Origin of the sequence: Mesorhizobium sp. M6A.T.Ce.TU.016.01.1.1, from assembly GCF_003997065.1 — a bacterium.
Taxonomy (GTDB): domain Bacteria; phylum Pseudomonadota; class Alphaproteobacteria; order Rhizobiales; family Rhizobiaceae; genus Mesorhizobium; species Mesorhizobium mediterraneum.
Window position 1 is genome coordinate 1 of record NZ_RZTJ01000030.1, and the last position, 42,993, is coordinate 42,993.

Genomic DNA, 42,993 nt, shown 5'->3' on the forward strand with positions numbered 1-42,993 from the left:
CGCCCACCCTGTGCCTGGTGAACGACTGATCGCCCGCCGTGCCGAAAGGTGCGGCGGGCTTTTTGACTTCCGTATGGAACACCGGCTCGGGGAGGACGTTCGGCTTCTGCAGCATCTTCTCCTGTGAACCAAGCTGCGAGATCGGTGTCCCCTCCCGATCAGCCCGCGTCCTTCCCCTCCGTAGGGCGCGGCGTGGCTTGGTCATCGCTTTCCCGATGACGCGATGTCCGGCCTATTACACGAAGCAGGACAGACTTAGGTCCCGTCTCAGATCAGACCGAAGCCCAACCAAGGAACGTTTGCGGCTGCCTCAGGTTTGAGTGGACCGGGCGCAAAGAGGATCCCGTCCATCGCAAGAGATCTCACATAAAGGAGAAAGCTATGAGAATGCGTCTTTCCACTGCAGTCGCAGGGTTTCTGCTGCTGGCAGGTATCGGCGCTGCTGCCGCTCAGGACGTAATCATCGAGCCCGAGCAGGAGACCGTCGTCAGGGAATATGTGAAGAAGCAGCCGCTCGCATCGGTGAAAATCCCAGGGGTAGAGCTCAATATCGGCTCAACCCTGCCCGATACAGTCGAGCTTCATGAAGTTCCCGACACCAAATACAGTTACGTGGTGGTCGACGACCGGACCGTTGTCGTTGATCCAGGCACACGCAAGGTCATCAAAGTCATCGAATAACCTAAGCGACTGGGAGGACAGCTCGCCGTGCCGGAAGGTGCGGCGGGCAGCCAGCAACGGAGGAATGTGATCATCGTGTCGAACCGTGAGATTGGAGCATCCAAGGCACTCCGAATGCGCGTGACCGACCTCAACAAGAGGATGCGCGGCGCGCGGATTACCGAGAAGGAACTGAAGACCTTTCGAAAGGTCGCAGCCGTCATGGAGGACGGCAAGGGTAGAATTGATGCCGACGATTTGATTGCCGCATCCTTCGTCGAGACGCTGGACTAACCAAGCCGCCTTTAAGATATCCAGAATGCGAGGCGCTGCAATGTCCCTCTCTCCCAGCCTATTTTCTGTTGGCCTGACTTTCCAATGCCCGCAGTGCAACTTCACCGTCATCAAGAACGGCAGTTGGTTTCAGGTCGTTTCCCATTACAAGTGCGAGGGATGCGGACGCGAGATCCGGATTACCTATCCCGACAAGATTGGTATCTTCCAGAAGCACGCGCACTTGGCCGCTCCCACGCCAGGAGCGCGGTAGATGCGGGCTGCCCCCGCGGGCGGCCCCGGGTCGGAGAGTTTGGTCAGTGTGCCGCGGCAATACTTCGCGGCCTCGGTCAGGGTTGCCTGATGGCTGCCGCGCTTGTGGATCACCTTCGACACCTGCTCCGGCGTGATGCATAATCATCGTCCGCTGACACTTTGTGGCGATCGCGGAAATCCCTCGAGATAGGAATCCCAGCATAGCCCGCGCTCCTCCTCAGAGCGCGGGCCGCAGCTCCCGATCTTCAGCGGCGGGCTAGATGGGGGATAGGCCCACCGCTCCCCATTCAACTGTTAAGCAACCGCTTATCTTCCAGGCGCGGTTCTGATCTCGCCCCGGATGTTGTTGGGAAAGATGTCCGTTTTTTCTTCCGTGATTTCGTTTTTTCTGATTGTTTGTTGCATATGCCGCTTTTGGGGGAAGCTTGGTTATGCCCGTTCAACGAAAGGCCGAGGCTGTCGGGATTTTCAATTCATCCGAGCTGGCGCTGCTTGGTCGCGTGTTCGATCGCTTGAAGGTTGACCACCAATCGGAACAACAACGTGAAGTGCTCGCGTCCCGAATTATTGCCAACTACATGGCCGGAGTGGTGGACGAGGAAGAACTTCTTTCAGCTTCCAAACAGCCGCTGGGACGGTAAGCGGCTGCGCCGCCGAATCAAACACATCCTTCCAACCGCCGGTTGGTAGACGCGACGCAGCCGGCAGCCTACGATTTTTCACGATCCGCGCACCGGGCAAGTCCCGACCCACCCCGCGCTCGGTGACCGCTTGATCGCCCCGTCGCTCTCCTGTGCGGCGGGTTTTTTTGTTTCCTATGGAAATACTGGCATTCGCGCTGAGGGCCGGGCCGGTGACCCGCAAATACGTCGGCGGTGGCATCGTCAGCGTCAATCACGAGGATTTTTGGGACAAGGGCTAAAGCGGACATCTCAGATCCCATACCTCAGGGCAATGAAGACCACCGGTGCAAAGATCAGGAAGATCGCCATTACTATAATCACGGCAAGGGCCAGGCGCTCTGTTCGCCTGACAATGGCAGCGACCTCGTCGTCGCTCGACGAGATGAGATCAACCACCGAGAAATCTGTTGGGTTAGGAGTTTGATTGTCATTTGCGGGTCGGCTTGCGACCTCATCGACATTCTGTCTGCTCTGGATAAGGGTCACAGTACTTTCCGCTGTTAGAGTGTCATATCGGGTGCCCGCCGATGGTGCACGTACAGCGGGCACCCGGTGAACCACCGATGAAGGGACTTTGCTCGGCGGCCCAATACCAATGCAGTGGTAAGGTCCTGGTTGCCGGCCCTCAGCCCTCTGTCTTTGACCCAAAGACTTCAGTCTTGCCGCATCTCGGACCAAAGCCCAGCGGAGGAACGAAGTGCCCGCCGGTCCCGTTTGCCGACAGTAATAATTCAGAGATAGGAGAGGTAGTCATGGCTGACGGTCCAACCGTTGTTAACTCAGGCGGAAATGGCGCCGGTACTGCTGTCGCCGTCGTTCTCGCAATCATCGCAATCGTGATCCTGCTATTGTTCACTGGCGTTATCAACATCAATGGCGGGGGCACCGGAAAGGACATCGACGTAAAGGTCGAAGCGCCCAACGTTGAAGCGCCTACGGTCGAAGCGCCCAAGGTCGAAGCGCCAGCCGCGCCCGCTCCGGCGAAACCGGCCGAACCTGCTCCAGCCGCGCCCGCTCCGGCAGCACCTGCTAACGGCGGCTGAAGGACGCCTTCATGGGAAAGGTCCGCAACCTACAGCTCCGCTATTCGGAGGCCCGAGGCCGCGATCGTGGCGGCTTCACGGTTTGAGAGGATATCGGACGTCGGGCCTGGGCTTGATGAAAACGTTCTGTGTGGAGGGCGAGGCGTCCACACTCTGCAAAGAGCGCAGCGAACAGGAAGCCGTTCAACGGAGTTTCAATCCTTTGGCGGGAACCAGCCAAGGAACATCGAGCGCTCTGGAAACGCAGTCCAAGCGCCCCCTGGCCGCGTCCAAAGGGGATGAAGCGGCCTGTCGCGCAATGGGTCGAGCCGGTTCTGCGCCATGACATAGGTGACAGATCGCGCTGCGACACGGCGCGTGAACCCGTGTCTTTTTTCAGGTATCACCGATCGTCCGCACGCCTCGCAGATAAGATTCGCCGACGTCGCGGGCACCTCCTGTGTGCTTGCGTTCATTCCATGTCCGCAGTGAGGAGGGGCGTTGGCGGGCCGTGTTCGCCAATGGCGGGGCAGGGCGGATCTGAACGGGGGTTTTCCACGAATGACATTGATGGCTGCGGCGGCATTGCTGATCTTGATCCTGACCTATGCCGGCGTCGCAATCGGCAGGATACCTGGCTTGCGCCTCGACCGGGCAGGCATTGCTTTGCTCGGCGGCGCGGCGATGATCGCCATCGGCGCGCTCAGCCTGGAGGACGCCTACCGCGCGATCAATTTCGACACCATCACGCTGCTGCTCGGCATGATGATCGTCGTGGCGCATCTGAAAGTGTCGGGCGCTTTCCGCGCACTCGGCGCCGTCGCCATCGAGCATGCGCACGCGCCATTCATGCTGCTGGTGATGGTGACGCTGCTGACCGGCGTTCTGTCGGCGTTCCTGGTCAACGACGCGATCTGCCTGGTCATGGCGCCGATCGTCGTCCACGTCACCCGTGTCATCAACCGCAACCCGATTCCCTATCTGATCGCCACCGCCACGGCGTCGAATTGCGGCAGCGTCGCCACCATCACCGGCAATCCCCAGAACATGGTCATAGGCGCGCTGTCGGGGATTTCCTATCCGGCCTTCTCGGCGGCCCTGGCGCCCGTCGCCCTGTTTGGCCTCGTCGCCGTCATCGTCATCGTGCGCATCGTCTACCGGGCCGAATTCGCGCGCAAGGCCGAGCTCAGCCCCGAAGTCTATCGCGGCCGCATGCTGCCGGGACAGGTGCTGAAGGCGGTGGTCGTCTGCATCGGGCTGGCGATCGCTTTCTTTGCCGACGTGCCGGTCGCCAAGGCGGCGCTCATCGGCGGCGCCATTCTTCTGGTGACCCGCGCCATCAAGCCGGCGCGCATCTATCGCGAGATCGACGGGCCGCTGCTGTTCATGTTCGCCGGCCTGTTCATCGTCGTCGCCGGCGCCGAGAAGACGCTGCTCAGCCCTGACATCATCGCCTCGGCCAAAAACCTCGGCCTGGACGATGTCTGGCGGCTATCCGGCTTCACCGCGGTGCTGTCCAACATCATGAGCAACGTTCCGGCCGTGCTGGCGCTGCGGCCATTCATACCCGGCCTGGAAAACCCGGAGCGCGCCTGGCTGATCGTCGCGATGAGCTCGACGCTGGCCGGCAATTTCACGCTGCTCGGCTCGGTCGCCAATCTGATTGTCGCGGAGCACGCGCGGGTCTCCGGCACAACTCTGTCGTTCGCCGCCTTCTTCAAGGTCGGCCTGCCGCTGACGCTGGTCACGCTGCTTGCCGGAACGGCGTGGCTGGCGCTTGGGTTTTAGCCGGCACGGATCGTCGCGGCAGCAATCCTTCGTCAGGCGCTGTCTTGGGATCTCGCCCGAACGAGCATGGCAGCGGCGTGTCCGGCTGCCTCGATATAGTCGGGGTTGCGGTGGATCAGCATGATCGAGAACGCGCCATCCATCAGAAGGACGATTTCGCGCGCCAGGGTTTGTGGCTCCAAAATGCTGCGGCCTGACATTTCGCCGGCCAGCCATTTTTCGAAATTCGCCTTGTGTCGCGACCCGACCTTGATCGCCGGGTGTCCGGGCATGGCGGCGAGCTCCGCGGCCGTTCGCAGGAAACCACATCCTTTCCATTTGGGATGGCGTGCCACGCGTGCCAGATTGGTGAAGATCGCCTCGACCTTGCGATCGGGACCGCCTTCGGCGGCGTCGAACCAGCCGGCCATCTGCTTCAGATTCGGCTGGTCGCGGCCATCGAGATAAGCGGCGATCAGGTCGTCCTTGCTCTTGAAATGATAGTAAAGCGTGCGCTTGGTGAGGCCTGCCTTTTCGGCGACGGCATCGACGCTGACGCGGCCAATCCCTTCAGCATAGAACAGCTTCGTCGCGGCATCGACAATACGTTTGCGGGTAGGGCTGAGCTCTTGGGGCATGGGGCAATGTATACCGACTAGTGAATATACAAGCAATCGAGAGCCTGATCCTTTCCTGTTCCTGCCACCGCATGCTGGAAAGGAAGCCAAATGACCGGACTTGTCCTGAGCGAGGTTCGCGACGGGGTTGCCGTCCTGACCCTCAATCGCCCTGAAAAACTCAACGCGCTGAACTACGCCCTGATCGACCGCCTGCTGGCCATCCTCGACGCTATCGAGGTCGATGGCTCCATCCGGGCAGTCATCCTCACCGGCGCTGGCGAGCGGGCGTTCTCGGCGGGCGGCGACATCCACGAATTCTCGGCAAGCGTGGCGCTTGGCGCCGATGCCGCCTTGCGCGACTTCGTCATGCGTGGGCAGCGATTGACGGCCAGACTGGAAGCGTTCCGCAAACCCGTCATCGCCGCGGTCAACGGTCTTGCCTTCGGCGGAGGTTGCGAAATCACCGAGGCCGTGCCGCTCGCCATCGCCAGCGAACGTGCCTCGTTCGCCAAACCCGAAATCGTTCTCGCAATGCCGCCGACGTTCGGCGGAACGCAGCGCCTGCCGAGGCTGGCCGGACGCAAGCGGGCCCTCGAGTTGCTGCTGACAGGGGAGGCGTTTTCGCCGCAGCGCGCACTCGAACTCGGCCTCGTCAACCAGGTGGTTCCACACGACGACCTGATGCCGGCAGCACTTGACCTGGCTCAGCGAATTCTGCGGCATTCACAGCTGGCGGTCGCCAGCATCCTCACCGCAGTTACGCGCGGCATCAACCAGTCCATCGCGGAAGGGTTGATGGTTGAGGCCGAACAGTTCGCTCGCATGGCGCCGACCGCCGATCTGCGCGAAGGGCTCGATGCCTGGATCGCGCGCCGCGAGCCAAGCTATTCCGGTTCGTGGACGCGCACTGCTGCGGGTGAGTGAGGCACAAGGGGACATATCGCTGGAGCCGGTTCCGGAGATATTCGAGGCGTTCGATTGCGGAGAAGCCCTGATCGGACTATTTGGCGCGGGTGGGCCAGAACGCCCAGATCAGCAAAGCCGCCAAGGCCAGCCAGAGCGCCACGATAAAGAACATTCCCGTCCTGCTTTGCGGGTGTTTTTCGAGCGCGGCAGCCCGCGCTCGAAACTCGTCCATCAGCGGCGGCGGAACAAGCCTTATGGCCAGGATTACGCCGAGCGGCACGATGATCAGGTCGTCGAGATAGCCGAGCACCGGGATGAAATCCGGGATCAGGTCGATTGGGGAAAGCGCATAGGCGGCCACCATCCCCGCCACGAGTTTCGCGGACCAGGGCACCCGAGGATCGCGCGCTGCGAACCACAGGGCGACGACATCAAGCTTGATGTCGCGCGCCCGGCGCTTTGCCGTTTCCAGCCATGCTTTCATAGGGTTACTTTAGCACAGATTGTCCGCCGACGTCCGAGCGGCGGTTGCTGGTCGAAGAAAGACCTAGACTAAGGCCCGTGGCGCATCCCAAACGACGCGTGGCGCTCTAATGTTCCGACGGTTCGGTGCCGCTCGCCGGCTTCTCGCCCGAAACATAGGCGTCGAGAAAGTTCTGCGAGGCGACATCGTCGGCGAGGCTCCTCAGCTTTTCGGCCGCGGCCGCCCCCAAAATCGCCTCGACGCGCCTGTTGGCCTCGACCCACACAACATATGCCTGCTGGTATCGCGCTTTTCCGAGCGGCGTCAGCACGGCATGCTTCGTTCGCCGGTCGTGGGCATCCTGGCGGACCTCGACCAGACCGTCGCGCACAAGCGGCCGCAACGCGTGCGTCAGCGCTGAAATCTGGATCGCCAGGCGGGCGGCGAGGACCTGCAGCGTCGGCCCGTCCTCGCCATAAACGGCCCCGAGCCCGTCGATCTGGCCGAGCAGAAGCGTTTGCGTTGACGTCAGCCCGGTTGGGACGAGCGCCACGTCATACAACTGGCCAAGCCGCCGCGCCGCACGACGCAGCGACGAATTGATGCAGACGAAATCGTTCGGCATGCCGGGCGCTTCCGCGTCGGGCTCGTCCCGACTTTCGAGCGATGCAAACGATTCGACCGTTTTTCCCATCTTCACAAAATAGTTGAGTGCTGAACCATTGCAATAGGGCAGAGATTTGGCTAGTTGGTTGAGCACTCAACATTTGAGTGCTCAACTTTAGGAGATGACCCATGTCGAACTCAGCTTCCAAGCCGATCGCCGTCGTTACCGGCGCCTCCGCCGGCATCGGCGCCGTCTATGCCGACCGCCTCGCCGCCCGTGGCTATGATCTTGTGCTCGTGGCGCGACGCGCCGAACGCCTGAAAACCCTCTCAGCGGAGTTGTCGCGGGCCTATGGCGCCAAGGTCGAGGTGATCAGCGCCGACCTGACCAAAGAGGACGGCTTGGCGCGCGTCGAGAAGGTGCTCGCCACCAACCCCGCCATCACGCTGCTTGTGAACAACGCCGGCAACGGAACGCTTGGATCGACGATAAACACGTCCGACGAGAATGCCGCGTCGACGATCGCGCTCAACATCACGGCGCTGACGCGCCTGACCCGAGCGGCGCTGCCGGCATTCCTGTCGCGCAACGCCGGGGCGATAATCAATATAGCCTCGGTCATGGCGCTGCACTCGCTGCCGATCACCTCCCTCTATAGCGGCACCAAAGGCTATGTGGTGAACTTCAGCCGTGGCCTGCAGGAGGAGCTTGCCGGGACCGGCGTCAGGCTGCAGCTCGTTCTTCCAGCTGCGACCGCCACCGAATTCTACGAATTCGCCGGCATGCCGCTTTCAGCGTTCGACCCGGCAGTGGTGATGACCGCGGAAGACATGGTCGACGCGGCCCTGGCAGGGTTCGATCAGGGTGAAGCCATCACGCTGCCGTCAGTCCACGACCGTGCGCTGTGGGAAACCTACGACGCCGCCCGCGCCACCCTGTTCGCCGCGACACAAACCGGCGAACCGGCGCCTCGCTACCAGGCGGCTTGACGCCGCCGGACCGCGCTGCGCGCAGGGCGGTCTCCGCTGGCATGGCTAGGGCGACGCCACCGTCAGATGGCCTTTCATGTTGGGGTGGAAGCGGCAGAAATAGTCGACCGAACCCGCCGTCTTCAGCGTCAGGCTCGCCGCCTTCTTCGGCGGGATCATAGCCTCCCAGCCGCCCTTGACGGTCGCCGTGTGGGCGAACACGTCCTTGTTGACCCACTCGATCGTGTCGCCGACCTTCGCCTCGATGCTTGCGGGCGAAAATACAAGCTTCTCGATCGTCACCTCAATCGTGCCGGCCTTGGCTGGTGCGGCACCAATGGTTAGCGCCAAAGCAACCCACAGATGCCGTTTCGACGCCGTCGGTGCTGTTCTCATTTCAGCTTGCCGGCGACATGTTCGGCATGCTGTTCATGGCCCTGGAATAGCTTCAGGCCGGTCTCCAGCAGGCTCTTCAGTTCGGCATTCTCGGCCGAGGGGATCAGCAGGGTTTTGAGCGCGCCGTTGACCTGCTTATGGTAGGCGACCTCGTTGGCGACATAGGCCTTGTCGAAGGCGGCGCCGTCGAGTTTGGCGAGCTTGGCTCGTTCCTCGGCCGCCGCCTCGGTCAGCGCCTTGCTGGTGGCGTTGTCCTCCGGCGTCAGTTTGAGCTTCTTGACCAAGTCAAGCGCTTGTTTGTTTACGGCTTCATGGTCTCGCACCATATCTTTGGCGAAATCTACAACCTCTTTGTTCTTCGATTTCTCCAGCGCTTGTTTGGCCGCCTCGACGTCAAGCACGCCGGCTGTGTAGGCGATGTGGGCGATCTGCGGGTCGGTCGGCTTGTCGGCGGCTTGCGCCAACGGCGCTGCGCTGAGCAGGAAAAGCGCTGCCAGTGCGGTGGTCGATCGAATAAACATGACGTTCTCCTTCGCCGGATGCGGTTGGCTCCGGGCATTTCAGTTGACGATGATTGGATGCCGGGCGGGGGCAAACGTTCCCGGGAATTCGGGAAAAATCAGTCTGTAAAGCCAAGCCGCTGCATCAACGCGGCGGTCAGCCGTTCACACCGGCGGCCGGCGAAGGGGAAGGCATTGAGCAGCACCGGGCCGATCTGATCGTCCAGCGCCTTGCGCACGAGGGCGCGGGCGCGGTGCAGGCGGCTCTTGACGGTTTTGGGCCGCACATCAAGCAGTTCGGCGGTCTCCTCGATGCTGAGACCCTCGATCACCCGCGCCACGAACACTGTCCGGTACACATCGGGAAGCCGATCGGTCGCCCGTTGGACAAGCTCGAGGATTTGCCGTTGCGCCATCGTCCGCTCCGGATCGTCGCTGGGATCGAGGGGAAATTTGATGATTTCGGCGTGTGGAGTTTGCGGCATGGCTACCGTTCGCCGTCTTTTGCGCAAGCGCCCAAGCGCCTCATTGATGACGATGCGCGACAGCCATGTGGCGAGCGAGGATTCCCCGCGAAAATCCCCGAGATGGGCAAAGGCCTTGACATAAGCCTCCTGCACGATGTCTTCAGCCTCGCTGTCGTTGCGAACGACGCTGCGGGCGATACGATAGAGTCGCTGGTTGTGCATCTTGATAATCGTGCGGAAGGCTCCGCCCTCCCGTGCCAGCGCGCGGCCGACAAGCTGCATCTCGCCAGCTGCGGCAGGCATGACGGTCAAGACAGCCGACATGACCGGTTTCCTCATCGCAAGCCAATCTCCTGACCGGAAGCAAATCCTCCGATCGAAACATTGGACGGCCTAGCCGGGAAAAGGTTCCCGACATTTTCCGGCAGCCGGCGGCCGGCAGCGACTACGCTACCGCTTCCGCCAGCAGCCTGTCTGCAGTTTGCGTGCGGGCCGTTGCGGCCAGCAGATCGGTCTGCGTGATCAGGCCGAGGATGCGCCTGTTGTCGTCTATGATGACGACGGCGTGGCTGCGGCCGTCGGTGAGCACGGGTAGGAGGCCCATGGCAGGCGCGCTCGCCGAGGCGGTTGCCACGGCCTTTGTCACGCTTTTCACCGTATCCGAGGCCCACGCCAGTTCTCGCAGTCCGACGGCGCCAACAAGCCTGGCCTCCGAATCGACGACCGGCAGCGTCCGGATGTTGTGGGCGAGCAGCAAATGACGTGCCTGGTCGGCGCGAGCGTGTTCATCGACCGAAATTACATGGCACGACATGATGTCCCTGCACAGCAAGGTCCGGTGCGTACGCACCATCGCTTGCAACTCCACCTGCCGCAGCAGCCGTTCGAGATCGTTGCGGTCGATGTCGAATGTCTCCTCCAAGGTACCAAGCGCAGCATCGATGTCCTCGGGCCGGAAGCCGATACGCTCCTGAGCGGGTGGATCGATGGTGCCGTGGCTGTTTTTTGGCGCGGCCACCGTCACATGTGGATAGGTCCGTCGCGACAACTTGTGAAAGCCGTATCCGAGCGCGACGAGCACGATCGAGTTCAAGGCCACCGGCACGAAAGGAAACAGGAAGCCGGCACCGATGACGGCCGGTCCGCCGATCACAGCCGTCAGGGCGGCAGCCCCACCTGGTGGATGCAGGCAGCGGGTGAACGACATGGCGGCTATGGCCAATGACACCGCAATGCCCATCGCAAGGATGGGCTCATGCACGAAATACGCCACGAGCACGCCGACGAGCGCCGATATGGTGTTGCCGCCAATGATCGACCAGGGTTGCGCCAACGGGCTCGCCGGCACCGCGAACAAAAGCACGGCCGAGGCACCCATCGGCGCCACGAGCAGCGGCACATGCGGGCCGCTACCGAGCACCAGACCGCTGATCGCGCCGGTCAACGCAATGCCGATCGTCGCACCGATACAGGCGATGATCCGCTCGCGCAGCGTAGCGCCGGCAAGTATTGGGACAAAGAGGCGAAAGGCCATGGTACTGACAACTCTGGTGGCGAAACTGGGTTTGGGACGTGCCGCTTGCGGCTGATGGCCTCGCAATGAGGCCAGAATGTTGGATTTGAAAGCCAAACCGATCCGGAAAATCACAGCTTCGGGAAATAATCTTGCTGATGCGGCCGAGACCCGGCGCATGCAGGGCCGCTGCGGCGGCAGTTCCCCGCTTATGCCGCCTTCGCCGCGGCGAGACCGCGCGCAAGATCGGCCTTGAGGTCATCGACGTCCTCGAGCCCGATCTGCAGGCGCACCAGCGGGCCGTCATAAGGGCCCTTGGCGACGACGCGGTCGCCGAGGAAGACCGGCACCGCAAGGCTCTCATAGCCGCCCCAGGAATAGCCGAGGCCGAATATCCTGAGCGCGTCGAGGAAGGCATGCTGCTGTTTCTGGCCGCCGCCCGCAAGGACGATCGAAAAAATGCCGCTTGAGCCGCAGAAGTCGCGCTTCCAGAGATCATGGTCGGGATGGCTGGGAAGCGCTGGATGCAGCACGCGCCCTACGCCCGGCTGGCCCTCCAGCCAGCCGGCGATATCAAGTGCGCTGCGCTGATGATGGTCGAGGCGCACGCCCATGGTGCGCAGGCCGCGCAGCACCTGATAGACGTCGTCCGGCCCGGCGCAGCAGCCCATCGTGTAGAAGGTCTCGCAAAGCTGTTTCCAGCAGGCCTTGTTGGCCGATGCGGTGCCGAGCAGCACGTCGGAATGGCCGGCCGGATATTTCGTCGCCGCATGGATCGAGATGTCGACGCCGTGGTCGAGCGGGCGGAAGTAGAGCGGCGTCGCCCAGGTATTGTCCATCATGACGATCGCGCCGGCGGCGTGTGCCGCGCTGGCGATGGCCGGTATGTCCTGCACCTCGAAAGTGTTGGAGGCCGGCGATTCGGTGAACACGACCCTGGTGTTGGACTTGATCAGCGCCGCTATGCCGGCACCGGCATGCGGATCGTAATACTCGACGTCAACGCCCAGGCGCTTCAGCATCGTGTCGGCGAAATTGCGGGTCGGATGATAGACAGAATCGACGATCAGGACATGGTCGCCCGCCGACAGGAAGGCTAGCAGCGGCACCGTCACCGCCGCCAGGCCAGACGGCACCACAATTGTGCCGGCCGAGCCTTCCAGCCCGTCCATGGCGCTGGCAAGCGCGTCGGTGGTCGGTGTGCCGCGCGTGCCGTAGGTGTATTTCTGGCTGCGTGCCGCCATTGTCGCCGCGTTGGGATAGAGCACGGTCGAGGCATGCACCACCGGCGGATTGACGAAGCCGAAATAGTCGTGCGGATTGTTGCCCGAGTGGGCAAGCCGTGTGTTGATGCCCATTTCGTTGCCGTCTTTTGTCATTCGCTTCGCCTCTGATCAAGCGCTAGCCATAGTGCGGCGGCATTGGCCGCGCAACCGCCCGACGCTCGCCAGGCGGCGGACTTCGGATATACCAATTGATCCATGGCAACTCAGGAATGCGCAGCCTTCCGAAGGCGAATTTCAAAGGCCCCAGCCCCGATTTGCGTTGGCCGGATTTTGCCGGCTTTGTTCGCACGGCTGACTAATTTCCAGGCGTGTTTGTCTGCAATTCGGGCATTTGCGGCAATTGGTTTTCAATCTCTTTCGGTTTCGGTCATTTTCCTTGACCTCACAGGAATAATCGCCTTCGATGCAGTTCGTGAATGGGAGGCAGCGCGTTGGTTGCGATGCGGGGTTCCGGGAATGGGCCGGAACGGGAAGCTGCATTCACACCGAAAAAAAGTCAGGTTCGCCTGAAAAAAACAGAAAAGGGTCTGTGGGTTATGAAACACATTGCAATCGGCATTCTGGGCGCCGCCGCGCTTGGATTGGTGGCTTCGGCCGCGTCGGCGGCCACGCTCGACGACGTCAAGGCCAAGGGCTTCATCCAATGCGGCGTCTCGACCGGTCTGGCCGGCTTCTCGGCGCCGGATGACAAGGGCGACTGGCAAGGCATCGATGCGGATTTCTGCCGCGCTGTCGCGGCCGCCGTTTTTGGCGATGGCACCAAGGTCAAGTTCACGCCGCTCAGCGCCAAGGAACGCTTCACCGCGCTACAGTCAGGCGAGATCGACATCCTGTCGCGCAACACCACCTGGACCATCAACCGCGATACGGCGCTTGGGCTGAACTTCGTCGGTGTCACCTACTATGACGGCCAGGGCTTCATGATCAACGCCAAGAAGCTGCCGGGCGTGAATTCCGCGCTGCAGCTTTCGGGCGCGGCAGTCTGCGTGCAGAGCGGCACCACGACCGAGCTCAACCTTGCCGACTATTTCAAGTCGAACAAGATGGAGTACAACCCCGTCGTCTTCGAAAAGCTGGAAGAGGTCAACGCCGCCTATGACGCCGGCCGTTGCGACGTCTACACCACCGACCAGTCCGGCCTCTACGGCATCCGCCTGACGCTTGGCGCACCCGCCGACCACGTCGTGCTGCCCGAGATCATCTCCAAGGAACCGCTCGGACCGGCCGTGCGCCAGGGCGACGACCAGTGGTACCACATCGTCAAATGGACCTATTTCGCGCTATTGCAGGCAGAGGAACTCGGCATCACCAAGGCCAATGTCGAGGAGATGAAGGCCTCGGACAATCCCGAGATCAAGCGCGTGCTCGGCCAGGAAGCAGACACCAAGATCGGCACCGATCTCGGCGTCTCCAACGACTGGGTCGTCAACATCGTCAAGGCAGTTGGCAATTACGGCGAAATGTTCGAACGCAATGTCGGTTCGGGCAGCCCGCTGAAGATCGCGCGCGGCATCAACGCGTTGTGGACCAAGGGCGGCCTGCAATACGCTCCGCCGATCCGCTGATCGAAATGTGATCCGGAAGGCAGCTTTCCTGCCTTCCGGTTTCTCTTTCCAGGGGATGGTCGAATGGCATCGCAGGAAATTCTTCGCGAGGAGCCAAGCCGCGGCTCCTTTATCAATGATCCGAAGGTCCGCGGCATATTCTTCCAGGCGGTGGTCGTCATCGTGCTGGTGGCGTTGGTCTGGTGGATCGTCCAAAACACCATCGACAATCTGACGCGCCTGCGCATTGCATCAGGCTTCAGCTTCCTCAGGGGCCGCGCGGGCTTCGACATCAGTGACAGCGCCATCGCTTATTCGTCGGATTCGACTTATGGCCGCGCCATTGTGGTCGGCTTCATCAACACGCTCATCGTTGCCGGCGCCGGCATAATCACCGCCACCATCATTGGCTTCATCCTCGGCATCGGCCGGCTTTCGCACAACTGGCTGATCCGCAAGATCTGCATGGTCTATGTCGAGGTCTTCCGCAACATCCCGCCGCTGCTGGTCATCTTCTTCTGGTATTCCGGCGTGCTTTCGGTGCTGCCGCCGCCGCGCGAAAGCATCAATTTGCCATTCGGCTCTTTTCTCAACCAGCGCGGCTTCTACTTTTTGCGTCCGATCTGGGGCGAAGGCTCCTGGCTGATCCTGGTCGCTCTGCTTCTCGGCATTGCCATGGCGTGGTTCGTCGCCCGCAAGGCGCGTCAGCGGCAGATGGCGACCGGCCAGCAGTTCCCGGTGTTCTGGACATCGGCGGCTCTGATCGTCGGCTTGCCGTTGCTGGCCTACGCGCTGAGCGGCTTCCCGCTGAGCTTTGACTATCCAAAGCAATCAACCTTCAACCTGACTGGCGGCTTTCAGGTCAAGCCGGAGTTCCTGTCGCTCTATTTGGCGCTGTCCTTCTATACGGCGGCCTTCATCGCCGAAATCGTGCGGGCCGGCATCATGGGCGTCAGCAAGGGTCAGACCGAGGCAGCCGGCGCGCTCGGGCTTCGCCCGGGATCGATCCTGCGGCTTGTCGTCATCCCGCAAGCCATGCGCATCGTCATTCCGCCGCTGACCAGCCAATATCTGAACCTGACCAAGAACTCTTCGCTCGCCATCGCCATCGGCTACCCCGACCTGACGGCGACGACCGGCACGGTGCTGAACCAGACCGGCCAGGCGATCGAGTGCGTGCTGATCATGATGGTGGTCTATCTCGCGCTCAGCCTGTTGACGTCGGCGATCATGAACGTGGTCAACGCCAGAATGGCGCTGGTGGAGAGGTAGGGACATGCAGGAGCACGACCTTTCCTTTGTCCGCGTCGAAATGGCTCTGGCACAGTCGGCGCCGTCAAGCGAGCGCGGCCTGGGCGCCTGGATACGCAAGAACCTGATTGCTTCGGCCGGCGACACGATCATGACCATCATCGGCATCGTGCTGGTCGCGATGATCCTGCCGCAACTGATCAGCTGGGCCTTCATCAACGCCCAATGGACTGGCACGGACCGCACGTTTTGCGCCACGGTGGCGCAGGGCGGCATCCAGCCGGACGGCTGGTCCGGCGCCTGTTGGGCCTTCGTCAACGCCAAGTTCGGCCAGTTCATGTTCGGCCGCTATCCAATCGATGAGCGCTGGCGGCCGATCCTGGTTGCCATCCTGTTCGTGGCACTTCTGGTGCCGCTGCTGATCCCGAAGGTGCCGCGCAAGGGGCTGAACGCCATTTTGTTCTTCGGGGCGCTGCCGATCTTTGCCTTCATCCTGCTGGTTGGCGGCGTGTTCGGCCTGCCGCATGTCGAAACCTCGTTGTGGGGCGGGCTTCTGGTGACGCTCAGCCTGTCCTTCGTCGGCATTGCCGTTTCGCTGCCGCTCGGCATCGTGCTGGCGCTGGGCCGGCGATCGAAGATGCCGATCGTCAAGATGCTGTGCGTCATCTTCATCGAGACGGTGCGCGGCATCCCGCTGATCACCGTCCTGTTCATGGCCAGCGTCATGCTGCCGCTGTTCCTGCCGGCCGGCGTCAGCTTCGACAAGTTTCTCAGGGCACTGATCGGCGTGTCGCTGTTTGCCGCTGCCTATATGGCCGAAGTGGTGCGCGGCGGCCTGCAGGCGATCCCCAAGGGCCAGTATGAGGGGGCGGATTCGCTCGGCCTCGGCTACTGGCAGAAGATGGGCCTGATCGTGCTGCCGCAGGCGCTGAAGTTGGTCATTCCGGGCATCGTCAACACCTTCATCGGCATGTTCAAGGATACCAGCCTGGTTTCAATTATCTCGATGTTCGACCTGCTCGGCGTCGTCAAACAGAATTTTTCCGACGCCAACTGGGCAACGCCGCAGACGGCCAGGTCCGGCCTCGTGTTCGCTGCCTTCGTCTTTTGGCTGTTCTGTTTCGGCATGTCGCGCTATTCGATGTTCACGGAACGCCGGCTCGACACCAGCTACAAACGCTAAGAACAAAAAAGGGAACCTTCCATGGCCACAGAAAATGCAGTCAGCGCGGAAGAGATCAAGGTCAATGCCGCCAAGATGCAGGTTTCCACCACCGATGTCGCCATCGACATCATCGCCATGCACAAATGGTACGGCGAATTCCATGTCCTGAAGGACATCAACCTGAAGGTGATGCGCGGCGAGCGGATCGTCATTTGCGGCCCTTCGGGCTCCGGCAAATCGACGATGATCCGCTGCATCAACCGGCTGGAAGAGCACCAGAAGGGTAAAATCTTCGTCGACGGCAAGGAATTGACCAACGATCTGAAAAAAATCGACGAGGTGCGCCGCGAGGTCGGCATGGTGTTCCAGCACTTCAATCTGTTCCCGCATTTGACCATCCTGGAAAACTGCACGCTGGCGCCGATCTGGGTGCGCAAGACGCCGAAGAAGCAGGCCGAGGAAATCGCCATGCACTTCCTCACGCGCGTCAAGATCCCGGAACAGGCCAACAAATATCCCGGCCAGCTTTCCGGCGGCCAGCAGCAGCGCGTGGCCATCGCCCGCTCGCTGTGCATGAACCCGCGCATCATGCTGTTCGACGAGCCGACCTCGGCGCTCGATCCGGAAATGATCAAGGAAGTGCTGGAGACGATGGTCGGCCTCGCCGAAGAGGGCATGACCATGCTCTGCGTCACCCACGAGATGGGCTTTGCGCGCAAGGTCGCCAACCGGGTGATCTTCATGGATCAGGGCCAGATCGTCGAGCAGAATACGCCGGCCGAGTTCTTCGACCATCCGCGCCACGAGCGTACAAAACTGTTCCTGTCGCAGATCCTGCACTGATCGCTCTCGCGCAAATCGAAAAAGCCCGGCCGAAACCCGGCCGGGCTCTTTTGCGTCTGAGCTGTCAGCCGGCGATCGAGAGCCGATTGCAAGACCGTCGCCCATGAAGAAGCCATCCCTCATTGGGCGTTTTCTCGCCATTCCGGTGGTGGCGATCGTGCTCGCCGTGATGCTGGGCACGTTCATTCCACGGCCGCTCTTGCCGGCGGCGGCCGCAGATCCCATCGCCACCAGGCACATCCTGGTGCTGAAAAATCCGATCCACACCGATATCGCCATTCCGGTCGACGACGATGTGCGCAAGCGCTTCCATTTCCTGGTCGATGGCGGCATTCCCACCGACATGGCCGAAGTCCGCTACATCGTCTTCGGCTGGGGCGGCCGCGCCTTCTATCTGGAGACGCCGAGCTGGTCGGAGCTGAAGACCGTGCCGGTGATGAAGGCGCTGACCCTTGACGCTTCGGTGATGCATGTCGATGTCGCCGGCAACATTGCCGAGCCGCACCCCGACGTTGCCGGCTTCGACATCGCCGAGGAGCGTTTTGCGGCGCTGCTCGACTTCATCGCCGCGAGTTTCCAGCAAGGGCCGAACGGCCCGATCCTGATCGAGAACGCCGCCTATTCCAGGTTCGATCGCTTCTACGAAGCCAACGGCCACTTCAACGCGCTGGTCGGCTGCAACACCTGGACCGCGGCTGCTCTGCGTATCGCCGGCCTGCGGACAGGCTGGTGGAATCCGCTGTCGGCCACGCTGGACCTATCGATAAGGATTTACAATTGAGAGTTCCGGGCAATCAGTCGGCTTGGCATTGCTGAGTGGGGCAAAAGCGCCTCATTCCTTCGCGCCCCCCTCTGTCCTGCCGGACATCTCCCCCACAAGGAGGGAGATTGGCAGTTTCGGCGCTGCGCTTCATCCTGCAACGTTGGAGATTGGCGAAAGCCGAGGTGGCGGCCGATCTCCCCCCAAAGTGGGGGAGATGTCCGGCAGGACAGAGGGGGGCGCTGTCCCGCCAGCCTATCGAGCTTTCATCGCCGATCGCCAGAGTCCGGCGCCTGCCAGCCATAGAGCCAGTCCAAATCCGCCGCGAGCTTTTCGGGCGAGCGCAGCTTCAGGAACAGGTTGCGCGCGACCGCCACCGGCCCGGAAGCGTGCCAGGCAAAGCGGTTGACGGCGCCGCGGCGGGCGACTTTGGCGATGCGCGGCCGCCGCATTTTTTCCCAGGCAGCAAGCGCGCCCCATGGATCGGCGGGCGAGGCGGCGATAAAGCCGGCAAGGGTTGCGGCATCCTCGACCGCCATCGCCGCGCCCTGCGCCGCAAACGGCGTCATCGCATGCGCCGCATCACCGATCAGCGCGATACCGGCGGGCGTCGTCCATGGCTGTGCCTGGTCAACAGTATGGATCGGCCATGCCGTCCACAGGCCGGCATCCTCGGCAAGCCGGGCCAGTGCTGCCGCCGTGCCACGCATGGCGCCGACGAGGATTTCGGGGTCGGCGTGGCCCGACCAGCCCTCGGCGATGATCTCGCCCCTGGTGAAGGCGGCCAGATTGAACGCCGCGCCATTGCTGACCGGATAGGCGACGAGGTGGAAGCCGGGATGCAGGAAGGCGGTCACGCAATTGGCGGCGCCAACCGCCGCAACGGCTTCTCCCGCGACACTGTCTGCGCTGACCGTCGCGCGCCAGGCAAGCTCGCCCGAAAACCGGCTTTGGGCGGCAAATCCGCCGAAGGCACGGATCGCCGACCAGACGCCGTCGGCACCGATCAGCAGAAAGCCGTCGGCTTCGATGGTCTTGCCGGCAATCTCGACTGTTGCCGTGGTATGGTGCGGTCCTGCCGCGACGCCGCCGACGCGCGCTCCGGTGACGAGACTGATGTCCGGCTGTTCGGCAAGGCGCGCCATCAGCGCCTCTTGCAGATCAGCCCGATGAGCGACGAGATAGGGCGCCTGCCAGCGCCTTTCGGCTGCTTCGCCAAGCGGCACCCGCGCCAGCTCGCGCAGCGTGGCGGCGTCCTTGAGCACGACCGCCTCCGGCCGCACCGCCGCCGGCAACAGCCGGTCGAGCACGCCGAGCTGGCGAAGGATGCGCGTCGCGTTGGGTGAGAGCTGGATGCCGGCGCCGGCCGCTTCGAGGCGCGGCGCCTGCTCAAACAGCCGCACCAGATAGCCGCGCTCGGAAAATGCCAGCGCCGCAGTCAGTCCGGCGACGCCGGCTCCGGCGATGACGACCTGCCCGGACCGCGTGTCGTCCATAGGGATGACGTGCGCGTCAGGCGGCCTGGTCGATATACAGGCATCCCGCAGGCTGCGTTTCCGTCGCCTTCAGCTTTGGCGAATAGCGATAAAGCGTCGAGCAATAGGGGCAGACCTTTTCATTGTCGTCGCCCATGTCGAGAAACACATGCGGATGGTCGAAAGGCGGATTGGCGCCGGTGCACATGAATTCCTTGACGCCGATGTCGATCGCCGCATAGCCCGCATCGTTCTGGAAATGGGGAATGGAACCGCCTGCCATCGTCGTCTCCTAAATTTGCCGCATGACCTCGGATCATGCGCAAAATCAAAATTCTACCGCGTCCTTTGCGCGTCCAAAGGACGCGCTGCGCTGTACCTGGATTGCATCTGGATCATAAGCTGTCTCTTTGCAAGATCGATGAAATCAAACTGTCGTAAAAGCCTGTCACAGGATAAGCTAAGCCGGTTAAGGCATGGCCGCGAAAATCGAATTCGGTTTCGCTGGGGATCATGCGTAGCTTAAAAGTGGTAGAGCGTCCTTTGCGCATCCGGAACGACGCGTGACGCTCTGGGCAGCGGGTGCGAAACGAGCAGGAACCATGAACGAACTAAAGCCGGTGCAGAGCGAATTCACCACTGTCGAGGTGGCGAGCCCAGAGGGCGGCAACCCGGACCGCTTCGTCAACCGCGAGTTTTCCTGGCTGCAATTCAACCGCCGCGTCCTTGAGGAGTCGCTGAACGCCAATCATCCGCTGCTCGAGCGTGTCCGCTTCCTGTCGATATCCGCCGCCAATCTCGACGAGTTCTTCATGGTGCGCGTCGCCGGTCTCGCCGGCCAGGTTCGCGAAGGCATCACGCTGAAGAGCCCGGACGGCCGCACCCCCGAACAACAGCTGGAACAGCTGCTGCGCGAGGTCGAGCGTCTGCAGGAGGATCAGCAGAATAGCCTTTCCGCGCTGATGCTGCTGCTCGACAAGGAAGGCATCGAGAGCATCAGCCGCGATGCGCTGACCAAGGACGAGAAGACCTGGCTCGAGGATCATTTCCAGGAGCAGGTCTTTCCGGTGCTCACACCGCTTTCGATCGACCCGGCGCATCCGTTCCCGTTCATTCCCAATCTCGGCTTCTCGATGGCCCTGCAACTGCGCCATCGCAGGAATGGCGAGGAGATGAGTGCGCTGTTGCGTCTGCCGGTGGCGCTGAAGCGCTTCATCCGCTTGCCGGACCGCAAGCGTCATGTCCGCTTCATTCCACTGGAAGAGGCGGTCGGCCTCTATATCGGCAAGCTGTTCCCCGGCTACGAAGTCAAGGGCTCCGGCACGTTCCGCATCATCCGCGACAGTGACATCGAGGTCGAGGAGGAGTCCGAGGATCTCGTGCGCCTGTTCGAGACGGCGCTGAAGCGCCGCCGCCGCGGCTCGGTCATCCGCATCGAATTCGACAAGCTGATGCCGGCCGAGCTGCGCGAGTTCGTCGCCGGCGAGCTTGGCGTCTCGTCGAGCCGCATCAGCGTGCTCACCGGTCCGCTGGCGCTCAGCCAGATTTCCGAGATCGTCGCCATCGCCCGCGACGATCTCAAGTTCACGCCCTATAATCCGCGCTTTCCCGAGCGCATCCGCGAGCATGGCGGTGACTGTTTCGCTGCTATACGCGAGAAGGACATCATCGTTCACCACCCCTACGAATCCTTCGATGTGGTGGTGCAGTTCCTGCGCCAGGCGATGGCCGATCCGGAAGTGGTGGCGATCAAGCAGACGCTCTATCGCACCTCGAACGACAGCCCGATCGTGCGCGCCTTGGTCGACGCGGCCGAGGCCGGCAAGTCGGTGACGGCGCTGGTCGAGCTCAAGGCGCGTTTCGACGAGGAAGCCAACATCCGCTGGGCCCGCGATCTCGAGCGCGCCGGCGTTCAGGTCGTGTTCGGCTTCCTCGAGCTGAAGACCCATGCGAAAATGTCGCTGGTGGTGCGGCGCGAGGACGGCAAGCTGCGCAACTACGTGCATCTCGGCACCGGCAACTACCACCCGGTCACCGCGCGCATCTACACCGACCTGTCCTTCTTCACCACCGATCCGACGATCGCCCGCGATGTCGCCCAGCTGTTCAACTTCATCACCGGCTACGCCGAGCCGACCGAGGAGATGCGGCTGGCCATCTCGCCCTTCACGCTGCGCAAGCGCATCCTCAAGCACATTTCGGCCGAGATTGCTCATGCGCTGGAGGGCAGGCCGGCCCGCATCTGGATGAAGATGAATTCGCTGGTCGACCCGATCATCATCGACGCGCTCTATGACGCCAGCCGCGCCGGCGTCGAGATCGATCTAGTCGTGCGCGGCATCTGCTGCCTGAGGCCCCAGGTGCCGGGCCTGTCGGAAAACATAAGGGTCAAGTCGATCGTCGGCCGCTTCCTCGAACACAGCCGCATCTACTGTTTCGGCAACGGCCATGGACTGCCGTCGGACGGGGCGGTCGTCTACATCTCGTCGGCCGATTTGATGCCGCGCAATCTCGACCGCCGCGTCGAAACCATGGTGCCGATCACCAATCCAACGGTGCATGAACAAGTGCTCGGCCAGATCATGCTGGGCAACATCATGGACAACCAGCAAAGTTTCGACGTATTGGCTGACGGAACCTCCCGGCGCGCCGTGCTTGAGGAGGGCGAGGAACCGTTCAACGCGCAGGAATATTTCATGACCAATCCGAGCCTTTCCGGACGGGGTGATGCGCTGAAATCGCATGCGCCCAAGCGCATCGCGCAGTTCAAGCGCCGCAAGAAAAACGGCGCAGCGACCGGCTGATGATTTCAACGTCCCAGGGCCGGCTTCAGGACCGCCGACCGCTGTCCATCATCGACATCGGGTCGAACTCGATCCGTCTTGTCGTCTATGAGGGGCTGGCGCGCTCGCCGACCACGCTGTTCAACGAAAAGATGCTGGCTGGCCTCGGTCGCGGCATCGTGTCGACCGGAAAGCTGGACCCCGAGGCGGTGACGCGCTCGATGGAGGAGTTTCGCCGTTTCCGTGCGCTGTCCGAGCAGGCCGGCGCCGAGCACATGTATGTGCTGGCGACCGCGGCTGCCCGCGAGGCGGTCAACGGTCCCGATTTCATCCACCGCGCCGAAGATGTGCTCAAGACCGAGGTCCAGGTGCTGAGCGGACGCCAGGAAGCCCATTATTCCGCGCTTGGCGTCATTTCCGGCTTCCATCCGGCTGACGGCATCGCCGGCGACCTCGGTGGCGGCAGCCTTGAGCTGGTGGACGTCGACGGCGAGACGATCGGCGACGGCATCACGCTGCCGCTGGGCGGCCTGCGCTTGCAGGACATGGCGAAGAACTCACTGGCCCAGGCCGGAAAGATAGCGCGCGACGAGCTCGCGAAGGCAAAGCTCCTGAAAGGCGGGCGGGGCAGGCCATTCTATGCGGTCGGCGGCACCTGGCGAAACCTCGCCCGGCTGCACATGGAAATGACCAACTATCCGCTGAGCGTCATGCACCATTACGAGATCGGCATCGAAAGCGCCGCGAACTTCCTCAAGCAGGTGGCCAAGGGTGAGATCGAGAAGGTGAAGGGTATCGAAGGCGTCTCGAAGAACCGCCGCTCGCTGCTGCCTTATGGCGCCATCGTGCTCCAGGAGATCATGGCGGCGATGCAGCCGTCCAAGATCATCGTCTCGGCGCTGGGCGTGCGCGAGGGCTTTCTCTATTCGCTGCTCGGCGAGGCCGAGCAGAAGGCAGATCCGCTGATCTCGGCTTCGGAGGAACTCGCCCGGCTGCGCTCGCGCTCGGTCACCCACGCGCATGAGCTTGTCGAGTGGACGGGCAAGACCTTTGCCGCCTTCGGCATCGACGAGACCGACGACGAGAGGCGCTATCGCCAGGCCGCCTGTCTGCTTGCCGACATCGGTTGGCGCGCGCATCCCGAATATCGCGGCAAGCAGTCGCTCAACATCATCGCTCATGCCTCCTTCATCGGCGTCGACCATCCCGGGCGCGCCTTCCTGGCGCTTGTCAACCTGTTTCGCCACGAGGGCTTGTTCAACGATGCCGCTCCGGAAATCCGGGGGCTGGCGACGCCGCGCTATCTCGAGCGCGCCCGCGCACTGGCCGCGGTGATGCGCGTCGTCTACGTGCTGACGGCGGCGATGCCGGGCGTCATGCCGCGGCTGAAATGGGAGAATCGCGGCAATGGCGTGCTTGCGCTTGTGCTGCCGGCGTCGCTGGCCGATCTTTACGGCGAGCGGCCTGCCGGCCGCCTGGCGCAACTGGCGAGGGTCACCAATCGCCGACTGGTGCTGGCGGTCGAGGGCGGCCCCAATATGCCAGCCAAGTAGTCTGGTCAAGTCGTTTCAGGGCCGATCCTAAAAGCCCGCCCGTCGATCGAATAGGCGCCTGCGCCAGCCATCGCCAGCGCCAGAAAACCGCCGGATAGCGCGATGTCCTTCATCAGCATCTGTGAATGCATGAAGGCCAGCGTCGGATCGTCGCCACCTTGGCCATAATGGCCGATGAAGCCTGCCGCGATGCAGAAGGCGGCAAGCAGGAGTGCCACGATCGGCGTCTTGAGGCCGACGAGGATGAGCAGTCCGGCGACCAGCTCGAACAGCCCCGTCACCCAGGCCACGAGCGTCGGCAGCGGCAGGCCGAGGCCGGCAAAATAGCCTGATGTGCCGGTAATGTCGGTAAGCGCGTGGAAGCCGGACGGAACGAACAGGGCGGCAAGCAGAAGACGGGAAAGCAGAAGCAGCGCATTGCGGGGCATTGGTCACCTCCGATGTCGGCCACGCCGGTTGGCCTGTTCCTCCCCGACGCCCTCGATCTTAGCGGAAATTCGGGCCAGGCCACTCGGCCCGGCCAATCGACAGTCTGGTAGATCGACAACGAAAAAGGGACGCGGAAAATTCCGCGCCCCTTGCTGCAACAGCTACTAGCTTGCGTCAGCCGCGCTTGGCGTCGACCGAATAGGCGCCGGCGCCCGAGGAAGCCAGCACGAGGAAACCGCCGGAAATCGCCAGGTTCTTCATGAAGCTGATCATCTGCATCTGATCGGCCCAGCCGGTGTGGGCGACCAGCGCCGTGGCGACAGTGAAGACTGCCAGCACCCAGGCGGTGATCCGGGTCTGGAAACCGATGAGGATGGCGAGACCGCCGAGCAGCTCGATCAGGCCGACGACAACAGCCGTTACGGTCGGCATCGGCAGGCCCATGCTGCCGAAGTAGCCTGCGGTGCCGGCGATCGCGGTAAGCTTGCCGAAACCGGAAAGCACGAAGATGACTGAAAGCAGGACGCGGCCAAGCAGGATGGTGGCCGAGGCGTTGGAAACGGTGCCGGAACCGGCAACGGACGTGTTGGTGGACATGGTGACTCTCTCCGGAAGGGGTTGTAGTGCCATCCAGATAGAGCAGGTCGACTGTTCACCAAAGATGCGGATTTGGTTACAGATCGTTCACAGCAGTAACGTTTCTGCGATCAGCGCAAAAATCATCGGGGATGACGTCACGTCACCCGGGATGCGTCATGTCCTCCGGCCGCACCAGGCGGTCGTAGTCGGCTTCGGTGACCAGCCCGGTGGCCAGCGCTTCCTCGCGCAAGGTTGTACCGTTCTTGTGCGCGGTCTTGGCGATCTTGGCGGCATTGTCGTAGCCGATGGTCGGCGCCAGTGCTGTCACCAGCATCAGCGAACGGTCCAGGGCGGCCTTGATGTTGTCTTCCCGCGCCTCAATGCCCACAACGCAATTGTCGGTGAAGGAGATGGAGGCGTCGGCGAGCAGCTGCACCGACTGCAGGAAATTATAGGCCATCAGCGGGTTGTAGACGTTGAGCTCGAAATGGCCCTGACTGCCGGCGAAGGTCACAGCCGCATTGTTGCCGAACACCTGGATGCAGACCTGCGTCAACGCCTCGCACTGGGTGGGGTTGACCTTGCCCGGCATGATCGATGAACCCGGCTCGTTTTCCGGCAGCGACAGTTCACCAAGGCCGGAGCGCGGGCCGGAGCCGAGCAGACGAATGTCGTTGGCAATCTTGAACAGGGCGCCAGCGCAGGCGTTGATGGCGCCATGCGAGAACACCATGGAATCATGGGCCGCTAGCGCCTCGAACTTGTTCGGCGCCGTGACGAAGGCGATGCCGGTGATGTCAGCAATGCGCGCCGCCACCTTCTCGGCAAAACCGACCGGCGCGTTGAGACCGGTGCCGACGGCGGTGCCGCCTTGCGCCAGTTCCTGCAGGCCGGGCAGCGTCATCTCGATGCGTTTGATCGATGAGGCGACCTGCGCGGCATAGCCTGAGAATTCCTGGCCAAGGGTGAGGGGCGTCGCGTCCTGCGTATGCGTGCGGCCGATCTTGATGATGTGGGCAAAAGCTTTGGTCTTGGCCTCCAGCGCGGCGTGCAAATGCCTGAGCGCCGGCAACAGGTCGTGCACGATGCGCTCGGCGCAGGCGATGTGCATGGCCGTCGGATAGGTATCGTTCGACGACTGGCTCATATTGACGTGGTCGTTGGGGTGCACCGGTTTCTTGGATCCCATGACACCGCCCAGCAGTTCGATCGCCCGATTGGAGATCACCTCGTTGGCGTTCATGTTGGATTGCGTGCCCGAGCCGGTCTGCCAGACGACCAGCGGGAAATGATCGTTGAGCTTGCCGTCGATGACTTCCTGAGAGGCTTCGATGATCGCTTTGCCGATAGCCGGATCGAGCCGCTTCAGCTCCATATTGGTTTCGGCCGCCGCCCGCTTGACGATGCCGAGCGCGCGAACGATCGACGCTGGCTGTTTTTCCCAGCCGATTTTGAAATTTCCCAGCGAACGCTGCGCCTGTGCGCCCCAGTAGCGGTCGGCGGCGACCTCGATGGGACCGAACGTGTCGGTTTCGGTTCTGGTCTCTGGCGCGCTCACTTGGTCTCTCCGGTCTGTCGAATTCGGCACCGGCGTATCGCGTTGCACAAATGGCTTCAAGCGGAGATTGCGGGCGGCAAGGATGCAAATCGGTTGAAGGAGAATCTTCTTTCTTCTCTCGCTATCGAGAAGGTGGATCGGCGCGTTGGCGCCGAGACGGTTGAGGTATGTGGAAGAAACTCCAACGCGGGCGATCCACTCGAACACCCTCATCCGAACTAGCGCGGCGCGGATAAAGTGCACTGGCAGGAAAAACTTATGGCTTTGGACTGAATGCGTGTATGGCGTCCTCCGAGAAAACAGTTCGGCTGTTTGTTGAATGGCCGAATGTCGAGGAGAAACTCCATGTCGCGGAGCGTGTTGGTGTCTGGAGGCTGCGGCTTCATCGGATCGCATTTGGTCGATCGCCTGTTGCTGCGCGCCGACCTGGGAAAGTTGGTTGTCGTCGACAATCTGTGGACCGGAGTGCAGCAGAACATTGAGCATATCAATGATCCGCGACTGAGCCTGGAAGTACAAGACGCCGAGAGCTTCGCATCGCACCAGCGCTTCGATGAAATCATGCACTTGGCGTCGCCTGCTTCTCCATCATGGTACATGCGCGAGCCGGTACGCACGATCAAGGCCAACATCGGGGGCGCGCTGAATCTTCTGACGCTACTCAAACCGGGTGGTCGCTTCTGCTTCACTTCGACGTCGGAAGTCTATGGCGACCCCTTGGTCTCTCCGCAGCCGGAGAGCTACAGGGGCTCGGTGGATTGCATAGGACCCCGATCGTCATACGACGAGAGCAAGCGCTGCACCGAAGCGCTGTTGTTTGAATCTCAGCGCATCAGCGGACTCGATGTCCGTGTCGCGAGATTGTTCAACACATATGGACCGCGAACTCGTATCGACGATGGTCGCGCTATATCGAATTTTATCAGCCAAGCCCTGACCACCGGAATCCTGACGGTCTATGGCGACGGTCTTCAATCCCGCAGTTGGGGTTATGTCGAGGATATCGTCGACGGTTTGGAGCGTTTTTTCTGGCGCGACAACATATCGTATCGGGGCCCTTTGAATATCGGAAACGATTGCGAGGTGTCTGTGCTGGAGATCGCAAACTTCGTCTGTTCGCTCGTTCCAGGTTCCCGGGTCGAGCATCATCCGCCAGCTCCCCAGGATCCCACAAATCGATGCCCGGACCTGACTCTGGCCAGGCGTGTTCTTCCAGACTGGGGAGCGAAGGTCAGCTATCAAGAAGGCGTTAGGCTGACCCTTGAATGGTTTCGAGAACAGGTTTCTGAATGGCGCTCGGCCAACATGGAATCTTCGGCTGTGCCTGCGATGCGCCCTGTGAGCGGTGCGTGAAATCCTGCGCGACGATCAGGGAGACATTTATGCCGGCGATTCTCTTGGCACTGTGACCACCGCTGTGGTTTGAGCAAAGCGGCGATATCGATCATCTCGCCGGGAGTAGAAACGGCAAGGCAACAGCCGAGCCGATGCGCGGCTATGACAGGACATCCTATTCGTGAAATTGATTGTTGTGACACCGGCCGGTCGCGAGAAATATCTCCGCCTGCTCAGCCATTATGTACTGAAGAGCCCTGAAGTATACGAATGGCATTTGTGGGACAATTGCCGCAACGAGGTCGATCGTGCCTATCTCCAACAGCTGGCTGCGACAGACACGCGTTGCAGGATAAAAACGCTTCCTGATGCTGATGGCAGCAACAACGCGATCGGCGACTTCTTTCGCTTCTGCGACGATCCGGACGCTTTCTATTTGCGCCTCGACGACGATGTGGTTTTTCTGGAAGATGGCTTCTTCCCTAGATTCATGGAGAGGGTAGCAAGCGAAAGGGGGTCGGCTCTGTGGTATGCGCCGTTGATCATCAACAACGCAATCTGCAACACGCTGATCAAGTATCTTTCCAGGGTCTTGGTCGACGGGCCACTTACGTGTCAGGCGGCATGCGAATTCTCGTGGGCCCACGCTAGTTTTCCGATGGCGCTTCACCCGGTCTTCATCGAAGCCGTCAAAGCCAACAGACTCGGCGATTTCCGCGTGCCGGACCGGGAGATCCGGCTGTCGCGCTTTTCGATCAACGCGATCGGCTTCTTTGGATCCGACATAGTGGAACTGGGTGATCTTTTTATTCCGCCGAAGAGCGGTAGTGGCGGCGAGGAAGAGTGGCTATCAGCAACGCTGCCGGCGATGCTCGATCGCCCGGGCAAAGTGCTCGGCGATCTGGTCGTAGCGCATTTCAGCTTCTTCACCCAGGAACGCCGTCTGCTTCAAACCAATATTCTTGACAGCTACTATAGGCTCGCCGGCCTTGTCCCGCAGTCTTACAAAACACCTGTGATCCCGTTGAAAGACCGGCTAAGGCCGTGGCGCAAGCTCAAAAGGAGCCGGGCACCGAAATACACGATTTCGCTTCCCCCAAGCATTGCCGACTGATGTTCGGCTAACTGAGCGATACACGCGCCTAGCCGGCCGACTGGCTGCTTTTGGTCTTACCTTGCGATCCCGGCAACGCGCTCGGGATATTGCGCGGCCATCATGAACCGGTCCGCATGATCGGCAAAAATCCTGCTGACCTGTTCGGCGTCAAACCGGGACCTTCGTTTGCGCTTCTCGTCATTGATGAGGAAGCCGGTGATGGCATCGAGCTTTCGGGTGAAGCTTTTGAGGGCGAACCGCGGCTGCCGGGCGAAATGACCGGCCCAAGGCGTATCCTTTGCGAGTTGGCGATAGATGGCCAAGGCTTCGGGCTCGACGCCGATTGAACGCTGCGACCAGGGTTTACCCCGCGTGAAATGACGCGCGAACGACTTGCCGAACGATATCTGACTGCTGAAATTCGTCATGACGTTCCAGTAGGGGTGCATAGTCTGCCATCTGCCTTCAAAGGCAACGTTGAGCGCACCTTGGTCCAGACCGTAGGTATGCTGCGAGGAGAGTTGCCGAGTCCTCTGCAATAACCCCTCTCGCCGCACCAGCGGCATGTTGAACACCAGCACGCCCGCATTGAATTTCGGTGCGCCCGGCTTCATCGGCAGGTGCTTCCGGTACTTCGCGTCGAAATAGCTCTGCTCGTCGTGAGCGGCCAGCAACGGCGCGTGCAGTTGCGTGTGGGCGAGGTCGGCTACCGATCGATTGAAGAGCACGTCGCTGTCGGCATAGACGATGCGATCGTAGGGCTCGAACTCAGGCAATTGATCTGCAAACAGCCTGATATAGGTCGCCAAGGTCAGATGACCCGGATTGAAGTCTGTCGCCTCCATGAACCTCGACACGTCGAGGATGCTGACCGCGGAGCCGAGCAAGCGTTCAGCGACCTCCAACTCCTTTGCGCCGGCGCCAGTCTGAAGAAGAAAGCCCTTGATTGGGCCGGATACGTCCAGCACACGGCGTGCGGCCAAGCAAGCGTACGGGAAGTAATTTTGATCGGCAGCGAAAAAGAAGCACGGATTTTGCGACATATCTAGACTCACCTCAGAGCGCATGCTCATCAAATACTTGGCTTGCTGTCGCAGGCGCGGAAAGCTGTGACGTAGCTCTCTTGACTTCTCATGGCTGAAAGAAGGCGGGCACCGGGAGATCGGTGGTAAGACAGCCCATCGTAACTGCCGCAGCGTGCCTCGCCTGTCCAATGGCAACGTCCATATCGAGATATTTGAACGTCGCAAGGCGGCCTACGAAACTCACGTTGCGGAGTTGCGTGGCCTCATACCGGTAGCGATCCAGCAACGCCGATCCGGCTGCTAGATTGACCGGATAGAATGGAACGTCATTCTCGCCGCATTCGAAGCTGAACTCGCGGGAACACAGGCTTTTTTCATGTGTTTCCCACGGCGAGAACTTCTTGTGTTCGGAAATCCGAGTGTATGGGACCTCGGGATCGGGATAGTTTACGACTGCGCTTTTCTGAAAGTCTCCAGTGACGACGAAATCCTCGAATCGCAGCGACCGATAGGGCAGCCGCCCGAACTCGAAACTGAAAAACGCATCCAGTCCCCCTGTGTAGAAGATATGATCGAATTCGCGGTCGACGCCGTCGCGGTGGAACTTGGTATTATATTCGACGGTGATGAGCGGATGGTGAAGCATCTTTTCCGCCAAGGCTGTGTAGCCTTCTTGCGGAATTCCGATCCTGGAATGGTGAAAGTAGTTGTTGTCTTCGGTAAAACGCAGTGGCAGGCGCTTGAAAATATCGCTCGGCAACTGGTCGGGTGGACGTCCCCATTGCTTTTGCGTATAGCCCTTGAAAAACGCGTTATAAAGCGCCTCACCTATACTTGAGATTGCTTGCTCTTCGAAATTTCGAGGGTCATGGTCCAGCGGTACCGAAAGATTCCGAATATGAGCCTGCGCGCCCTCTGCGGTGAACTGCCGTCCGAAAAATTGGTTCAACGTGTTTAGATTGATTGGAAGCGAGAACAGCCGCCCGGCCACATTGGCCTTCACCTCCAACGCAAAAGGCCTGAATTCTGCAAATCGTGAAACGAACGACCAGACATCCATATCGTCGGAATGGAAGATATGCGGTCCGAACGCATGCTTCATGATGCCGGTCCGCGCGTCTCGCTCGGTGTGGCAGTGCCCACCGAGATGCGGCTTTGCCTCGACAACCCGAACGGGATTGCCGGCGTCAGCAAGCGATCTGGCCAAAGTCGCGCCTGACACACCGGCACCTACGATCAAAATCCGCACATAACCTCGCAGAAGAGCATCATTGAAATGGCAGGCCTCGACGCAGTGATCCCGAACCTACCCATTCCTGTTCGCATCGCCGAACAGGGGCGGGGTTTGGTGCATAGGCTTAATCGAGGTGAAATGTACTGCCGGTTCAGCAAGGGAAGGCTGCAGGCAAGTTTCCGCGCCGTCTGGCTTCAAAGGCACATACAAGTCCTGACCCTTATTGCCGAGGCGCTGGCATCGCTCGGCGTTCGTAGCATCCCATCTTTCTATGTCAACTTGGCCGATGTGCCGTTTGCAAAAAGACCCAGGTATTTCCGGACGCGGTTCGGCTTTTCTTCGGCAGGCGGTTATGCCGAGATTGCCGCGCCTGATTGCATCTTCAATGGCTGGCCGGAGGCGAAATTCGACGACTACGATCAAAAAACGTCGGCGATGGCAGTCGCGTCGGAAGGGCAGCCGCGCAAGAACAGCGCGTTTTGGGCAGGGCGCTGCATGAACGATGCGCGCAAGGCAACGGTCCAGGCTGCGACGGTCCGGCCCGATCTCCTTGAGGCTTATGACACTGCGCCTGATTACGACTCCGCGTCCGTGCAATATTCTGGCGCTTTCAAGACCATGGAGGAACAGGTAGCCACATACAGATACATGATCGACGTCGAAGGTGCGGGCTATAGCGGGCGCTTGAAATTGCTGTTCCACACCAAGCGCGTCGTGCTGATGCAGGAACGACCATGGCATGAGTGGTTCTTCGGGGACATCGAGCCGTTTCGTCACTACGTCCCGGTGGCACGGAACATGTCCGACCTGGTCGAGCGTATCGAATGGTTGCGTGCCAATCCGAAAATGGAGGCCGAAATAGCCGCGGAGGCGCAGCAATTCGCGCAAACCAACCTGACGCGCTCGGCCGCGGTGGCCACATGGGCCCGCTTGCTTGAAGGCCACGTGGCTGCCGGCGGCAATTTGAAGTCCAATCTTCGGAAACTGACGCGTTCGAAACGGTAGTCCAACGAAGGCAACGTATTATTTGCGTCGCGAAGGCCTCTTCGTGAGACACCTCACGACAGGTCACCGTCCGAGCAGCGATTGTGAGGTGGGCGAAAGACGCAGCGTTTCCGTCGGTCTGGCCTGGTCCGACTGCAATGCCTGCCAGGCCGGCGCGGCGGCAAGCGCTGCTTCATGACGGGCATGGGCGTCGGCGCTGTCGAAACCCGTGACGCTGATAAAAACGTTTTCGCCTGATCGAACCGGCAGGCGGGGAAAGCTGTTTTCGGCATGCTCGGTGACAAACGCAGCGAGTGGCCGCGCGCCAGGTGCCGCCAGCACGGACTCGGCATCAGTTTCGAAGCGGCTGGCGAAGTCGACTTCGGCGCCGGGCCGCAGATGATGAATCTTAATGACAACAATGTCCGACAAGCGGTTGTCTCTGCTTGGCTTTTCGTAAGCCGGCAAGGCTGTCCGTTGCGAGCCCGTCAGGTCGAAGCCCGCGCCCGGCCATGCCGGTTTCAGCAACAGCACGTCGTCGGAGTCAATCATCGTGGCGTTGGCGGCATCGCGCCAGGCGGCCCACACCGATCCCTCGTAAAACGCGGTCAGCGCTTTTTTGCGCGCTTCCATGCCGTCGAAGCCGCGCAGCCAGACGAACATGTTTGGTCGGTCGAGATCGCGGAACTGGCCGATGATGGTCATCCCTGCCGTTTCCTGACCCTCGATCAGGTTACCGTCGAAGATGCTGATCAGCGCCTCGCGCCGGCCAGGTTTCAGCGTGTATTGCCTGAGCTCGACGATCGGCGAGGCGTTGAAGCTGGATTTCGACGGGGCATTCAGGGGCAGGCTCATCGAGCAATCTCCAAAACAGGGTGTTCATCCTGTTCTAAAACAGACCGGTTGTCCTGTTTTGTCAATCTGCTATCGTGTGGAGATGTCAGCAGAGATTACCGCTCGCCCAAAGGTGCGGCCCAGGAAACGCACCAACGACCCGGAAGGCCTCCGCAAACGCGTGCTCGATGTCGCCGAAGCCTCCTTTCAGGCGCGCGGCTACCACGCTTCCAGCCTCGGTGACCTGATGGCAGCGGCGGGTGTCACTGGCGGCGCGCTGCATCATCATTTCCCGACCAAGAAGGCGCTTGCGCTGGCGGTGATCGAGGAGCGGGTGGCGGCAGCCGTAGAAGAAACATGGATCGCGCCGCTGCAGGCGGCTGGCTCGGCGCGCGAGGGCGTGCGCAGCGTGTTCGAGGCCGTGGCAACGGAACTGGAGCAGCAGTGTTTCGTGCGCGGCTGCCCGCTCAACAATCTGGCGCATGAACTGTCGCTCGCCGATCCGGATTTTCGGGCTGCTCTTGCCGCCATTTTTTCGGCATGGCGCGAGGCGATCGCTGACAAGATCAGGGCCGACCAGCAAGCGGGCAGGGAGCAGGACACCGATCCGCAGCGCTTCGCCGCGCTCGCGGTCGCCACCTATTCCGGCGCCATGTCGATGGCCAAGACGACGCAGGATTCAGGTGTGCTGCGCGATTGCCTGAACGCGCTGGGGCAGGGAGCTTCCCCAGCTTCGTCCTCCAAGGGCGGAGCAGTTGCGAAGCGACGTCGCAGGGTGCTGCGGCAGCACAGGGTCGTTTGATGCCGGGCGTCAGCCCTCTGCCCTGCCGGAGCCTAATTCGGTAGCGGTTTGATGATCTCGTAGCCGACCACGCTTTCGGCGTTGGTGCCCTCGTCATAGCGCCTGGCCAGAACGGCTTGCAGGTCGGGCGCGTAGAGCGCGGTGAATTCATCCTGTGTCTTGCCGGCCTCGTTCTTGATCGTCTGCCTGACGGCGAGCACGTTGTATTTGCAGTCGCCCAGGCCGAACGTCTCTTTGCCCTTGACGTTGATCTCGAGCGTTTCGGTGCCCTTCGGCTGTTTGTCGGGTGCGAGGCGAACGAATACGGTCTTGCTTTTCGCCCCGGCCTTGAGCGGAAACAGCTTTCTGAGATCGGAAAGCGGGATCATGGCAAGCTGACCGGTCTCGCTGTCGCGAAACACCTCGATCAGGCCGCCGAACAGAAACTGCGTCTGCGGCGATTGGGATTGGTATTCGTTGGCAACCGACACCATTCCACCCGCCGCCGGTCGAAACTCGCTATGGATGCCGGGCCTTTCGAGAACGAAGCCGGCCTTGGCGGCTTTGGCGTCGATGCACTCGGCACCATGAGCGGCGCTCGCCAGGATGGTGAGTGTCGTGCCGATGGATATAGTCTTCATGGCGTCCTCCTCTGCTCGCGTAAGTTGAGTGCAGCACCGGAAGGAATGCCAGACCTGCGGCACCGTGTCGACATACTGTTCGAGGCAACTAGACGAAGAGGCGCCGGCTGTGCTGAATTTCGCGCCATGAATCGCATCTCGGCAGGATCACTCTCCCGGCGCAGCTTTCTGGCGCAGGCGGTAGGGTTTGCTGCGGCCGGCGCCGTTGCGCGACCGGCGCTCGGTCAGACCGGGCAGCGCAGTCCGCCCGTCGACGCCACCTTCCTGTTTATCGCTGATGTCCATGCCTGCCGCATGGCCAGCGGGCTGAGCCCCAATTGCCAGCAGGAAGGCAAGACCGACGCTGCCTTGCTGCGCAGTATCGCCGCCTTGAACGCCATCGACGACAAGGAATGGCCGGCCGAAATCAACGGCGTCGCCACCGGCTTGCGTTCGGCCGGCAGCCGCATCGCCACGCCGCTCGGCCTCGTCGTCGGCGGCGACATGACCGACGATGGCGGCGGCCAGATCACCCAGCCCAGCGAGGGCACGCAGCTTCTCCAGTTCAGCCAGCGCTATCAGCAAGGCGTCGGCCCCGATCGCGTGCACATGCCGGTCTATGTCGGGCTCGGCAACCATGATCTCGACCAGAATGGCCCGCCACCTCATGTCGACTGGTATAGGCGCGAATTGCGAGACTATATCGAGGTCAACCACCGCCCGGGCGTGTTCTTCAAGCCGCCGGTGCCGGCGACCGACTACGATGTCGATACCGACTGCTATTCCTGGGACTGGGGTGGCCTGCATCTCATCCAGACGCACCGTTTTGCCGGCGACACCGGCCATGGCGCGCTCTCCAGCCTGCCATGGCTGAAGCAGGATCTGGCGACCTATGCGGCGGATGGCCGCCCCGTCATCCTCTTCCAACACTATGGCTGGGATGTTTTTTCGATCGAACGATGGGATGCCGCCAAAGGAACCTTCGACGATGACGGTCCTGGCCCGCCGCATTGGTGGAGCGAAGCGGACCGGCAGGCGCTGCTGGCGGCGCTGAAGGGCTACAATGTCGTCGCTATCTTGCACGGTCACCAGCACGAGGTGCCGATGATCTACCGCCGCGACGGGGTCGATCTGTTCAAGCCGAAGGCCGCCTATATGGGCGGCTTCGCGCTGGCGCGGGTGACCAGCGACAGCATGGACGTGGTGCTTGGTGAAGCCATCGGCGATCATGGCGAGGTCGCCTTCACCAACGCTTTCTCGAAGAGCCTGAACTTCTAACGGCGGCAACTGAAGCAGACAGCAAACCGCCTAAAGCAATTCCAGGAAAAGTGCGTAGCGGTTTTCCGTCCGGAATTGCGTAAAAGCAAACACTTAGAGCGGTTCGGCGCTTTTATCAAAAGCTGAACCGCTACTTAAGCCGCTTCCTCATCGCTGTTGAAAACGGCAGCGCAGCGATCAGAGCGCCTTTCTGACCCTGTCCTTCACGTCGCCATAGGCCTTCTGCAATTTGCCGGCGATTTTGTCGGCCGAGCCTTCAGCCTGGACGCGCCTGTTGCCGGTGGCCTTGCCGGCGGCTTTCTTCACGGAGCCTTTGAACTGCTTGGCTAGGCCCGCAACCTGATCCTTGTTCACCATGGCCGCATCTCCTGGGGTTTAATTTGCCTTTGTCCTGGGCAAACGGGCGGCTGGTTTTTCGGTTCCGAGGCCACGGGTCCGCGATGGCCGGAGCCGTCCGGCTCGCCGGCGCTAAGCGGCGATTGCCGCTCGCCATAAAAGAACGCCCCTCGCGCGTTTTATTGCACGGGAGGCGTCCTTTGTGTCAGCCTTTCCTGAGATTGCTCTCGTGAACTGCTGACGATACCCAAAATGCATGGATGCCAAAATGGTTCCCGGCATGGTGCGATTTTTTTCGACAGCTGACGCTCGACCGGTTTCGGCGCCAAATCCGCCATCGAATCCCTGCTTAATCCAACCTGGCGGCGATCGGTCCGCCGGGCGGCGAAAGCAAAAATTGACACGGCGTCAAAAGAAGTCTATAAGAAATTCGTCGATATTTGTTTGACTGACTTTTGTTATCCGCGTGCTCAGGCGCGCCTTTGACGAACTTCCCCCATCAAAATCGAGACAAACGTTGTTGTGCATTCGCATGACGGCGAACGAATATTTGCCACGGAAAGGGTTCGTTATGAGCACAGGCACAGTTAAATGGTTCAACGCCACCAAGGGTTTTGGTTTTATTCAGCCTGACGACGGCTCCGCCGACGTTTTTGTCCACATCTCGGCCGTAGAGCGCGCCGGAATGCGCGACATCGTCGAGGGCCAGAAGCTCGGCTATGAGATGGTCCGCGACAACAAGTCGGGCAAGATGTCCGCCGATCAGTTGAAGGCGGCCTAAAACGGAATTCAGCCTCGCCGGTGACCACGGATGTACCGGCACCGGTGAATGGCGGATTCCAGCGCGTGATCCCGGAGACATCGTTTCCGAAGGATCATGCGCAGATGAAAAAGTGTCAGCGCGTCCAAAAGGACGCGCGGCGCTCCAGCGGAAGGTCAGGCAATGCCTGGCCTTTTGCGTTTGGGGCGCTTCAAAAGTTCGAAAAGAGCACCGCGCGTTCGCTTGAACGTGTTAAGGGTGCTCCAGCAATTTGAATCCGACTGCCGTATTGCTTTGTGCGTGGTCCTGGTCGAAAGACCGGTCTCGCCATTTTTCGGCATTACGCTCCGAACCGGGAGAAAGACCTTGACCGCCACTTCAAAGAAATCCCGCGACCAGGCCGAATCCATCTTCAGCAAGACCCAGACCCAGTCCATGTCGCTCAACCGCATCATTTCCGAACAGGATGCTGTCAGCCAGGCCCGGGAAGCCAAGACCGCGCGGCTGCGCGAATTGCGCCTGGAAAAGGAAGCCGACGAGATGGCTGCGGCCGCCGCGCTCCCCGCCTCGCCGAAGCGCGTGGGCAAACGCTGATGGCCACCAAGCGCGTCCCGCAAAAGGCGATCGCCGCCGATTCGACCATCGCCGATGTCGTGGGAGAACTCGACAAGCCGGTCGAATATGTCCGCCGCGTGCTCGAAAAGCTCGAGCGCTGCAGGCGCGCCCATGGCGATGCCCAGGTCAGGCTCGGCGTGCGTGGCCGCTCCGAATGCCCGAACTATTTGATCGAGTATGTCCGCGAAAATGCCAAGACCCACGAGCGCGTCACCCATCAGGATGCCGCCTATAGCGGCAGCACGCATCGCGAGCTGGCGCCCCGGCACATCGAGGAGGCCAGGAACTGGTCGCCCGAGGAAATGAACATCACGGCGGTCTCGGCGCTGATCGGCCGCCTTCGCAACCCGAATGCGCCATCATCGCGTTTCTCTGACGAGGATTGATATGGCCATAAAATTTTCCGCCAAGGATCAGCCGGCAGCAACCGCTGCCGCCAAGCCGGCCAAGCCGGCCGCCGCAGCGAAAGCCGACGTCACCGCCGAGGCCGCGACCGATCTGTTCAAGTCGCCGGCGGATGTCGCATCGCGCAAGACCAGGAAGAAGAAATAGCGCCCTTGCCGCGAAACGCCGATCCCGTTGCGTCAGGGCCGCTTGCCCTGGCGAGCGCCGGGGACTTTTCGTCTCTGGAGGAGAGCGCCGCTCCTCTCTTCGACTGCCAGAGCTGCGGCGCCTGCTGTTCCTATTCGGCCGAATGGCCGCGCTTTTCGACCGAGGATGACGCTCAGCTCGACCGGATCCCGCAAGACTATGTGGCCGCCGACGAAGCCGGCATGCGCTGCGACGGCGTGCGCTGTTCGGCACTTTCCGGCGAGGTCGGCAAGTCGACCGCCTGTGGCATCTACGAGGTCCGACCGGACGTCTGCCGCGCCTGCATGCCCGGTGGCGACGATTGCCTGATGGCGCGCAAGGCGCATGGGCTGTCGACGCTGTAGTACGAGTCCGGCTCTCAGGTAGTGTTTTAGTTTGACTTTCCACTTCGGGTGGAAAGTCGACATTGGCGCGCCGAATTCGAGTGGCGAAAATCCAACGCTTGGTGCCCGAGGCGAATACAGCTCACGAGCCCTTTTCTACCCTTCCGCCGGAGAGTCCGAACGGGAAGTGGTGACGCCATCCAGTCATTCGTTCGACCAGCCACTCAGCCTCTTGAATCCGCCTGCAAATATATTCCCGCTACGAACTCGTTCCGTCAGCGCCGAGCTTTCAATCCAGGCTTGGATTTCGGCTGTCAGCGGGCCGAGAAAGATGACTTCCGCCAACCTCGCCGCCGCATGCAACGCGGTCATTTCGGGCCAGTTCATGGCAATGTCGTGGTGCCCGATCCAAGCGTCAGGATCTTTATAGTCGATGACGCCGCGCGCTGTCCTCTCCGTGGCGTTCACGAAGAACCTGTAGGACAGGACTCCCGGATGACCTTCGGCTTCGACCCGCCTTGCCAGCGCGCCTACCGCTATCTCGAAGTCTTCCGGCGTCTTCTTCAGCTCGTATAAATTCAGGATGGTGAGGCGGTCGTCGATCATGATTGAACCTCGGTCCGAAACAGCATCTCTTTGCACAACCCGCCCCAGCACTCCCCAGGTCGGCACGGCGTAGCAGCCAACCGGCACCATCGACAGGCCGTTCCCTCGTAGTCGTCGAAGTCAGCACAGTACGCTGACGGAAATCCTATCCGGAGCGGTCTTCCACGACGGGTACCAGCCGTCAGGTTTTCACCACTAGAAAACGTGGTGCTGCTAAGGAGATACCTAAGGCGTGAGGAGCGCGCCCGGAATGGGTGGGAAGTCGCCGTTCGGCTCATCTGCCAGAACGAGCACGTTGCCAAGAGCGGGACATTCGCCTTGGTCTTTCCTGCAAGGCAGCCGCCCAGAACCCAGGAGAAGGATTGTTACGGGCTACCCTGTCGCTCCAGTCTTGTCATGGCTAGGTCGGGGCACGCGACCAGGCGCCCACTTCCGAGCGGCTCACGATCACGCTACCCGCCTCGATTTCGCGCTGCATGCGCTGTCCCAAGGTTTCAATATCGACCTCAGCGGCCGTCGCAACTCCCCGGCTCTGGATTTCCGGCAGCATCGTGACAATGAGTTCAGCGGTCTGGTGTGACCATTCGAAACCGCTCTTGGTTCCTCCAACGACCGCCTCCAAGTGCATTGAGGGCGCGATCAATCCAGCCGCGCGGAATGCCGCATCGAGCTTGATACCCATGTTGGTCTCGATACCGCTGCGCCGGAACGTCTCGACGATCCATCGACAGCAGTCGTCGTAGGTCGGCGCCGGCGGGCTGGATCGACAGCCGTCCCAATCCGGCTCATGGAAGACGATGATCCCTCCAGGCCGGAGATGGCGAGCGACGCCTCGCAGGATGGCCACAGGATCGGCTTGAAACATCAGAACATAGCGGCCGATCACGGCGTCGAACGGTCGGTCGAACGAGAGTGCCGCGGGATCGCCTTCACGGAAGCTGACATTCTGGATCGGATGCGTCGCCGCGCGCCCCTCCGCCGCCGCAAGGGCCGCTGGAGCCCGATCAGCGCCGATGACCTGACCTTCGCTGCCTACCATCTCGGAAACCAGGAATGTAACGTCGCCCGCGCCACAGCCGACGTCGAGCACGCGCATCCCGGGACTTATGCCCGCAGACAGCAAGATTCTTCGCGTGATCGGGTTAATGATGCCCGCCTGATGGCTGAGACGCCTGATCTCGCGATCGGAATGGACGAGAATATACGGGACGTGGACGTCGGCACGAGCGCCACCTGCGACTTCCATGGCTTGCCTCCCCTCATACGACTGTTCCCCAAAGGGGACATCGCGTTAGTCGACGACTATGCGCCGATGCGGCAGCCAGTCAATCAGACTCGCTGTTGACCTCAATGCGAATGTCGCTTCAGGGTCAATGCTTGCCTTAGAAGTCCTCCGAACAAAGGGCAAAGAAGGGTCGTGAGCCGAAATTCGAAATGAGGCACTAACGGCCCTCGGGCTGGCTTGTGCCCACGCGTTTGGCTGGCTACGTTGCCGGCGGCAGGGACAACGCCGGGAGATCATCCGTGAGCATCGAATTCTTGTTGACGTCGCTGATTGTCGTGGCTTCGCCCGGCACCGGCGTTCTTTATACGCTGAGCGCCGGGCTTTCGCGTGGCGCGCGCGCCAGCATTGTCGCTGCTTTCGGTTGCACGCTCGGCATCATTCCGCATATGGCGGCCGCCATCACCGGGCTGGCGGCGCTGCTGCACACCAGCGCACTCGCCTTTGAGACGATCAAATATCTGGGCGTAGCCTACCTGCTGTACATGGCGTGGAACACGTTGAAGGAGAGCGGCGGCTTGAACGTCGGGCAGGATGTCGCGCCGCGCTCGGTCGGCAAGGTGATCACCTCGGGCATTCTGATCAACGTCCTCAACCCGAAACTGTCGATCTTCTTCTTCGCCTTTCTGCCGCAGTTCGTCAGCACCACCGAACCGCATGCGCTGTCGAGGATGCTGGAGCTCAGCACCGTCTTCATGCTTTTGACCTTTGTCGTCTTCGTCGGCTACGGCATCTTCGCCGCCTCGATCCGCAGTCATGTCGTGTCGCGGCCGATGGTGCTGACCTGGATGCGCCGCACCTTCGCCGGCGCCTTCGTCGCGCTCGGCGCAAAACTGGCACTGACGGACCGGTAGACAGTAAGGATCGCGGGCAGTCGTCGAAGCTGGCGCCGCCCCTCATCTGCCTGCCAGCCCCTTCTCCCCGTCTAGGACGGGGAGAAGGGGCTGGCCGCAACCTGGCATCCTTCCTTTAACGCTTGAGATTGGCGAAATCTTTCGCGAAGGCAGCTTTCTCCCCGTCACTATACGGGGAGAAATGCCCGGCAGGGCAATGAGGGGCAGCGCCAAACCTATCCCTTCACATAACCCATCGCCTCGACGATCAGCCCGTCCGCTACGCGCATCAGATTGACGCCACGGATGGAGTTGCCGTCGGCACGCCAGTAACGCCAGCGGATTGTCGCCCGTTCACCGGCGACGAAGGTCTCCTCGATGTCGAAGCGGGTGCCGGGTTCGCTGGCTATCGCCGACCACAGCCGCACGCACGCCTCCCGGCCGGCATGGCGGGCGCCGTCCGGCGCCGGCACGGTATTTTCGATGACGCAGTCCTCGGCCACCAGGCCCGGGAGTGTCGATGGATCATGAAGCTGGAACACGTCGTTGTAGCGCCGCATGATCTCGGCCGTCTGTCTGGATTGGTCGTCTGGATGGATGACCATGATGCTATCCTGTTTCATCTCAGTATCTCCAGATTTCATTTCTCCGCGGCCGTGACCAAGTCGGCCTTGAGCGTGATGTCAGCCACACCAGCCAGGGCGCGTGAGACCAGGCATGTCGCTTTCGCAGACTGGGCAAGGCGCTGGAATTCCTCGGGCGCCAGGCCCGGGATTTCTGCTTCCGTTTCAAGATCGATGCGGATGATCGTCGGTCCCGCCTTGCTCATGCCGAGGTGCACTTTGGCGACGGTGTGGATCCGTGCGGGGACATGGCCGCCGCTGCCGGCTATGGCGCTCAGCGCCATCGAAAAGCAGCCGGCATGCGCCGCCGCGATCAGTTCCTCGGGGTTCGTGCCGGGACCGTTCTCGAAGCGCGACCGGAAGGAATAGGCACCTTCGAAGACGCCGCTGCCGAGCCGCAGCCGGCCCGAACCTTCTTTCAACGACCCTTGCCATTGGGCTTCTGCCTCACGGATGGTCATTCGCTTTTCTCCTCTTCGATGAAACCCAATATATAGACCGATCTACATAATATATAGACCGGTTGTCATACTCGGCGCAAGGCCTATAATGCTCGCTCCTGACAGAGGCTGACATGGCGAACGATACACGCACCCGCATGATCGAAGCGACGGCGCTGCTGCTGAGGCAGCGCGGCTATCACGGCACCTCGCTCAACGATATTTTGAGCGCCTCCGGTGCGCCGAGAGGATCGCTCTATTTTCATTTTCCGGGCGGCAAGGACCAATTGGTCGTCGAGGTGACGCGCGACAGCGTCGAAAAGGTCACGCAATGGATGGATGAGGCGCTCGCCGCCGAGCAGGACCCGGCGGTGGCCGTCCACCACATCTACCAGGCGGTCGCACGCATGCTGGAGGACAACCAGTTCACCCTTGGCTGTCCGGTCGCGCCTGTAGTGCTGGACTCGCCGGCCAACATGCCGGAGCTGGCCGAACTGTGCCGGTCGGCCTTCGAGCAATGGATAGGCTTGCTGCAGGCGGCCTTCGTCAGGGCAGGGGTGCCCGAGCGTCGCGCCCACGCTCTGGCACTGCTTGTCGAATCATCGCTGGAAGGGCTGATGGTGATCGCGCGCGCCACCCGCGACCGCGCCCCGGTGCTGGCGGTGGCCGATGAGGTCGCCGCGCTGGTGGAAAGTGCGTTGCCGGCCAAGAAGGTCGCTGTCGCAGCGCATTGACGGTAGCATCTGAGCCGGGGGGCGCTCCGGCGAAATAATCGGCCGATGGCAACAAAAAGGGCGACCTCTCGGCCGCCCTTTCCGTATCTGAAGGCTGATGGATACGTGGATTAGAAATCCATGCCGCCCATGCCGCCCATGCCGCCGCCGCCCATGCCGCCTGGCATGCCGCCGCCAGCCGACTCCTTCTTCGGAGCCTCCGCGATCATGGCTTCGGTGGTGACCAGCAGGCCGGCGACCGAGGCCGCATCCTGGAGAGCCGTGCGCACGACCTTGACCGGATCGACGATACCCATGGCGATCATGTCGCCATATT

General features: G+C 61.4%; 50 protein-coding genes and 1 pseudogene. 26 read left to right on the forward strand and 25 right to left on the reverse strand.

From position 1 onward, the window contains the following. The first annotated feature begins 381 nt into the window (after window positions 1-381). Together EOC94_RS30330 and EOC94_RS30335 are read left to right on the forward strand one after the other, a co-directional pair. A complete protein-coding gene (locus tag EOC94_RS30330; RefSeq protein ID WP_126107088.1) occupies window positions 382-681 on the forward strand; it encodes a DUF1236 domain-containing protein in 300 nt (99 codons plus the stop codon). Between the two features lie 75 nt (window positions 682-756). After that, the gene (locus tag EOC94_RS30335) at window positions 757-954 is read left to right on the forward strand and encodes a hypothetical protein (RefSeq protein ID WP_127295235.1); all 198 of its coding nucleotides are present in this window, start codon (window positions 757-759) and stop codon (window positions 952-954) included. Between the two features lie 58 nt (window positions 955-1,012). On the opposite strand, the gene EOC94_RS34245 is transcribed toward EOC94_RS30335, so the two are convergent. Further along, window positions 1,013-1,177, reverse strand: a complete 165-nt coding sequence (locus EOC94_RS34245; RefSeq protein WP_164547239.1) for a hypothetical protein — start codon at window positions 1,175-1,177, stop codon at window positions 1,013-1,015. A gap of 463 nt (window positions 1,178-1,640) precedes the next feature. On the opposite strand from EOC94_RS34245, the gene EOC94_RS30345 reads away from it, so the two are divergent. Next, the gene (locus tag EOC94_RS30345; RefSeq protein WP_127295191.1) at window positions 1,641-1,850 is read left to right on the forward strand and encodes a hypothetical protein; all 210 of its coding nucleotides are present in this window, start codon (window positions 1,641-1,643) and stop codon (window positions 1,848-1,850) included. 291 nt (window positions 1,851-2,141) lie between these two features. On the opposite strand, the gene EOC94_RS30350 is transcribed toward EOC94_RS30345, so the two are convergent. Further along, complete coding sequence (locus tag EOC94_RS30350; protein ID WP_126107085.1) at window positions 2,142-2,378, reverse strand: hypothetical protein; 237 nt, start codon at window positions 2,376-2,378, stop codon at window positions 2,142-2,144. Window positions 2,379-2,644: 266 nt separating this feature from the next. Between EOC94_RS30350 and EOC94_RS30355 the strand changes: the two genes are divergently transcribed. Then, window positions 2,645-2,935, forward strand: a complete 291-nt coding sequence (locus EOC94_RS30355) for a hypothetical protein (RefSeq protein ID WP_126107084.1) — start codon at window positions 2,645-2,647, stop codon at window positions 2,933-2,935. Between the two features lie 540 nt (window positions 2,936-3,475). Beyond that, a complete protein-coding gene (locus EOC94_RS30360) occupies window positions 3,476-4,702 on the forward strand; it encodes an anion transporter (RefSeq protein WP_127295193.1) in 1,227 nt (408 codons plus the stop codon). 32 nt (window positions 4,703-4,734) lie between these two features. On the opposite strand, the gene EOC94_RS30365 is transcribed toward EOC94_RS30360, so the two are convergent. Then, a complete protein-coding gene (locus EOC94_RS30365) occupies window positions 4,735-5,319 on the reverse strand; it encodes a TetR/AcrR family transcriptional regulator (RefSeq protein WP_126107081.1) in 585 nt (194 codons plus the stop codon). Window positions 5,320-5,409: 90 nt separating this feature from the next. Between EOC94_RS30365 and EOC94_RS30370 the strand changes: the two genes are divergently transcribed. After that, window positions 5,410-6,225: a crotonase/enoyl-CoA hydratase family protein gene (locus EOC94_RS30370; RefSeq protein WP_095489310.1), complete on the forward strand. Its 816-nt coding sequence runs from the start codon at window positions 5,410-5,412 to the stop codon at window positions 6,223-6,225. Window positions 6,226-6,301: 76 nt separating this feature from the next. Here EOC94_RS30370 and EOC94_RS30375 read toward each other — a convergent pair whose 3' ends face one another. Beyond that, the gene (locus EOC94_RS30375) at window positions 6,302-6,691 is read right to left on the reverse strand and encodes a YkvA family protein (protein WP_127295195.1); all 390 of its coding nucleotides are present in this window, start codon (window positions 6,689-6,691) and stop codon (window positions 6,302-6,304) included. 106 nt (window positions 6,692-6,797) lie between these two features. Then, a complete protein-coding gene (locus EOC94_RS30380; protein WP_245465688.1) occupies window positions 6,798-7,295 on the reverse strand; it encodes a MarR family transcriptional regulator in 498 nt (165 codons plus the stop codon). Window positions 7,296-7,465: 170 nt separating this feature from the next. Between EOC94_RS30380 and EOC94_RS30385 the strand changes: the two genes are divergently transcribed. Beyond that, the gene (locus EOC94_RS30385) at window positions 7,466-8,266 is read left to right on the forward strand and encodes an SDR family oxidoreductase (RefSeq protein ID WP_127295197.1); all 801 of its coding nucleotides are present in this window, start codon (window positions 7,466-7,468) and stop codon (window positions 8,264-8,266) included. Between the two features lie 45 nt (window positions 8,267-8,311). On the opposite strand, the gene EOC94_RS30390 is transcribed toward EOC94_RS30385, so the two are convergent. The 5 genes from EOC94_RS30390 to EOC94_RS30410 all read right to left on the reverse strand — a co-directional run bounded on the left by EOC94_RS30390 (window position 8,312) and on the right by EOC94_RS30410 (window position 12,500). After that, on the reverse strand, window positions 8,312-8,641 hold the full coding sequence (locus tag EOC94_RS30390; protein WP_095489306.1) for a cupredoxin family copper-binding protein: 330 nt from the start codon (window positions 8,639-8,641) through the stop codon (window positions 8,312-8,314). Further along, window positions 8,638-9,162 carry a DUF4142 domain-containing protein gene (locus EOC94_RS30395; protein ID WP_127295199.1) on the reverse strand — a complete coding sequence of 175 codons (525 nt, stop codon included), beginning with the start codon at window positions 9,160-9,162 and terminating at the stop codon, window positions 8,638-8,640. The genes EOC94_RS30390 and EOC94_RS30395 overlap by 4 nt, the downstream gene beginning before the upstream one ends. 98 nt (window positions 9,163-9,260) lie before the next feature. Further along, window positions 9,261-9,932, reverse strand: coding sequence for an RNA polymerase sigma factor (locus tag EOC94_RS30400; RefSeq protein WP_127295201.1), 672 nt, complete (start codon window positions 9,930-9,932; stop codon window positions 9,261-9,263). A 121-nt stretch (window positions 9,933-10,053) separates the two neighbouring features. Continuing rightward, on the reverse strand, window positions 10,054-11,142 hold the full coding sequence (locus EOC94_RS30405) for an HPP family protein (protein ID WP_126107077.1): 1,089 nt from the start codon (window positions 11,140-11,142) through the stop codon (window positions 10,054-10,056). A gap of 188 nt (window positions 11,143-11,330) precedes the next feature. Beyond that, window positions 11,331-12,500: a cystathionine beta-lyase gene (locus EOC94_RS30410; RefSeq protein ID WP_127295203.1), complete on the reverse strand. Its 1,170-nt coding sequence runs from the start codon at window positions 12,498-12,500 to the stop codon at window positions 11,331-11,333. A 443-nt stretch (window positions 12,501-12,943) separates the two neighbouring features. On the opposite strand from EOC94_RS30410, the gene EOC94_RS30415 reads away from it, so the two are divergent. From EOC94_RS30415 to EOC94_RS30435, 5 genes are all read left to right on the forward strand, one after another. Then, complete coding sequence (locus EOC94_RS30415; RefSeq protein WP_095489302.1) at window positions 12,944-13,972, forward strand: amino acid ABC transporter substrate-binding protein; 1,029 nt, start codon at window positions 12,944-12,946, stop codon at window positions 13,970-13,972. 63 nt (window positions 13,973-14,035) lie between these two features. After that, window positions 14,036-15,223: an amino acid ABC transporter permease gene (locus tag EOC94_RS30420; RefSeq protein ID WP_126107076.1), complete on the forward strand. Its 1,188-nt coding sequence runs from the start codon at window positions 14,036-14,038 to the stop codon at window positions 15,221-15,223. Window positions 15,224-15,227: 4 nt separating this feature from the next. After that, complete coding sequence (locus EOC94_RS30425) at window positions 15,228-16,385, forward strand: amino acid ABC transporter permease (RefSeq protein ID WP_126107075.1); 1,158 nt, start codon at window positions 15,228-15,230, stop codon at window positions 16,383-16,385. Between the two features lie 21 nt (window positions 16,386-16,406). Then, window positions 16,407-17,210: an amino acid ABC transporter ATP-binding protein gene (locus tag EOC94_RS30430; RefSeq protein WP_095489299.1), complete on the forward strand. Its 804-nt coding sequence runs from the start codon at window positions 16,407-16,409 to the stop codon at window positions 17,208-17,210. A gap of 103 nt (window positions 17,211-17,313) precedes the next feature. Then, entirely contained in the window at window positions 17,314-17,991 is a 678-nt protein-coding gene (locus EOC94_RS30435) for a TIGR02117 family protein (protein WP_127295205.1), read from the forward strand. A gap of 245 nt (window positions 17,992-18,236) precedes the next feature. On the opposite strand, the gene EOC94_RS30440 is transcribed toward EOC94_RS30435, so the two are convergent. Together EOC94_RS30440 and EOC94_RS30445 are read right to left on the reverse strand one after the other, a co-directional pair. Next, window positions 18,237-19,466 carry an FAD-dependent monooxygenase gene (locus EOC94_RS30440; protein WP_126107073.1) on the reverse strand — a complete coding sequence of 410 codons (1,230 nt, stop codon included), beginning with the start codon at window positions 19,464-19,466 and terminating at the stop codon, window positions 18,237-18,239. 16 nt (window positions 19,467-19,482) lie between these two features. After that, window positions 19,483-19,728: a zinc-finger domain-containing protein gene (locus EOC94_RS30445; protein WP_029354249.1), complete on the reverse strand. Its 246-nt coding sequence runs from the start codon at window positions 19,726-19,728 to the stop codon at window positions 19,483-19,485. Between the two features lie 319 nt (window positions 19,729-20,047). On the opposite strand from EOC94_RS30445, the gene EOC94_RS30450 reads away from it, so the two are divergent. Further along, window positions 20,048-22,249: an RNA degradosome polyphosphate kinase gene (locus EOC94_RS30450; RefSeq protein WP_127295207.1), complete on the forward strand. Its 2,202-nt coding sequence runs from the start codon at window positions 20,048-20,050 to the stop codon at window positions 22,247-22,249. Further along, window positions 22,249-23,781 (forward strand): exopolyphosphatase, encoded by a 1,533-nt coding sequence (ppx, locus tag EOC94_RS30455; protein ID WP_095489295.1) that lies wholly within the window; start codon window positions 22,249-22,251, stop codon window positions 23,779-23,781. The genes EOC94_RS30450 and ppx overlap by 1 nt, the downstream gene beginning before the upstream one ends. A 5-nt stretch (window positions 23,782-23,786) precedes the next feature. On the opposite strand, the gene EOC94_RS30460 is transcribed toward ppx, so the two are convergent. From EOC94_RS30460 to fumC, 3 genes are all read right to left on the reverse strand, one after another. Further along, the gene (locus EOC94_RS30460; protein WP_095489294.1) at window positions 23,787-24,209 is read right to left on the reverse strand and encodes a DoxX family protein; all 423 of its coding nucleotides are present in this window, start codon (window positions 24,207-24,209) and stop codon (window positions 23,787-23,789) included. Between the two features lie 175 nt (window positions 24,210-24,384). After that, window positions 24,385-24,807 (reverse strand): DoxX family protein, encoded by a 423-nt coding sequence (locus EOC94_RS30465; protein WP_095489293.1) that lies wholly within the window; start codon window positions 24,805-24,807, stop codon window positions 24,385-24,387. 142 nt (window positions 24,808-24,949) lie between these two features. Continuing rightward, window positions 24,950-26,347: a class II fumarate hydratase gene (gene fumC / locus EOC94_RS30470; protein WP_095489325.1), complete on the reverse strand. Its 1,398-nt coding sequence runs from the start codon at window positions 26,345-26,347 to the stop codon at window positions 24,950-24,952. A 345-nt stretch (window positions 26,348-26,692) separates the two neighbouring features. Here fumC and EOC94_RS30475 point away from each other — a divergent pair, with 345 nt between their 5' ends. Both EOC94_RS30475 and EOC94_RS30480 read left to right on the forward strand, forming a co-directional pair. Further along, entirely contained in the window at window positions 26,693-27,700 is a 1,008-nt protein-coding gene (locus EOC94_RS30475) for an NAD-dependent epimerase/dehydratase family protein (protein ID WP_127295209.1), read from the forward strand. Between the two features lie 163 nt (window positions 27,701-27,863). Continuing rightward, the gene (locus tag EOC94_RS30480; RefSeq protein WP_095489291.1) at window positions 27,864-28,796 is read left to right on the forward strand and encodes a hypothetical protein; all 933 of its coding nucleotides are present in this window, start codon (window positions 27,864-27,866) and stop codon (window positions 28,794-28,796) included. 56 nt (window positions 28,797-28,852) lie between these two features. Here the strand turns inward: EOC94_RS30480 and EOC94_RS30485 are convergent, their stop codons facing one another. Both EOC94_RS30485 and EOC94_RS30490 read right to left on the reverse strand, forming a co-directional pair. After that, a complete protein-coding gene (locus EOC94_RS30485; RefSeq protein ID WP_127295211.1) occupies window positions 28,853-29,851 on the reverse strand; it encodes a glycosyltransferase in 999 nt (332 codons plus the stop codon). Between the two features lie 58 nt (window positions 29,852-29,909). After that, on the reverse strand, window positions 29,910-31,052 hold the full coding sequence (locus tag EOC94_RS30490) for a UDP-galactopyranose mutase (protein ID WP_127295213.1): 1,143 nt from the start codon (window positions 31,050-31,052) through the stop codon (window positions 29,910-29,912). 27 nt (window positions 31,053-31,079) lie between these two features. Here EOC94_RS30490 and EOC94_RS30495 point away from each other — a divergent pair, with 27 nt between their 5' ends. Then, window positions 31,080-32,042, forward strand: coding sequence for a glycosyl transferase family 90 (locus EOC94_RS30495; RefSeq protein ID WP_127295215.1), 963 nt, complete (start codon window positions 31,080-31,082; stop codon window positions 32,040-32,042). A 63-nt stretch (window positions 32,043-32,105) separates the two neighbouring features. On the opposite strand, the gene EOC94_RS30500 is transcribed toward EOC94_RS30495, so the two are convergent. Then, window positions 32,106-32,876, reverse strand: a complete 771-nt coding sequence (locus EOC94_RS30500; RefSeq protein WP_127295217.1) for an NIPSNAP family protein — start codon at window positions 32,874-32,876, stop codon at window positions 32,106-32,108. An 82-nt stretch (window positions 32,877-32,958) separates the two neighbouring features. Between EOC94_RS30500 and EOC94_RS30505 the strand changes: the two genes are divergently transcribed. Beyond that, entirely contained in the window at window positions 32,959-33,657 is a 699-nt protein-coding gene (locus tag EOC94_RS30505) for a TetR/AcrR family transcriptional regulator (protein ID WP_185928358.1), read from the forward strand. Between the two features lie 32 nt (window positions 33,658-33,689). Here the strand turns inward: EOC94_RS30505 and EOC94_RS30510 are convergent, their stop codons facing one another. Continuing rightward, complete coding sequence (locus EOC94_RS30510) at window positions 33,690-34,277, reverse strand: hypothetical protein (protein WP_095489286.1); 588 nt, start codon at window positions 34,275-34,277, stop codon at window positions 33,690-33,692. Between the two features lie 126 nt (window positions 34,278-34,403). Here EOC94_RS30510 and EOC94_RS30515 point away from each other — a divergent pair, with 126 nt between their 5' ends. Then, entirely contained in the window at window positions 34,404-35,534 is a 1,131-nt protein-coding gene (locus EOC94_RS30515; RefSeq protein ID WP_127295219.1) for a metallophosphoesterase, read from the forward strand. Window positions 35,535-35,711: 177 nt separating this feature from the next. Here the strand turns inward: EOC94_RS30515 and EOC94_RS30520 are convergent, their stop codons facing one another. Beyond that, a complete protein-coding gene (locus EOC94_RS30520; protein WP_126107058.1) occupies window positions 35,712-35,891 on the reverse strand; it encodes a CsbD family protein in 180 nt (59 codons plus the stop codon). Between the two features lie 550 nt (window positions 35,892-36,441). Between EOC94_RS30520 and EOC94_RS30525 the strand changes: the two genes are divergently transcribed. The 5 genes from EOC94_RS30525 (at window position 36,442) to EOC94_RS30545 (ending at window position 38,180) form a co-directional block, all read left to right on the forward strand. After that, window positions 36,442-36,651, forward strand: a complete 210-nt coding sequence (locus EOC94_RS30525; RefSeq protein WP_010915421.1) for a cold-shock protein — start codon at window positions 36,442-36,444, stop codon at window positions 36,649-36,651. Window positions 36,652-36,996: 345 nt separating this feature from the next. Further along, window positions 36,997-37,224 (forward strand): hypothetical protein, encoded by a 228-nt coding sequence (locus EOC94_RS30530; RefSeq protein ID WP_095489283.1) that lies wholly within the window; start codon window positions 36,997-36,999, stop codon window positions 37,222-37,224. Further along, window positions 37,224-37,631 (forward strand): hypothetical protein, encoded by a 408-nt coding sequence (locus tag EOC94_RS30535; protein ID WP_095489282.1) that lies wholly within the window; start codon window positions 37,224-37,226, stop codon window positions 37,629-37,631. The genes EOC94_RS30530 and EOC94_RS30535 overlap by 1 nt, the downstream gene beginning before the upstream one ends. A gap of 1 nt (window position 37,632) precedes the next feature. Beyond that, window positions 37,633-37,797 carry a hypothetical protein gene (locus EOC94_RS30540; RefSeq protein WP_127295221.1) on the forward strand — a complete coding sequence of 55 codons (165 nt, stop codon included), beginning with the start codon at window positions 37,633-37,635 and terminating at the stop codon, window positions 37,795-37,797. A 47-nt stretch (window positions 37,798-37,844) separates the two neighbouring features. Beyond that, complete coding sequence (locus EOC94_RS30545) at window positions 37,845-38,180, forward strand: YkgJ family cysteine cluster protein (RefSeq protein ID WP_245465691.1); 336 nt, start codon at window positions 37,845-37,847, stop codon at window positions 38,178-38,180. A 183-nt stretch (window positions 38,181-38,363) separates the two neighbouring features. On the opposite strand, the gene EOC94_RS30550 is transcribed toward EOC94_RS30545, so the two are convergent. Next, the gene (locus EOC94_RS30550; RefSeq protein ID WP_245465690.1) at window positions 38,364-38,765 is read right to left on the reverse strand and encodes a hypothetical protein; all 402 of its coding nucleotides are present in this window, start codon (window positions 38,763-38,765) and stop codon (window positions 38,364-38,366) included. Between the two features lie 400 nt (window positions 38,766-39,165). Further along, window positions 39,166-40,011: a class I SAM-dependent methyltransferase gene (locus EOC94_RS30555; protein ID WP_127295225.1), complete on the reverse strand. Its 846-nt coding sequence runs from the start codon at window positions 40,009-40,011 to the stop codon at window positions 39,166-39,168. A gap of 278 nt (window positions 40,012-40,289) precedes the next feature. Here EOC94_RS30555 and EOC94_RS30560 point away from each other — a divergent pair, with 278 nt between their 5' ends. After that, window positions 40,290-40,901, forward strand: coding sequence for a LysE family translocator (locus tag EOC94_RS30560; protein ID WP_127295227.1), 612 nt, complete (start codon window positions 40,290-40,292; stop codon window positions 40,899-40,901). Between the two features lie 215 nt (window positions 40,902-41,116). On the opposite strand, the gene EOC94_RS30570 is transcribed toward EOC94_RS30560, so the two are convergent. Both EOC94_RS30570 and EOC94_RS30575 read right to left on the reverse strand, forming a co-directional pair. Then, a complete protein-coding gene (locus EOC94_RS30570) occupies window positions 41,117-41,503 on the reverse strand; it encodes a nuclear transport factor 2 family protein (protein ID WP_127295229.1) in 387 nt (128 codons plus the stop codon). A gap of 17 nt (window positions 41,504-41,520) precedes the next feature. After that, window positions 41,521-41,964, reverse strand: coding sequence for an OsmC family protein (locus EOC94_RS30575; protein WP_127295231.1), 444 nt, complete (start codon window positions 41,962-41,964; stop codon window positions 41,521-41,523). Window positions 41,965-42,077: 113 nt separating this feature from the next. On the opposite strand from EOC94_RS30575, the gene EOC94_RS30580 reads away from it, so the two are divergent. Further along, window positions 42,078-42,677, forward strand: a complete 600-nt coding sequence (locus EOC94_RS30580; protein ID WP_127295233.1) for a TetR/AcrR family transcriptional regulator — start codon at window positions 42,078-42,080, stop codon at window positions 42,675-42,677. Window positions 42,678-42,787: 110 nt separating this feature from the next. Here EOC94_RS30580 and groEL read toward each other — a convergent pair. Next, window positions 42,788-42,993: pseudogene (gene groEL / locus EOC94_RS30585) on the reverse strand (chaperonin GroEL); the annotation flags it as partial.

What these genes read in the sequence shown, in the direction of transcription:
- EOC94_RS30415 (WP_095489302.1), top strand. Translation starts at nt 12,944, where the DNA reads ATGAAACACATTGCAATCGGCATTCTGGGCGCCGCCGCGCTTGGATTG.
- EOC94_RS30385 (WP_127295197.1), top strand. Translation starts at nt 7,466, where the DNA reads ATGTCGAACTCAGCTTCCAAGCCGATCGCCGTCGTTACCGGCGCCTCC.
- EOC94_RS30540 (WP_127295221.1), top strand. Translation starts at nt 37,633, where the DNA reads ATGGCCATAAAATTTTCCGCCAAGGATCAGCCGGCAGCAACCGCTGCC.
- EOC94_RS30435 (WP_127295205.1), top strand. Translation starts at nt 17,314, where the DNA reads ATGAAGAAGCCATCCCTCATTGGGCGTTTTCTCGCCATTCCGGTGGTG.
- EOC94_RS30475 (WP_127295209.1), top strand. Translation starts at nt 26,693, where the DNA reads ATGTCGCGGAGCGTGTTGGTGTCTGGAGGCTGCGGCTTCATCGGATCG.
- EOC94_RS30505 (WP_185928358.1), top strand. Translation starts at nt 32,959, where the DNA reads ATGTCAGCAGAGATTACCGCTCGCCCAAAGGTGCGGCCCAGGAAACGC.
- EOC94_RS30460 (WP_095489294.1), bottom strand. Translation starts at nt 24,209, where the DNA reads ATGCCCCGCAATGCGCTGCTTCTGCTTTCCCGTCTTCTGCTTGCCGCC.
- EOC94_RS30360 (WP_127295193.1), top strand. Translation starts at nt 3,476, where the DNA reads ATGACATTGATGGCTGCGGCGGCATTGCTGATCTTGATCCTGACCTAT.
- EOC94_RS30440 (WP_126107073.1), bottom strand. Translation starts at nt 19,466, where the DNA reads ATGGACGACACGCGGTCCGGGCAGGTCGTCATCGCCGGAGCCGGCGTC.
- EOC94_RS30555 (WP_127295225.1), bottom strand. Translation starts at nt 40,011, where the DNA reads ATGGAAGTCGCAGGTGGCGCTCGTGCCGACGTCCACGTCCCGTATATT.
- EOC94_RS30380 (WP_245465688.1), bottom strand. Translation starts at nt 7,295, where the DNA reads ATGCCGAACGATTTCGTCTGCATCAATTCGTCGCTGCGTCGTGCGGCG.
- EOC94_RS30535 (WP_095489282.1), top strand. Translation starts at nt 37,224, where the DNA reads ATGGCCACCAAGCGCGTCCCGCAAAAGGCGATCGCCGCCGATTCGACC.
- EOC94_RS30370 (WP_095489310.1), top strand. Translation starts at nt 5,410, where the DNA reads ATGACCGGACTTGTCCTGAGCGAGGTTCGCGACGGGGTTGCCGTCCTG.
- EOC94_RS30410 (WP_127295203.1), bottom strand. Translation starts at nt 12,500, where the DNA reads ATGACAAAAGACGGCAACGAAATGGGCATCAACACACGGCTTGCCCAC.
- EOC94_RS30465 (WP_095489293.1), bottom strand. Translation starts at nt 24,807, where the DNA reads ATGTCCACCAACACGTCCGTTGCCGGTTCCGGCACCGTTTCCAACGCC.
- EOC94_RS30355 (WP_126107084.1), top strand. Translation starts at nt 2,645, where the DNA reads ATGGCTGACGGTCCAACCGTTGTTAACTCAGGCGGAAATGGCGCCGGT.
- EOC94_RS30575 (WP_127295231.1), bottom strand. Translation starts at nt 41,964, where the DNA reads ATGACCATCCGTGAGGCAGAAGCCCAATGGCAAGGGTCGTTGAAAGAA.
- EOC94_RS30430 (WP_095489299.1), top strand. Translation starts at nt 16,407, where the DNA reads ATGGCCACAGAAAATGCAGTCAGCGCGGAAGAGATCAAGGTCAATGCC.
- EOC94_RS30485 (WP_127295211.1), bottom strand. Translation starts at nt 29,851, where the DNA reads ATGAGCATGCGCTCTGAGGTGAGTCTAGATATGTCGCAAAATCCGTGC.
- EOC94_RS30375 (WP_127295195.1), bottom strand. Translation starts at nt 6,691, where the DNA reads ATGAAAGCATGGCTGGAAACGGCAAAGCGCCGGGCGCGCGACATCAAG.
- EOC94_RS30405 (WP_126107077.1), bottom strand. Translation starts at nt 11,142, where the DNA reads ATGGCCTTTCGCCTCTTTGTCCCAATACTTGCCGGCGCTACGCTGCGC.
- EOC94_RS30400 (WP_127295201.1), bottom strand. Translation starts at nt 9,932, where the DNA reads ATGTCGGCTGTCTTGACCGTCATGCCTGCCGCAGCTGGCGAGATGCAG.
- EOC94_RS30450 (WP_127295207.1), top strand. Translation starts at nt 20,048, where the DNA reads ATGAACGAACTAAAGCCGGTGCAGAGCGAATTCACCACTGTCGAGGTG.
- EOC94_RS30425 (WP_126107075.1), top strand. Translation starts at nt 15,228, where the DNA reads ATGCAGGAGCACGACCTTTCCTTTGTCCGCGTCGAAATGGCTCTGGCA.
- EOC94_RS30390 (WP_095489306.1), bottom strand. Translation starts at nt 8,641, where the DNA reads ATGAGAACAGCACCGACGGCGTCGAAACGGCATCTGTGGGTTGCTTTG.
- EOC94_RS30570 (WP_127295229.1), bottom strand. Translation starts at nt 41,503, where the DNA reads ATGAAACAGGATAGCATCATGGTCATCCATCCAGACGACCAATCCAGA.
- EOC94_RS30330 (WP_126107088.1), top strand. Translation starts at nt 382, where the DNA reads ATGAGAATGCGTCTTTCCACTGCAGTCGCAGGGTTTCTGCTGCTGGCA.
- EOC94_RS30395 (WP_127295199.1), bottom strand. Translation starts at nt 9,162, where the DNA reads ATGTTTATTCGATCGACCACCGCACTGGCAGCGCTTTTCCTGCTCAGC.
- EOC94_RS30550 (WP_245465690.1), bottom strand. Translation starts at nt 38,765, where the DNA reads ATGATCGACGACCGCCTCACCATCCTGAATTTATACGAGCTGAAGAAG.
- EOC94_RS30365 (WP_126107081.1), bottom strand. Translation starts at nt 5,319, where the DNA reads ATGCCCCAAGAGCTCAGCCCTACCCGCAAACGTATTGTCGATGCCGCG.
- EOC94_RS30525 (WP_010915421.1), top strand. Translation starts at nt 36,442, where the DNA reads ATGAGCACAGGCACAGTTAAATGGTTCAACGCCACCAAGGGTTTTGGT.
- EOC94_RS30445 (WP_029354249.1), bottom strand. Translation starts at nt 19,728, where the DNA reads ATGGCAGGCGGTTCCATTCCCCATTTCCAGAACGATGCGGGCTATGCG.
- ppx (WP_095489295.1), top strand. Translation starts at nt 22,249, where the DNA reads ATGATTTCAACGTCCCAGGGCCGGCTTCAGGACCGCCGACCGCTGTCC.
- EOC94_RS30580 (WP_127295233.1), top strand. Translation starts at nt 42,078, where the DNA reads ATGGCGAACGATACACGCACCCGCATGATCGAAGCGACGGCGCTGCTG.
- EOC94_RS30515 (WP_127295219.1), top strand. Translation starts at nt 34,404, where the DNA reads ATGAATCGCATCTCGGCAGGATCACTCTCCCGGCGCAGCTTTCTGGCG.
- EOC94_RS30495 (WP_127295215.1), top strand. Translation starts at nt 31,080, where the DNA reads ATGGCAGGCCTCGACGCAGTGATCCCGAACCTACCCATTCCTGTTCGC.
- EOC94_RS30345 (WP_127295191.1), top strand. Translation starts at nt 1,641, where the DNA reads ATGCCCGTTCAACGAAAGGCCGAGGCTGTCGGGATTTTCAATTCATCC.
- EOC94_RS30520 (WP_126107058.1), bottom strand. Translation starts at nt 35,891, where the DNA reads ATGGTGAACAAGGATCAGGTTGCGGGCCTAGCCAAGCAGTTCAAAGGC.
- EOC94_RS30420 (WP_126107076.1), top strand. Translation starts at nt 14,036, where the DNA reads ATGGCATCGCAGGAAATTCTTCGCGAGGAGCCAAGCCGCGGCTCCTTT.
- EOC94_RS30510 (WP_095489286.1), bottom strand. Translation starts at nt 34,277, where the DNA reads ATGAAGACTATATCCATCGGCACGACACTCACCATCCTGGCGAGCGCC.
- EOC94_RS30500 (WP_127295217.1), bottom strand. Translation starts at nt 32,876, where the DNA reads ATGAGCCTGCCCCTGAATGCCCCGTCGAAATCCAGCTTCAACGCCTCG.